General features: G+C 45.6%; 56 protein-coding genes, 3 pseudogenes and 2 CRISPR repeat arrays (1 of these 61 running past the window's edge). Of the genes and pseudogenes, 28 read left to right on the plus strand and 31 right to left on the minus strand.

Annotation, left to right across the window (positions count from 1 at the left end; genetic code table 11):
- Window positions 1-71: 71 nt before the first annotated feature.
- The 6 genes from AAC155_RS16800 (at window position 72) to AAC155_RS16825 (ending at window position 2,706) form a co-directional block, all read left to right on the plus strand.
- Complete coding sequence (locus AAC155_RS16800; protein ID WP_113043413.1) at window positions 72-287, plus strand: hypothetical protein; 216 nt, start codon at window positions 72-74, stop codon at window positions 285-287.
- Window positions 288-352: 65 nt separating this feature from the next.
- Window positions 353-904 (plus strand): phage N-6-adenine-methyltransferase, encoded by a 552-nt coding sequence (locus AAC155_RS16805; protein ID WP_113043414.1) that lies wholly within the window; start codon window positions 353-355, stop codon window positions 902-904.
- A complete protein-coding gene (locus AAC155_RS16810) occupies window positions 891-1,145 on the plus strand; it encodes a hypothetical protein (protein ID WP_113043415.1) in 255 nt (84 codons plus the stop codon). Before AAC155_RS16805 ends, AAC155_RS16810 begins: the two co-directional genes overlap by 14 nt.
- Before the next feature lie 68 nt (window positions 1,146-1,213).
- A complete protein-coding gene (locus AAC155_RS16815) occupies window positions 1,214-1,441 on the plus strand; it encodes a hypothetical protein (protein WP_113043416.1) in 228 nt (75 codons plus the stop codon).
- Between the two features lie 24 nt (window positions 1,442-1,465).
- A complete protein-coding gene (locus AAC155_RS16820; RefSeq protein ID WP_113043417.1) occupies window positions 1,466-1,690 on the plus strand; it encodes a DUF4224 domain-containing protein in 225 nt (74 codons plus the stop codon).
- Window positions 1,690-2,706: a tyrosine-type recombinase/integrase gene (locus AAC155_RS16825; RefSeq protein ID WP_113043418.1), complete on the plus strand. Its 1,017-nt coding sequence runs from the start codon at window positions 1,690-1,692 to the stop codon at window positions 2,704-2,706. The genes AAC155_RS16820 and AAC155_RS16825 overlap by 1 nt, the downstream gene beginning before the upstream one ends.
- A gap of 336 nt (window positions 2,707-3,042) precedes the next feature.
- On the opposite strand, the gene AAC155_RS16830 is transcribed toward AAC155_RS16825, so the two are convergent.
- From AAC155_RS16830 to AAC155_RS16840, 3 genes and pseudogenes are all read right to left on the minus strand, one after another.
- Window positions 3,043-3,669 (minus strand): tail fiber assembly protein, encoded by a 627-nt coding sequence (locus AAC155_RS16830; RefSeq protein WP_113043468.1) that lies wholly within the window; start codon window positions 3,667-3,669, stop codon window positions 3,043-3,045.
- Between the two features lie 230 nt (window positions 3,670-3,899).
- A pseudogene (locus AAC155_RS16835) lies at window positions 3,900-4,518 on the minus strand (tail fiber protein); the annotation flags it as partial.
- 565 nt (window positions 4,519-5,083) lie between these two features.
- Window positions 5,084-5,351: direct repeats of the CRISPR family, unit length 28 nt; unit sequence TTTCTAAGCTGCCTGTACGGCAGTGCAC.
- 98 nt (window positions 5,352-5,449) lie between these two features.
- Window positions 5,450-5,998: pseudogene (locus AAC155_RS16840) on the minus strand (tail fiber protein); the annotation flags it as partial.
- 583 nt (window positions 5,999-6,581) lie between these two features.
- Here AAC155_RS16840 and AAC155_RS16845 point away from each other — a divergent pair.
- Together AAC155_RS16845 and AAC155_RS16850 are read left to right on the plus strand one after the other, a co-directional pair.
- Window positions 6,582-7,283 (plus strand): XRE family transcriptional regulator, encoded by a 702-nt coding sequence (locus AAC155_RS16845; RefSeq protein WP_113043419.1) that lies wholly within the window; start codon window positions 6,582-6,584, stop codon window positions 7,281-7,283.
- A 9-nt stretch (window positions 7,284-7,292) separates the two neighbouring features.
- Complete coding sequence (locus AAC155_RS16850) at window positions 7,293-8,444, plus strand: type I restriction endonuclease (RefSeq protein WP_113043420.1); 1,152 nt, start codon at window positions 7,293-7,295, stop codon at window positions 8,442-8,444.
- Between the two features lie 139 nt (window positions 8,445-8,583).
- Here AAC155_RS16850 and AAC155_RS16855 read toward each other — a convergent pair whose 3' ends face one another.
- The 19 genes from AAC155_RS16855 to tssB form a co-directional block, all read right to left on the minus strand.
- On the minus strand, window positions 8,584-9,993 hold the full coding sequence (locus tag AAC155_RS16855; RefSeq protein ID WP_229015633.1) for a VasL domain-containing protein: 1,410 nt from the start codon (window positions 9,991-9,993) through the stop codon (window positions 8,584-8,586).
- A gap of 89 nt (window positions 9,994-10,082) precedes the next feature.
- Window positions 10,083-10,523, minus strand: coding sequence for a type VI secretion system baseplate subunit TssE (gene tssE / locus AAC155_RS16860; RefSeq protein ID WP_113043421.1), 441 nt, complete (start codon window positions 10,521-10,523; stop codon window positions 10,083-10,085).
- A gap of 4 nt (window positions 10,524-10,527) precedes the next feature.
- Complete coding sequence (gene tssJ / locus AAC155_RS16865; protein ID WP_113043422.1) at window positions 10,528-11,040, minus strand: type VI secretion system lipoprotein TssJ; 513 nt, start codon at window positions 11,038-11,040, stop codon at window positions 10,528-10,530.
- Entirely contained in the window at window positions 11,018-12,109 is a 1,092-nt protein-coding gene (gene tssG / locus AAC155_RS16870; protein WP_113043423.1) for a type VI secretion system baseplate subunit TssG, read from the minus strand. Before tssG ends, tssJ begins: the two co-directional genes overlap by 23 nt.
- On the minus strand, window positions 12,073-13,848 hold the full coding sequence (gene tssF, locus AAC155_RS16875; RefSeq protein ID WP_113043424.1) for a type VI secretion system baseplate subunit TssF: 1,776 nt from the start codon (window positions 13,846-13,848) through the stop codon (window positions 12,073-12,075). The genes tssG and tssF overlap by 37 nt, the downstream gene beginning before the upstream one ends.
- A 96-nt stretch (window positions 13,849-13,944) precedes the next feature.
- Complete coding sequence (gene tssA / locus AAC155_RS16880) at window positions 13,945-15,519, minus strand: type VI secretion system protein TssA (RefSeq protein WP_113043425.1); 1,575 nt, start codon at window positions 15,517-15,519, stop codon at window positions 13,945-13,947.
- A complete protein-coding gene (locus tag AAC155_RS16885; RefSeq protein ID WP_113043426.1) occupies window positions 15,504-18,890 on the minus strand; it encodes an ImcF-related family protein in 3,387 nt (1,128 codons plus the stop codon). The genes tssA and AAC155_RS16885 overlap by 16 nt, the downstream gene beginning before the upstream one ends.
- Complete coding sequence (locus AAC155_RS16890) at window positions 18,887-20,014, minus strand: hypothetical protein (RefSeq protein ID WP_113043427.1); 1,128 nt, start codon at window positions 20,012-20,014, stop codon at window positions 18,887-18,889. The genes AAC155_RS16885 and AAC155_RS16890 overlap by 4 nt, the downstream gene beginning before the upstream one ends.
- Window positions 20,011-20,283, minus strand: a complete 273-nt coding sequence (locus AAC155_RS16895) for a PAAR domain-containing protein (RefSeq protein WP_113043428.1) — start codon at window positions 20,281-20,283, stop codon at window positions 20,011-20,013. Before AAC155_RS16895 ends, AAC155_RS16890 begins: the two co-directional genes overlap by 4 nt.
- Before the next feature lie 494 nt (window positions 20,284-20,777).
- Complete coding sequence (locus tag AAC155_RS16900; RefSeq protein ID WP_113043430.1) at window positions 20,778-21,848, minus strand: T6SS immunity protein Tli4 family protein; 1,071 nt, start codon at window positions 21,846-21,848, stop codon at window positions 20,778-20,780.
- A 121-nt stretch (window positions 21,849-21,969) separates the two neighbouring features.
- Entirely contained in the window at window positions 21,970-23,058 is a 1,089-nt protein-coding gene (locus AAC155_RS16905; RefSeq protein ID WP_113043431.1) for a T6SS immunity protein Tli4 family protein, read from the minus strand.
- A complete protein-coding gene (locus AAC155_RS16910) occupies window positions 23,051-24,670 on the minus strand; it encodes an esterase/lipase family protein (RefSeq protein WP_113043432.1) in 1,620 nt (539 codons plus the stop codon). The genes AAC155_RS16905 and AAC155_RS16910 overlap by 8 nt, the downstream gene beginning before the upstream one ends.
- Window positions 24,671-24,672: 2 nt before the next feature.
- On the minus strand, window positions 24,673-27,201 hold the full coding sequence (locus AAC155_RS16915; RefSeq protein ID WP_113043433.1) for a type VI secretion system Vgr family protein: 2,529 nt from the start codon (window positions 27,199-27,201) through the stop codon (window positions 24,673-24,675).
- The gene (gene tssH / locus AAC155_RS16920; protein ID WP_113043470.1) at window positions 27,198-29,867 is read right to left on the minus strand and encodes a type VI secretion system ATPase TssH; all 2,670 of its coding nucleotides are present in this window, start codon (window positions 29,865-29,867) and stop codon (window positions 27,198-27,200) included. Before tssH ends, AAC155_RS16915 begins: the two co-directional genes overlap by 4 nt.
- Before the next feature lie 170 nt (window positions 29,868-30,037).
- Window positions 30,038-30,529 (minus strand): Hcp family type VI secretion system effector, encoded by a 492-nt coding sequence (locus AAC155_RS16925; protein WP_113043434.1) that lies wholly within the window; start codon window positions 30,527-30,529, stop codon window positions 30,038-30,040.
- Between the two features lie 4 nt (window positions 30,530-30,533).
- Window positions 30,534-31,889, minus strand: a complete 1,356-nt coding sequence (locus tag AAC155_RS16930) for an OmpA family protein (protein ID WP_240002849.1) — start codon at window positions 31,887-31,889, stop codon at window positions 30,534-30,536.
- Window positions 31,890-32,064: 175 nt separating this feature from the next.
- Window positions 32,065-32,760 carry a type VI secretion system baseplate subunit TssK gene (tssK, locus tag AAC155_RS16935; RefSeq protein ID WP_229015635.1) on the minus strand — a complete coding sequence of 232 codons (696 nt, stop codon included), beginning with the start codon at window positions 32,758-32,760 and terminating at the stop codon, window positions 32,065-32,067.
- 4 nt (window positions 32,761-32,764) lie between these two features.
- Window positions 32,765-34,294 carry a type VI secretion system contractile sheath large subunit gene (gene tssC / locus AAC155_RS16940; protein ID WP_113043436.1) on the minus strand — a complete coding sequence of 510 codons (1,530 nt, stop codon included), beginning with the start codon at window positions 34,292-34,294 and terminating at the stop codon, window positions 32,765-32,767.
- Between the two features lie 27 nt (window positions 34,295-34,321).
- On the minus strand, window positions 34,322-34,825 hold the full coding sequence (tssB, locus tag AAC155_RS16945) for a type VI secretion system contractile sheath small subunit (RefSeq protein ID WP_113043437.1): 504 nt from the start codon (window positions 34,823-34,825) through the stop codon (window positions 34,322-34,324).
- Window positions 34,826-34,866: 41 nt separating this feature from the next.
- Between tssB and AAC155_RS16950 the strand changes: the two genes are divergently transcribed.
- Window positions 34,867-35,019, plus strand: coding sequence for a hypothetical protein (locus AAC155_RS16950; RefSeq protein ID WP_158536587.1), 153 nt, complete (start codon window positions 34,867-34,869; stop codon window positions 35,017-35,019).
- A gap of 807 nt (window positions 35,020-35,826) precedes the next feature.
- A CRISPR array of direct repeats spans window positions 35,827-36,093; the repeat unit is 28 nt; unit sequence TTTCTAAGCTGCCTGTACGGCAGTGCAC.
- A 271-nt stretch (window positions 36,094-36,364) separates the two neighbouring features.
- Here the strand turns inward: AAC155_RS16950 and AAC155_RS16955 are convergent.
- Complete coding sequence (locus AAC155_RS16955) at window positions 36,365-37,282, minus strand: phage tail protein (RefSeq protein WP_113043438.1); 918 nt, start codon at window positions 37,280-37,282, stop codon at window positions 36,365-36,367.
- Between the two features lie 236 nt (window positions 37,283-37,518).
- Between AAC155_RS16955 and AAC155_RS16960 the strand changes: the two genes are divergently transcribed.
- The 8 genes from AAC155_RS16960 to AAC155_RS16995 all read left to right on the plus strand — a co-directional run bounded on the left by AAC155_RS16960 (window position 37,519) and on the right by AAC155_RS16995 (window position 42,373).
- Window positions 37,519-37,674: a hypothetical protein gene (locus AAC155_RS16960; protein WP_158536588.1), complete on the plus strand. Its 156-nt coding sequence runs from the start codon at window positions 37,519-37,521 to the stop codon at window positions 37,672-37,674.
- Between the two features lie 141 nt (window positions 37,675-37,815).
- Complete coding sequence (locus AAC155_RS16965) at window positions 37,816-38,295, plus strand: serine acetyltransferase (RefSeq protein ID WP_191214932.1); 480 nt, start codon at window positions 37,816-37,818, stop codon at window positions 38,293-38,295.
- Window positions 38,296-38,345: 50 nt separating this feature from the next.
- A complete protein-coding gene (locus tag AAC155_RS16970; protein WP_113043439.1) occupies window positions 38,346-38,528 on the plus strand; it encodes a DapH/DapD/GlmU-related protein in 183 nt (60 codons plus the stop codon).
- 43 nt (window positions 38,529-38,571) lie between these two features.
- Window positions 38,572-39,480 carry a lipopolysaccharide core biosynthesis protein RfaZ gene (locus tag AAC155_RS16975; RefSeq protein ID WP_113043440.1) on the plus strand — a complete coding sequence of 303 codons (909 nt, stop codon included), beginning with the start codon at window positions 38,572-38,574 and terminating at the stop codon, window positions 39,478-39,480.
- Between the two features lie 641 nt (window positions 39,481-40,121).
- Window positions 40,122-40,796 carry a helix-turn-helix transcriptional regulator gene (locus tag AAC155_RS16980; protein WP_113043441.1) on the plus strand — a complete coding sequence of 225 codons (675 nt, stop codon included), beginning with the start codon at window positions 40,122-40,124 and terminating at the stop codon, window positions 40,794-40,796.
- A 194-nt stretch (window positions 40,797-40,990) separates the two neighbouring features.
- A complete protein-coding gene (locus AAC155_RS16985; RefSeq protein WP_158536589.1) occupies window positions 40,991-41,191 on the plus strand; it encodes a hypothetical protein in 201 nt (66 codons plus the stop codon).
- Between the two features lie 308 nt (window positions 41,192-41,499).
- The gene (locus AAC155_RS16990) at window positions 41,500-41,646 is read left to right on the plus strand and encodes a hypothetical protein (protein ID WP_158536590.1); all 147 of its coding nucleotides are present in this window, start codon (window positions 41,500-41,502) and stop codon (window positions 41,644-41,646) included.
- A gap of 58 nt (window positions 41,647-41,704) precedes the next feature.
- Window positions 41,705-42,373, plus strand: a complete 669-nt coding sequence (locus AAC155_RS16995; protein ID WP_191214934.1) for a helix-turn-helix transcriptional regulator — start codon at window positions 41,705-41,707, stop codon at window positions 42,371-42,373.
- Between the two features lie 283 nt (window positions 42,374-42,656).
- On the opposite strand, the gene AAC155_RS24535 is transcribed toward AAC155_RS16995, so the two are convergent.
- The 4 genes and pseudogenes from AAC155_RS24535 to AAC155_RS17015 form a co-directional block, all read right to left on the minus strand.
- Complete coding sequence (locus tag AAC155_RS24535) at window positions 42,657-42,812, minus strand: DUF6392 family protein (protein WP_387491229.1); 156 nt, start codon at window positions 42,810-42,812, stop codon at window positions 42,657-42,659.
- A gap of 93 nt (window positions 42,813-42,905) precedes the next feature.
- On the minus strand, window positions 42,906-43,571 hold the full coding sequence (locus AAC155_RS17005) for an RES family NAD+ phosphorylase (RefSeq protein WP_113043443.1): 666 nt from the start codon (window positions 43,569-43,571) through the stop codon (window positions 42,906-42,908).
- Window positions 43,564-44,238: an antitoxin Xre/MbcA/ParS toxin-binding domain-containing protein gene (locus tag AAC155_RS17010; protein ID WP_113043444.1), complete on the minus strand. Its 675-nt coding sequence runs from the start codon at window positions 44,236-44,238 to the stop codon at window positions 43,564-43,566. Before AAC155_RS17010 ends, AAC155_RS17005 begins: the two co-directional genes overlap by 8 nt.
- A gap of 591 nt (window positions 44,239-44,829) precedes the next feature.
- Window positions 44,830-45,003: pseudogene (locus AAC155_RS17015) on the minus strand (S-type pyocin domain-containing protein); the annotation flags it as partial.
- Between the two features lie 845 nt (window positions 45,004-45,848).
- Here AAC155_RS17015 and AAC155_RS17020 point away from each other — a divergent pair.
- The 11 genes from AAC155_RS17020 to AAC155_RS17070 all read left to right on the plus strand — a co-directional run bounded on the left by AAC155_RS17020 (window position 45,849) and on the right by AAC155_RS17070 (window position 53,704).
- Window positions 45,849-46,541, plus strand: a complete 693-nt coding sequence (locus AAC155_RS17020; RefSeq protein WP_113043446.1) for a PAS domain-containing protein — start codon at window positions 45,849-45,851, stop codon at window positions 46,539-46,541.
- A 50-nt stretch (window positions 46,542-46,591) separates the two neighbouring features.
- Window positions 46,592-47,272 carry a helix-turn-helix transcriptional regulator gene (locus tag AAC155_RS17025; protein WP_113043447.1) on the plus strand — a complete coding sequence of 227 codons (681 nt, stop codon included), beginning with the start codon at window positions 46,592-46,594 and terminating at the stop codon, window positions 47,270-47,272.
- A gap of 29 nt (window positions 47,273-47,301) precedes the next feature.
- On the plus strand, window positions 47,302-47,448 hold the full coding sequence (locus tag AAC155_RS17030; RefSeq protein ID WP_390904663.1) for a hypothetical protein: 147 nt from the start codon (window positions 47,302-47,304) through the stop codon (window positions 47,446-47,448).
- Window positions 47,433-48,113: a helix-turn-helix transcriptional regulator gene (locus AAC155_RS17035; RefSeq protein WP_113043448.1), complete on the plus strand. Its 681-nt coding sequence runs from the start codon at window positions 47,433-47,435 to the stop codon at window positions 48,111-48,113. The genes AAC155_RS17030 and AAC155_RS17035 overlap by 16 nt, the downstream gene beginning before the upstream one ends.
- A gap of 30 nt (window positions 48,114-48,143) precedes the next feature.
- Window positions 48,144-48,824: a helix-turn-helix transcriptional regulator gene (locus tag AAC155_RS17040; RefSeq protein ID WP_113043449.1), complete on the plus strand. Its 681-nt coding sequence runs from the start codon at window positions 48,144-48,146 to the stop codon at window positions 48,822-48,824.
- A 286-nt stretch (window positions 48,825-49,110) separates the two neighbouring features.
- Window positions 49,111-49,791, plus strand: coding sequence for a helix-turn-helix transcriptional regulator (locus AAC155_RS17045; protein ID WP_113043450.1), 681 nt, complete (start codon window positions 49,111-49,113; stop codon window positions 49,789-49,791).
- Window positions 49,792-50,061: 270 nt separating this feature from the next.
- Window positions 50,062-50,742 carry a helix-turn-helix transcriptional regulator gene (locus AAC155_RS17050; protein WP_113043451.1) on the plus strand — a complete coding sequence of 227 codons (681 nt, stop codon included), beginning with the start codon at window positions 50,062-50,064 and terminating at the stop codon, window positions 50,740-50,742.
- A 29-nt stretch (window positions 50,743-50,771) separates the two neighbouring features.
- Complete coding sequence (locus AAC155_RS17055) at window positions 50,772-51,452, plus strand: helix-turn-helix transcriptional regulator (RefSeq protein ID WP_113043452.1); 681 nt, start codon at window positions 50,772-50,774, stop codon at window positions 51,450-51,452.
- A gap of 29 nt (window positions 51,453-51,481) precedes the next feature.
- Window positions 51,482-52,162: a helix-turn-helix transcriptional regulator gene (locus AAC155_RS17060; RefSeq protein ID WP_113043453.1), complete on the plus strand. Its 681-nt coding sequence runs from the start codon at window positions 51,482-51,484 to the stop codon at window positions 52,160-52,162.
- A gap of 27 nt (window positions 52,163-52,189) precedes the next feature.
- Window positions 52,190-52,861: a helix-turn-helix transcriptional regulator gene (locus tag AAC155_RS17065; protein WP_113043454.1), complete on the plus strand. Its 672-nt coding sequence runs from the start codon at window positions 52,190-52,192 to the stop codon at window positions 52,859-52,861.
- Window positions 52,862-53,008: 147 nt separating this feature from the next.
- Window positions 53,009-53,704, plus strand: coding sequence for a PAS domain-containing protein (locus AAC155_RS17070; protein WP_113043455.1), 696 nt, complete (start codon window positions 53,009-53,011; stop codon window positions 53,702-53,704).
- A 290-nt stretch (window positions 53,705-53,994) separates the two neighbouring features.
- Here the strand turns inward: AAC155_RS17070 and AAC155_RS17075 are convergent, their stop codons facing one another.
- The 4 genes in view from AAC155_RS17075 to AAC155_RS17090 are tightly spaced (at most 45 nt apart) and all read right to left on the minus strand, a layout consistent with a single transcriptional unit that may run on beyond the window.
- A complete protein-coding gene (locus tag AAC155_RS17075; protein WP_113043456.1) occupies window positions 53,995-55,131 on the minus strand; it encodes an aminotransferase class V-fold PLP-dependent enzyme in 1,137 nt (378 codons plus the stop codon).
- Window positions 55,132-55,176: 45 nt separating this feature from the next.
- Complete coding sequence (locus AAC155_RS17080) at window positions 55,177-56,532, minus strand: YhfT family protein (RefSeq protein ID WP_113043457.1); 1,356 nt, start codon at window positions 56,530-56,532, stop codon at window positions 55,177-55,179.
- The gene (locus AAC155_RS17085; protein WP_113043458.1) at window positions 56,522-56,902 is read right to left on the minus strand and encodes a DUF2620 domain-containing protein; all 381 of its coding nucleotides are present in this window, start codon (window positions 56,900-56,902) and stop codon (window positions 56,522-56,524) included. Before AAC155_RS17085 ends, AAC155_RS17080 begins: the two co-directional genes overlap by 11 nt.
- A gap of 11 nt (window positions 56,903-56,913) precedes the next feature.
- A protein-coding gene (locus tag AAC155_RS17090) for a phosphotriesterase-related protein (RefSeq protein WP_113043459.1) crosses the window boundary here: on the minus strand, window positions 56,914-57,671 show its 3' portion. 133 nt of this gene lie beyond the right edge of the window; only the last 758 of its 891 coding nucleotides appear in the window; its start codon lies off the right edge, out of view — the gene reads right to left on this strand; the stop codon is at window positions 56,914-56,916.

The raw sequence follows: 57,671 nt of genomic DNA on the forward strand, positions 1-57,671 counted from the left end.
TTTATTGGAAGAAAATGAAAAAATATTGGCTTGGGCTGAATTTATTAAGCCTGACGCGCCGGAGATAAATAATGAATGATTATCTCTGTCACTATTTCTATTTCATATGGAAACGAATGTTCAAGCGTTATGTTGTGAATATACTAGCGTCACGCGGCGCTAGTTTATCAGAAGCAAAAGAAGCGGCTGAGTGCGAAATCGAATCATATTCTAGAAAAGATGGAGACTGGAAATATATTCATCCGCACGATGCCGCTAAAGAATCATTATCATATTGGAGCAATTAGAATGAAAAATAAAGAAATATTAGAGCGATTCAAGAAATTTCATTGAAAATAAAGTAGGGTTAATCATGGCAGACTTCGGAGGTAGCAATACTACAAAAGAATTACGAGATAAGTGGCAAACCCCGATTGAGATATTTACAGCATTAGATTTAGAGTTTGGTTTTTATTTAGATGCTGCCGCTAATATTCAAAATACATTGTGTGCTAATTATCTCACGGAACGAGATAATGCACTTGAATGTAATTGGATAAGCTACGGGGCAATTTGGTGTAACCCGCCCTACTCTGATATTACGCCGTGGATATTAAAGGCAGCAGAACAATGCAGGAAGCAATTACAGACTGTTGTTATGTTAGTCCCAGCTGACACATCCGTCGGCTGGTTTAAATTGGCAATGGAAACAGTAGATGAAATTAGATTAATCACGGGCGGTCGCATTTCATTTATTAATGCTGGCAACGGAAAGCCAGTAAATGGAAATAATAAAGGTAGCTTGCTGTTAATTTGGCGACAGTTTATTAAATCACGTTGTATATTCACAACAATTGATAGAGATGAACTAATATCAACTGGTTCAAATATATTAAAGGAAATAAAATCACATGAAACTTATTAAATCACTACCGATAGAAACAAAGACCGTCGATTATTTCGGCATTCAATTAACAGTTCTGAGATTTATAAAGTATCTAGCCGCAGACAAAGACGGAATTATATATGCATATCTCAAAGAGCCGAGATCAAACGATGGATTATGGCTTGAATCTTCTAGCGCGACATTTGATTATTTTTCTATGCCAGTCGCGATTGTTGATTTAAAAGATATCGACTGGAAAGATACATTAGTTAAGGTGTGATATGGATAAATTACGTGCAGAGTTTGAACAATGGATGATAGATAAATATGGGAATAAAGTAGCTCAAAATGAGCCACGATAACTGGGCCCTTGAGAACGGACGCCGGGCAATAGCAAGGGAATGCTTACGTGAGCTAACTGCTCTTAACAAATACGACGATAAAACAGTCACAGCAATACTCGATAAATATACATCACGATTCAAATTAATTATGTCTGAGCATCAGAAGAAAAAAGCCAGTCCGAAAAACTGGCTTGCTCAGTATGTGAGAAATTTGCAAAAAGAACAAATATAAATCCATCAGATAATTGAGGTCAATATGGATGCGCAAACCTGCATTATTAGCGACACAGATATCGCAGAACTAACAGGATACAAAATCCCATCCAAACAATGCGAAGCATTAAAAGAGGCTGGAATATTTTTTGTAATCCGTCGAGATGGTAAACCCAGAACGACATGGGAGCATTTCAACAATCCGTTAACACAAAGAATTAGAAATATCCCATCTCCCCAAGAACCCAATTTCGGAGCTTTAGATTAATGGGAAGGAAACGTAAAAACTCAGCGGATAATTGGATGCCCCCACGAGTTCGCAGAGGGCGATCGGCTTATGAGTTCCTGACTCCAGATAGTCGAACTATCCGTTTATGTGGTTTTTCATCTACCCAAGCAGAAGTTTGGGTAGCATATGAAAAACTATTATCTGAGCAGAAAGAACAGGAAACACTTTCAGGGCTAGTGAAGGCCTTCTTCATTTCACCCGACTTTACAGATTTAAGCGCGGAGACTCAAAAAGATTACCATAAGTATTCAAACAAATTACTGCCTGTTTTTGGGAAGATGCTACCAGATAATATCAAGCCAGAGCATATCAGAAAATATATGGATAAGCGCGGGTTGAAGAGTAAAGTTCAGGCAAACAGGGAGAAGAGCTTTTTATCCAGTGTTTATAGATGGGCTTATGAGCGTGGGTTTGTTAAAGGAAACCCATGCAGGGGTGTGCGGCAATTTAAAGAAAAAGTGCGAGATCGGTATATTACCGATGATGAATACAATGCCCTCTATTCTGTTTCCCCTCCAGTCGTTAAAGTAGCAATGGAACTTGCTTATCTCTGCTGTGCCAGGCAGGCAGATGTTTTGGCTATGACATATGCACAAATAAGCGATGCAGGAATATTTATTAAGCAGGGGAAAACAGCCGTTGCACAAATTAAAGGGTGGACAGAGCGACTAAATAACGTTATTGAAATGAGTAAATCGTTACCGCTAGCGGACGGGATTAGTAGTATATATGTAGTTCACCAACGTAAAGGTTCCAGATATACCAGGGATGGATTTAATAGTAGATGGAGCAAAGCACATGAAGAAGCTGTCAAAAAATTTCCGGAATTAGATTTCAATTTTACATTTCATGATCTGAAAGCGAAGGGGATATCTGATTTGGATGGCCCGCTAACAGAAAAACAAAAAATTTCAGGGCATAAAAATATTACTCAAACTGCTAGATATGACAGAAAAGTGAAAATAGTTCCTGTTGTTGGTGGTCAAGAAAAATAGCTGTTATATGTGATAATTTAATGCCAAGGGACTTATAATCCTTTCTATTTCGAGCCCTTTTATCTTCACTATATTAATTATTTACGGTTTTTAATTAATTGATTTTGTTAATCGACAAAACTTCTTTTTATAGTGAAAATAGAAAGTAACTATCTGATAAATATCATTATAACACCTGATTTAAAATCCCTCGGCCTTAAGGCTGTGCGGGTTCAAGTCCCGCCCTGGGCACCATATAGAAACTTACTGTAAAACAGTGAGTTAGGAAAAAGAAAAGGCCACCGCAAGGTGGCTTTTTTTCGTGATGGAAATCACTATATCCTTTCATTATACTCTTTACCTCGGCTGTTCCGGCCATTCAATATCGGGAGACAGCGAAATATTTACTCTATTGAGCATTACCCTATATTTTTTCCATGTCAGTAAAGCGGATTTTTCTACTTCGGTAGCGATATCTAAATCAACAGCATCTTGCAGTAATGTAATGAATTCATTCGCGTGTCGCAACAGAATTACACGCTGCTGCTCCGCTTGTTCAATCTGATTTGCTTTTAGAGCTACATTATCAGTGACCCATTTTGTGCCATCCCATTTATCAAAATCAGTGGTCGGTTGCTTGAAGGTTAGAGTTTCAGGTAATTCACCCAGTTCAGTGATTTTCTGTTGAGTTCGTGTTAACGTGTCGTAAGCTATTTTCCCCCGATAATCAGGGACGATTTCCCAACACTTACCGTCTTCACTGCGACAAACAGCCACATCATCAGAATCGGGAAAGTCTGGTGCATCTAAATAAGAATTCGCTGACAAACTGACACCGAGCATGACATGTTCAATATCAGCGTGAGTAAATTCTCTTGTTATTTGATCCGTGTGATAAACTTTTATCCAGCCGGCTTGAATTGCTAATCCGTCTTCACCCAATACGGCGGTTTCATGTTCTAAAGCGTATTTTTGTTCTGTCATTATGCTGCATGCTGCTGCTCTCACTATGTAGTTAAATGCTATATTACGGGGCCTCGATACCCCTATAAATGCGGAATTCGCAATCCAGTCTGCCTGAGCTTTATAATATACAGCTTTTACCGAAGTATTTTTATTTTGGGGAATATCCCACTGCAATTTTGCAAACTCATTGCGTGAGAGGGTAATCATAAAATTATTAGCCCGATCAACATTCTGTAACAAATAAGCCCCTTCTTGCCATGACAATATTGAACGAGATGGGTCCACATTTCGACCACTGTCCCAGCCACGGATAAATTCTCCCCTTAGGTCGGGCAATCTGCCGTCAGGATAAGCTTCTGCTAACTTTGGGTACTGCAATTTATTGAAAAATGCACCGTTACAAACGAGATAGTTGATAGGTGGATAGGGTAACGGCCACGGAATGGGGGAACCCACAGGGATATTAATTTCTTCACGTAATGAATTTATTATTTCCTGAGCAAGTTTTTGTGTAACAGCCAATGTATTGCTATTGCCAACCACATTTGTAAGTTGAACAATACCTTTCTGTGTTAATGAAGCATCAGAAACTTTTGTTTTTTGTTCCAGTGCTCTATTTAATTGAGCGTTGAGTTTATCTATATTCCCATCATCCAGAACATCATTGCCAGATTGTGTGGCGATAAAATTAGCGACTACAGAGGATATCGTGGACGACTGACGTAATGCCTTATTTAGCATATCAGTGGTAATACCATCTTGTGGAAACCCAGTCTGCAAATTCTGATTTGCTTCATATCCTTCTTGGCTAATTACATTAGCATTATTACCAATAGAAAAAGCTTTAAAATCATTTTTTTGACTCATATCCTTACTCCTTAAGAAAAATAATATTTTTTATAATCAACATATTTAATTACTGTAAAAATAATCCGCCGGTAATTCATTAAAATCAAAGTCTAGTTCAGAAAGAAGAGTAATACAGCATTCCTATTTATTAGGAGATTGACTATTTTTATATAATTAGCGGCAATAAGTAATTAAATATTTTAGAATTGAAAACATGCCCAAACCATTTATATTTAACATCTGAAAACTATTCTCTCTATTCGTAGAACCGATGGAAAAGAAAATTTTATCTATCAATAAAAAAGGCCACGCAATGCGCAGCCTTTGAACGTGTGTAATAAGTTGTTAACTAATAGCGAGATTCAATCTTTTACCAAGAACATTTAACGCGCTTTCTACCGTGTCAATCTTCGTGTTGTGACGCAATGAGACTATACGTTGAACATCTTGCGGAAACGTTCCTATTTTTCTCGCTAGCTCTGCATTATTTGTTTTTGTTTGCAGCATTGTATTTAACAACAATACATTAACTGCAACACTTGCCGGAACATCAACAAAGGCTTCATCTCCATTAGACTTTCTATTTCTAAGCTGCCTGTACGGCAGTGCACCTCGATTTGGTTTGTCTTGGCGTTATGAACAATTTCTAAGCTGCCTGTACGGCAGTGCACAATTTCACCAACAATCATTGCATCAGGGTCTATTTCTAAGCTGCCTGTACGGCAGTGCACTCAAGCCAGATTGAGAAATACAACAACCTACTTTTCTAAGCTGCCTGTACGGCAGTGCACGTACCTGCTGCGTATCATCCCTGACTCTTTCATTTCTAAGCTGCCTGTACGGCAGTGCACTGTTACATATTAACTCCAACTCACTGACTATCAAAGAATATATTTATCAAAAGCAAAAAAACCCTTTTTTATGAGACAGGTTAAATTTCATTAAAAATCAATGAATTATAGTTGGTCGTTAAAAAAGGGTAAAAATTACAAGTGAAATAACCGAACGGTGGATGAGGTAACGGCCACGGAATAGGAGAACCAACAGGAATTTCATTGACTGTTTTAATCCGGTTATCTATCTCCTCGCAGGTATATTCACGTAATGAATTTATGACTTCCTGAACAAGCTTTTGTGTAACCGCCTATGTGTTGCTATCGCCAATCACATTTGTAAGCCGAACAACGCCCTTTTGTGTTAATGAAGCACTGGGAATGTCTGTTGTAATTTTTTGCTCTAGTGCTTTATTTAATTGAGTGGTGAGTTTGGCTATATTTCCATCATCCAGAACATCATTGCCAGATCGTGTCGCGATAAAATCAGCCACGATAGATGATATGGTTGATGCTTGACGTAATACCTTATTTAATAAGTGAGTAGGAACATTATCTGGTGTAAATCCAGTCTTCAAACTTTGGTTTTCTTCATATTTTTCTTGATTTACCACATGCGCATTATCACCAATAGAAAAAGCCTTAAAATCATTCTTATAACTCATGTACTTTCTCCTGAAATTAAATAATGTTATTTTATAATCAATATATTGAATTATTGTAAAAACAATCCCTCTTGCAATTCACGCCAATCACTGTTAATACAACACCTCAATTCTATAGCCCATTCCCTGATCATTGGCAGTTTTTAATAATATTTACAATTGCCTCTAATACATTATTACTCTTGCTAACTATTAGCACTGTTATTTTATTTTTCAGAAAGTCAAAGAAAGCCCTCTCGTTTATACCCTATGGATTTCAAGATGCATCGCGACGGCAAGGGAGTGAATCCCCGGGAGCATAGATAACGATGTGACCGGGGTGAGCGAGTGCAGCCAACAAAGAGGCAACTTGAAAGATGACGGGTATATACGCTTTTTTGTTCCACTGGCGAACCACCTGATCCCTAATACTTAGGCATTTTGGCTAACGCTGGTATACCGCCGGCTTTCTTTACTGCTATATCCAGTATGTTCATAAAGGTTTTCTTTTTTTACTAACAACAACAAACAAAATACAATAAATACTTTAAAAATAAAGTTTTGCTTGCTATAAAAATAAAAGCCTCGCTTGTATATTTAAGGCATGAAAACAATGCACGAAAGAATCAAGCAAGCTCGGCTTGCAAAAAAATTAACTCAAGCTGAACTAGCAGATATGCTTGGTGTTACTCCACAGTCTGTACAACAGTGGGAATCAAACACAGAACCAAGAAAATCAAGGCTAACAACATTAGCATTTATCCTTGACGCTGATGTGAACTGGCTTTTATTTGGCAAAACACTCAAAAAGGGTGAGGACCAAGTTCCACCTGATAGCAAGTGGACAACTATTGCGCAATGGGACAACAACATGCTACTAGATGGCGATGAGGTGAAGGTGCGGTTCTTAAAGGATATTGAATTCGCATGCAGCAATGGTGGATGTGTTGATGCGGATTATAACAGCTTTAAGTTAAGATTTTCCAAAGCAACATTAAGAAAAATTGGCGCACCAACTGACGGCTCTACAATTATTTGTTTTCCTGCTAAGGGCGACAGCATGGAGCCAGTTATCCCGGATGGAACAGCAATAGCAGTAGATATCTCTAATAAGAAAATTATTGATGGAAAAGTGTATGTGATTGAACAGGATGGATTAAAGCGTCTTAAATGTCTTTACAGACGCCCGAGAGGAAAATTACTTATCAGAAGTTATAACCGTGATGAATACGAAGATGAAGTTGCAGATAAAGATCAAGTGAACATCATCGGGAGAATGTTCTGGTATTCCGTTTTAGATTATTAAGGTTATGGAATGGACAATTTTAAGATAAAAATAAAACATCATGTTGACCACGTTAAGAGTGCGGGCCAACACTGCACCACCGAAGAAACAACTAAGCAAGCATTAATATTGCCTTTTTTAGATATTCTTGGGTTCAGTCCGTATGACCCTCAAAAAGTTAAAGCCGAGTACGGAGCGGATTTTCCCGGGTTAAAAGCAAATGAGCGTGTTGATTATGCCTTGTTTTGCCAAGGTGTCCCAGTTATGTTTATTGAGGCAAAGGGATACAGCGAAAAGCTAGATAACCACTGTCCTCAGTTATCCAGATACTTTAATTCTACTCCAGAAGTGACTATTTCAGCAATTACAAATGGATTAGAGTGGCGTTTCTTTACCGATTTAAAACAAAAAAACGTAATGGATCTTACCCCATTCTTACGCATTAAAATGGATGAAGTTAGCGATGCGGATGTAGGCCAGCTCTATCGATTTAGACACGATAAATTCAAACCGGAAGCACTAAGAACGCTTGCAGAGGAAAGTGTTTACTTATCCGCTTTTACTAAAACCATCAGCACTAGCTTAAGAGATGTTGATAGTGAATTTGTGAGATACGTTGCCAATAGATCTAATGTCGAACGCCAACTAAATCAGCGCTTTATTGAATCAATCACCCCATTGGTAAAACAAGCTGTTGAGAAATCTGTCAGCGCAATGGTGGTTTCCGGTCTTTCAAATAAACATGTTCCAATTGATGGAGTTCAAGACGAGATAGAACCTCAAGAGAGTCCGAAAGAACCAGATGAGATAGTAGATCTAGATAACCCTAATATTGTTACCACTAAAAACGAATTAACTCTATATGAAAAAGCAAAATCAATAGTCGGGGAATCTGTTGATTTGCAATACAAAGATACAGAGTCTTACTTTGGTATTCTTTATCAAGGAAAATCAAATAGATGGATAATAAGATACTTTGACAAGAAGAATAAACCTTACATCCAGATACCTATTGAGCTAACTGATATATTAGCCAACGAAGTTAATAGAGCTGGATTATCTGCTAATAACTCAAGAATATTTATAGAAGCTCCAGAAGATATATTGAGGATAACAGGTATTATCCTTGATGCTTTTGAGTTTGTTAAAAACGACGATAACTTTAGAAAGAAAGCACAATAATTATACCAGCCACCACTCGGTGGCTTTTCTGCCCCATATCCTTCACTATCATCTAAAAATGTCTAAGCAGTCACATTTCCAACAATCAATAAAAATAAACCCACCTTAAAAACAAGTATTACTTGTTTCAGTGAATTGATTAATGGATAGCAGACTGCATGAGCAGGGCATAACGATTGAGTAATTGATTAAAACGGGTGTCAATTTGCTGACACAGTGCCGGGGAGACCGGGCCGCTTTTTTGTTGTTCGGCCAGTTGGCGCAACAATTCTTCCAATGGCGGCGTGCTCGCCAACGGTTGCTGAATGCCAAATACTATCGATTTCAATTCAGACCCCGTGAGATAACGACCGCGTCTTTCATCCAGCTCATCAAGGCGGGCCGCTAATCGTTGCAGACGCGATTGAGCCAGGTGATAATTTTCCAGTTCAGAGACAGGTAACGCCGTGGCTTCACGTTGCTGTTGCCACTGTTTCTCCATCTCTTGCACCGTTTGGCTGGCCGGCCATAATGTTTGCAGCTGGTGTAATAGCTGCGTCCCATACGTTAATCGCCACAACACAGGCAAGGTCTCCAAACTTGCCAGTTGCGACCGGCTGGCCGCCAGCGTTTTCGCCTGCAACTGATTCAGCAGCACGGCGTTGTCCGGGTGGCGCAACTCAGCAAGTTGCGCCGGGAGCAAGGTCCGCGGCAAAGGCTGCGCGGTCACTTGCAATGCCTGCGCCAGCGGCGGCGCTTGGCGCATCCCTTTCACCCACCAAACACCGGCCGCTGCCAGCGCGCACAACGCGACACCCGCGACAAAACCGTGCCAGACTTTCCCGCGGGACACAGGTAAAGCCCCGACCCCATGGCCCTGAGGGGGGACGCCAGAGACCGTTTCATGCACAACATATATCAGTTGCGGCCGGGAGAGGGCTGTGGGCGTCAAAATAGCATTCCCTCCCGGTTGTACGGCGGAGACCGGGACAACCGGCATCATCCCCGTTTCCGGTTTCAGCCGCTCTAAACGTTGAGCGCTGTTGTGAAGCCACACGCGGAGGCTGTCGAGTTGACTCACATATTTCAGTTCCAGACGTTGAAGCACTTCACACAGATGTTCAAGCACCTTTTCCACCGGGTAAATCAGCGGCAGGTCAATATAGGAGAAAACCAAGGTACGTAACACCTGTTGTAACCGCGCGACCAGCCAGGCCAATATCTCAACCCGTACACGTGTAGATTGCGGCCAGCATTGCGACCATTGATGAGCCACTAACCCCTCAATCAGGGCCAACCCTTCATGCATACCCGCTAATCCGGCCCGTTGTGCCCGGGCCAATGTGTACCAGGCGGCACTTTGCAGTTCTACACCGTTAACCTGAAACAGTGTCAAACAAAGCTGTTCAACTTTAGCCCAGTCAATGTCGGGCCGGGCCGGATGGCTCAGTTTGCTCATTTCGTCTTTCAGTGCGCGGAATTCAGGCCGCGTCCGGGGATCATCCCCGGTATAGACACTATTTTCAGTCATCACTTTATTTTCACCCAGATTGGTTGCTGAAATCCGCATGATTAACGCCGCGGGACAACATCAACGCATTCAACCGTCCGGGCGTCACCCCGGCCCGTTCCGAGGCGGCAAGATAGCCCCACCGCAGATTAATCCATCCGCCCTTGTTGGCGCAGATGGCGAACCAACACTTTCCCTTCCGGGACAAATTCCGTGCTAAAACGCACCCGCCCCACCCCGTTCAGTTCGGCGTTGATGTCATAACGCAAATGCGCCGGTTCAATCTCCGGCAATAACGTCACACTGACCTGCTTCAAGCGGGGCTCATAAGTCAGCAGCGTGTGCTCAATCGTCGCGATCAGGCGTTGTGACGATTCAGGCAACCCTTGCAGGACCGTGCTGAGATCAGGCAGGCCATAATCCGGCAGATGGCTCAGCGAACCCGCCCGGCCATTGAGGATACACTGCATATTGTCCAGTACCGATAAAATCACCTGATTTTCCTCACTGATCTGATGCAAATCCAACCCGCCGCGAACGTTGCCGAACAGGCATTCATACAGGGAAGGCTTGTGGGTTTTCTTTTTCATCAACTTACTCCTTTTCAGGCAACAGAGTCAGGCCGCCGCCATTTAACTCAATGGTACGCGGCTTATCCGGTAACAGCGCCTGGCGCCTGATGATTAGGCGCCAGGTCGCCCCGGCTAAATCGGGATTTCTGAACAGACCCACCACCGCGACATATTTCGCCTGCGCCGCCATCGGCATATTGAGTGAAGCCTGACTACCCGGTTTGACCACCACCTCCCGGCTCGCCAGACAATCGGCCCCGAGTATACGGTCGCCGTTTTCCAGCGCCCGGTTATCCCGCAACTGATAAACCCGGACCAGCGCAGGGACGGACAGGGCAACACTTTCCCCGCTATCCGTGTTAACCGCGGCCCGGGGCGTAAAATCCAGCCGCGCGGTTTTCACTTGTCGATGAAAAAGGGACTGGGTGACGGAGACCGTGCCGTCGGCGACCGTCTGCGTCAGCCCGCAGCCGGTCAGCAGTAAGGTGATTGCCGCTATCATCGGCGCCGTTTTATAAAAAGCGGTAGTGAACATGGTGTCCTCCGGTGTTTTGATGGCTGTCCGGCGATATGCCCTGATAATCCCCCAGACTCACCGTTATCTTGTCCGGGATTGCCGCCTGATTTTTTTCAGCCTGCAACCCCAGCACCCCGGTCAGCCCCAGCTGAACAGGCTTATCGCCGCCCAGCACCGGCACCGGTAATATTCGGGTCTGAAGGGTCAATTGCAGCCGGGCCCGGTACCGCCAGCCCAGATAAACGCGCAGCAACGTCAACAAATCGGTGTGTAACTGCCCGCCCGGCAGCCAGCCCCGCGCTTCCTCCGGGCAATCCGTGTGCAACGCCAGCAATAACTGGCTGTTGATATCCGTGCCGGCCCTGCCCAGCACGGTACGTTGCGACAGGGAAATCGGCTGCGAGTCTGAAAAACCGGCCGGTTGCCGCAGAGGGATCTGCCGCGGGCAGGCGGGCGTCACCCCGACACGGGTCTGCGGCGCCAGCAACGTCACCAGCGCCGATACCCCTTCCGCCGTCCGGGTCGGCAGGCGCATCACACTGAGCAGCGCCAGAAAACGGGACGCCGGCGTGGCAATCTGCTGCTGACTGCCCGGAATGCCTAAGCCAATCAGTCCCAGTAAACACTGCGATGTTGGGTCACTTCCCCCAGCGGCAAACGTCGCCGGGTAGGAATATTTACGCCAGATACGGTAATACTGGGTCAGTATCCGGTGGTTAAACATATCCAGAAAGGCTTCCACCGCTTCATGCCCTTCCCGGTGTTGCGCGATATCGTTCAGGTAAGCGGTCGGCAACGGGGAATCCACGCCGTACAGCCCCATAAACGTGGTTCTGACTGTCGGGGGGCGATCCGGGTATTCGCCGTCAGTTTCCATCGCTTTCAGCGTACCGGTCGGGAACCCCATCCCCGGATGGGGCCGGAAACGTATCACATCATCGGCGGGATTATCCGTACTGCCCAGGGGGTGCCGATCCGGGGCCATGCGCTCAACGGCCTGACAGAACTGATAGAAATTGAGTGTCGAAATATCGTCCTTTAGTCCGGCCATTAACCGGGAATACACTGACTGTGCTTCTCTTGCCATGACAAGCGCTCTCCTGTGGGTTGTGAGACCAGCGTCAGCCGGTTGAACAGATGGATATCGGTGTACAAGGCAAAAAAGCGACTGAGCATCTCGCCGAACAGACAGATATCCCCGGTCCCGGTAAAGCCGTTGCTGTCCAGCGTGACTTCAATGTGCACCCCCCGTTGCAGACACCCCTGCTCAAACCGCTCGATAAGAGAATGCTTCACCGCCACAATGGCCGCCAGACGGCGATAGTTCATCTCGTCATCGGTCCAGTCATACAGGGCCAGCGTGCCGCGCAACACTTCCGGGTTATCCATCAAACTGAGGAAATTGGAGCCGAGATGACTGAGCACCCGCCAGTGAAAGCGATCCCGGTTTGGCGGATAACACGGCAATGTCGGTTCACGCAGATTACGCACGGTCAGTCCCGCCAACGGGGGAGACACCGCCGTATCCAGCAGCGTCTCCTGCAATGCCCTGCGGGGCAGTTGCCCATGCGTGCCGGTCAGGGTGAGTGACAGATTTTCTGCTTCACGCGATCCCTCATGATTATCAATCGCCTCCCCGCCCAGAATCAGCCAGGTGTCGTACAAACCCGACGGCCCCTGTTTTACCCGGGTATGGTAGTAACGCGCCGGCGCGTCATGGCGCAGCATACCGCCCTGGTGGCGAAAACTACTGAAGGGCACATACGACTGGTGATCACTACGCTTCGAGGACACTACCGCATCCACCGAATAAATCTCGGTATGCCCGTCCTGAAGGCGCATCGGGCGCAGCAAATACTCCGTTTTCAACGGTGACAGCGGCAACGGATCGGATTCCAGCGGGAACAGGTTAATCACCGGCACACAGTGCAAACGGATATGCGCCGCAGAAAACGGCCTCTCATGAGGCCAGCTTTCACCCAGCACCACATCCAGTTCAAACCACGGCGTCCTGTCGGGTATAGTCAGCTGTTCCAGCCCACACAACGCGACAAACATGAATTTCTCACGGAAGGTAAAATACTCCAGCAGCAGCTGATAACCACTGAACGCGCTGTCCCCTTTCGGCCACAGCCTTTCCTCATCGCCAAATCCCAACGGGGAGAATCCCCCGTCAAACGGCTGGCGGTCGGGCTGACCGGGCAGACGCAGATACAGCTGTTGCGTCTGAAGCGTCAATGCCCGATGTAACGCGCAGGCCAGCGGGCTGTCCGCGCTCAGGTACAGCGGCAACCGACTCAAATCAACCTGGCGCCAGTCCACCTGCGTGCCGCAATCAAAACGCAGGCGAATAACAGCCCGGCCATCCGGCTCAGATTTAAGCGAAGCGTCAGTCAGCGCCAGCGGCAGCAACTGAACCGCCTGCGTGGTGGTATAGCGGCACCGGGTCTGTTGCGGGCCGATCGGCTGCGAAAGCACCTCAAAGCCCTTGTTCACCTGCGCCGGATTTTTCAGCTGTTTCAACTGTGCCCAATCCGCGCCCAGTTCCACAATGGACAGGGAAGGGATGGTACGCAGGTAATGCGGCCACAGCAAACTGACCAGCCCTTCCGTCAACTCCGGCAAGTCATCATCCAGCTTCTCGCGCAGGCGGCCCATCAGAAAGGCAAAGCCTTCAAACAGACGCTCCACATAGGGGTCACGGGTACCGACGCTGTCCAGATTGAGCAGAGCCGCCCGGTCAGGATGGGCTTTGGCAAACTCGTTGCCCGCGTCACGCAGGTAGCGCATTTCTGCCTCGTAATAGCGCAGGATTAAATCATCCATCGAATTGTCCTCAAATAAACCATTCAGAATAAACACATTGGGGAGGGTAAAACGGGTCGAACCGGGATAAGAGTGTCATACCGTATTCCAGGGCCATCAGCCACACAACACCGCCGCCCTGACCGGATCAATCGCCACCAATCCGGCCAGCAATGTCTCCCTGCGTTGGGCCGTCAGCGCCTTATCCTGTTCACTGCGTTGGGCTTTCATCCGCAGCAACTTAAGTTGCCGGGCTTTCACCTCAAACATCAGCGCCGGTTCCCACTCACTCAGAGCCAACGGCTCGCCGGCGTCCAGCTCCGCAAGCAGATACAACGCCATCTCATTTTTGCCGTACTGCTCCGCCACCCGCGCCATCAACAAGCGCTGGAGCCAGCGGGGACGCCCCCCCACGATCCCCGGTAATTGCCCCAGCCAGCGCAACGCCGCCTCAATACCTTCACTGTCCGCCCGTTGTAACGCCTCCGCTTCCCGCGCCAGGAGGTCATGCTCACCCGGTGCCGGCGGGGCGTCCGGTAACCCGTGGTCCTGAGCCGCCATCACGTCCCGCGCTATCCACTGACCGGTCACCTCATCGGCAAACGGTGTCCCGTCGTTATAGGCCAAATTCTCCAGCCCCGGCAGACGATCAAGCAGGATGTTCAGATCCTGTTTCACAATATCCGCCCAACTTTCATCAGGATAGCCCAATTGGCTTAACGCCTGACAGAGATACCACTGTAAATCGAGCCAAAAGTGGTTAACCCCTGCCGCGAACATCCGGTCGGCCTGCGCCAACAACTCACGCCAACTTTGTTGCCGGTAGAGCCGTTTCAGCCGCGCCCGGTATTCCGTACGAGGCGGCGCCAAACGGGTCAGTCCGGCGGTATCCTGCGGCGGTAACTGATGAACGGTATCCCAGCGCAGACTTTTCATCAGGCGATGACTGGATAACCACCCTTGCGGTTGATCACGCAGATAACGCGCCAGTTCACGCGCCTGTTCCAGCAAATCACGCCCGGACTGCACGGGCCGTACGCCGGGTGACGGCCCGTCACCGTTCGCCGACGCAGTTTGTGCGATAGTTTGCGGCACCACGGCGTCAACCCCGCCCGATTGGGCCAGACGGGTTTCCAGGGGGCCCGCCAGCCCGGCGAGGGTGGGACGAGCCGCCGCGTCCCAGCCGGCAAACACGTGTTCCAGTAACGCCAGCGCGGCCAGCACGCGTTCAAAATCGGCGCGATTCACTTCCGGGTAGCGGGATAAACTGGCCTGAACTTTGCCCCCGGTCAGCCACACCAGCGCCGCCTGACGGCGGCCTGCCCGATGGGGTAGCAAGGTTTCGCCAAAACGGTCCGCCAGCGCGGCTAACAACGTCAACCCCTCAGCCAGGCCGTTTTCACCCTCCTGATGCAGACGCGCCCAGACGTAATAGGTCGCCACGCGAACATCTTTGCAGCAGGTCGTCAGCAGTTTTTCCGCCAATTGACAGATAAGGGCCGTATCAATGCCACTGAGTTTATTGACCTCCTCACGCATGCGCTGAAAATCATCGTGATGCGCCGGATCCTCCCCGGTCGGCGCCTCCGCGCTAATGGGCAACAACCACGTCGTCCACCGTTCGGTCTGCTCTCGGGCGAGGGCCAACACATCACGCTCACCCAGACAGGTTGTTATCAATCGTTGCAACATGAGTCCTCCGTCAGGTCATCGTCATCGACCGGTGAGATGACCGGGTTATCACCCGGTGTCGTGTCAAAAATCTCTTTCGGCAGGGTAAATCCCCGCAGTTTCAGCAACGCCAGCGGCCCGCTGCCCATTTCCGTGCGTAATATCCAGGTCACCGGTAAACCGTCCGGCATAGTGAAGGTCAGCCGGTAACGGCTTTCATCCCACTTTTCTGCTTTCGCCCGCGCCAGCCAGCGAATGAGCCCCCAGGTTCCCGGATAATCACCGAACAGCCGCGCCCCGGCATTGACACTGGTCCAGGTCAGCATCACCCCCGGTTTATACGTCTCTCCCGGCCAGCGAAAACGCTGCCAGCTTTCCATCTGGTTGAAGTAACGCAATTTCTGCCCGTCTATCGTCAGGTCGGTTTCCACCACATCCCGCGCCGCGCGCGCCCGCAGTTCAAACCGCAGTCCCTGACTGCCGTCCGCAAACAGCACATCCGATAACTGACTGAGCTGATTCACCGCTTGCAGGAAACGCGGGTTAACCTGCAACCCCTGACCGTTCACGTTATCCGGCACCCAACGGTTACCCGCTTTATGCAGCACCCCGCCTAACTGGCGCGTCAAAAACTGCTCAATGCGCCCGGTGTCCGGGCGGATAAACTGCCCCAGCATCGGCAATGAAATGTCACTCTGCCCACCGGCAAACGGGTAGCGACCGGCAAAGGCGGTATTCCAGTTAGCCACGATGGCTGTCTGCCACTGTTCATTTAAACTTGCCGCTGCCGGTTTCAGTATTCCCTGCCATGCCTGATTTAACGGCTGTACGAACATCGTCTGACCGAAACCGCGCCATTGGTCACCCAAACCGGCCGCCAGCAGATTGCCGTAACCCTGGGTCTCCGTCAGGTCGGTGCTTTTGCCCTGAAACACCGTCTGCGCCAGCCTCCCCGCCCTCTCTGAGGGGTCGTCACTGGTGTTTATCTGTTGCAGTTTCAGCCGCACCTGAGTAACCCGGGTCAGGAAGGTTTGCAGGTTGAGGTTGCTGTCCGCCGTTATGACATCCGATGCCTTATTTTTCCCCATCAGCGCCAGTAACGGACCGAAAGTGCTGTCCATCGGTCCGTTCACGTCGCCAGCCTGTTGGTTAATCACCGGCACCGCCGTTTTATTCAGCAACGTCTTCGCGGATTTCACCCATACCTCCGATAACGCCGGCCCCTGCCGGCCGGTCTGCCCCTGATACGCCACGGTGTTCATCAACGCTATCAGCGGGGACTGACGCCCGTCCGCCATCAGGGTTAACTGGTCTGTCACCCCGGCCAGATTACGCGCTTTGTTCCAGCGCAGGCTGTTGAGAAAATCCTGCCAGGCCCCGGCAAAATCGGTAAAGTAACGCGCGGTCAGGCGGGCTTTCAGCGCTGCCGGTGAGACGGCGGCCGGGACGGCCTGACGGTTATCACTCAATACCCAGTCAATCGCTTCCTTGCGTGAAGCCACCGCGTTATCAATCGCTTTCTGTATCTGCCCTTCCCACGCCTGACGGGTAAACATCCCCGGCACCACGCGCGAGGTGGTAAACAACCGTTCCGCCTCGGTGTCGCCGGTCATTTGCCTTAAGGTCAGGTCGGCATAATCCGGCGCCACCGAGCGCAGCATCTGCTGGTAGAGCGTGGCTTCCGCATTGTGCCGCCCCATCTGCTCCAGCAATATCCGGCGCGCCTGACTGACCAACGCCGTGTCCGGCTGAATCCGCCATTCCGGATGGGCGGGCAGATTCTCCGCATAAAAAGCCCACAAATCCGGGGCCGCGCTCAACCACACGCCGGGGGCAATACCGGCCCGGGCCGGCTCGTTTTCACGGAGGACGCGGGTTAAAAACGCGGCCTCCGCTCTCGGTGGGGAGGCCATCATCAGATAGGCTTTAAGCTGGTCGTGAGCAGATTTTGCCCGGCGGGCCCGCTGCGGGCTGCCCGGGGGCAGATTCACCAGCGCGCTCAGTTTTTGATGCAGTATCGCCGCCGCCTTATCCCGTATCAGCCGGTTATTCATCTGGGTGTAGTACGGCAACACCGCCGTCAAGAGCGGCTGATTTTGACTCAAACCGAAACGCTGATACCAGGGCGCCCCATGTTCGACCCGATACTGTAACCGGCCCAGTTCATTACGCAGCGCCTTAAACGCCATCAACTGGGCGTCGGACGCCTCAGGACGGGCTTGCAAATCGGTCACCGCCGCGTTGACCGCCGCTATCTGGTCGCGGTTGGTCAAAAAAGAAAGCACGCTGCCCGCGCCCCACAACAAGGCCAGGGCCATCAGGCCGTGATAAACGTTGCGCTTCTGGCGCCATCCGACCCGTCTGCCGTGCCGGTGCCGACTGTCAGCTAATACCCCCTGCCAGGCGGCATCGGGCAGCCAGCTTTGCGGTCCTGCGTCCGGGGTCGCCGCCAGCGGCAGACTGAACATCAGGCCGCGCAGCGACACGACCTGAGCGTATTCCGCCAGCCACGGCGTCAACACCTTGCGCCAGTGGGCAATGCCTGTTTTCTCCAGCGTGGAGGCCAGCCGATACAAAAAATCATGGGCATTCTCGGCCAGCACCTGTTGCATGCCCTGCTGGCGCATCGGGTCAATCAACTGGCGCAGCTGGGTCTCCACCATCTCGGGGGTACAGCGTTCAGGCAAAAAGCACCCCACCGCCTGAGTCACCCGTCCTGCCTGTGACCAGAGACTGTGACACACCTGCCACAAATAGACGGGCGCTTGCCAGTGCAACTGTTGAGCCTGTTTCTGCAACATCCGCAGGGCCTTATCCATCCAGACCGGCTGCGCGCTTTGTTGTTCAGTCAGCGCCCAGACGATACCGTTGAGCGGACGGAAACGGCGCAAGCGACGCAGGGCCGCCAGTTGCGCGGCATCGGGTTCAGTGTGTAAACTGCCGCCCCACAACAAGAGCGTGCGATGGCCCTCCAGCCAGTGTTGCGTGGTCAGCCCCGGCGCGATGGCTTCCACCTGTTCAGGTTCGCCCACCAACAACAAGATACGGACCTTATACCACCAGAACATCCCGTAACGACGGTGCAAGCGATCGCCTAAATCACTGAGTATTGGCGCAGACTGGCTGAGGCGAATTTCAGCTTGTGCAGCCTCTGGCCGTAATGGTTGTTGCGCTTTATTCTGCCGTATATACTCCCATGCCGTGCTCCCCAATAAGCCTATCAATATGGCTGGGAAAAGCGTGGCATAGGCATACCACGCAAGGTTTAGTAACCCGTTGTCCTCAAGCACTGCCTGATTTAAATAAATCAGCAGAAAAAATATTCCGGCAAGACTCAGCGTAATTACAATATATCCCCGAAGGCCATAGTGATGATGATGACTCGCATTCATGGATGTAACTCCTTCGTCATTAAATAAAGTACAGCGTTACCCTCGGGTAATTGATTGATAATGATATGATCGCTATTTGTCAGGCCAGTGGCCTCGGTCAGCATGGCTGAGGTCAGAAACACAGACAACGGCCCCGGTGGACCAAAAGTATGGTCGATTAAATGAACAGGATTTTCCGGGACAAAATGGAATGGACTATCACGGCCCTCCATCATCAGTTCAGTCAGCACGTTTTGAGAAATCCCCGTCACCCAGAGGTGCTGCATACTGCTTTTGGCAATGCGGTTATACTCAAATAACATTCTGAAATCTTTCTTTATTTCCCCGGGTAACGATGGCAGCGCCCTTCCCATACCCGCCAGAACGTTTAACTTTTTCTGGGCGGCAAATGCCGTTGAGGAAAGTAACTGAGCAGACAAAAATTCGCTGTATGCTTCTTTACCTCCTTTGGCAGGCCAGCACTGGCAGGCGATAACCATTGTCAACCCCTCAAAAGCCGCCTTATCGTACAATGACGTGATTACCTCCCTGCTCTCTATTTGAGTGGGAACCAAACCCCACTGTTGTTGCACACACTCTTGATGATGAGACAAATCCATTGAAGGGACGTCAGCAAGATAAATGGTGCTCAAAAGCGAGCGATATCCGGGACACTGTTGCTCAAACTTATCATCAACTTTCGCCAATAACTGCCGGATATCCGTTGATGGCACAGACAGCGCCCGTCCGGCATCGGGAAAAGCCGGAATATCTTTCGGTTTACCCAACAAGGGGGCTATGCCCTGCGGTTCTGGTGTCAGAATAAAGTTGCCGACCACCGCCAATTGCTTTCTGCTCCATTGCTGCCACTGGAAACGGGTTTCGGCACTGGCGGCTTCCCAGGCTTGCGCCGCAGTACAAAATCGCTCATAGCGGTTTAGTACCGCACCGAATAACAGCATCCAGCCGAAAAAGGCCGGTAAGCTGCCATACAGTACGACCTGCAATAAATCGGGGGGTTCTCTCAGCGCAAGTGCCATACCTGTTCCTACCGCCAGCATCAGCAATAAAATCATCCCCCACACCCCATAACGCACCGGCGCCACGACACGAAGCCGGGGGATCTCTGGAATAGGCCAACTCATGACGACGACTCAACCTGGTGATGAGGCATTGAACTCAATACTCGACATCCACACTGGCAGCGACAATAATGCACCACTACAGCGCGGCCATTTTCCTGAACGGTATTATCCCCCTCAATAATGGGATTAATACCGTGCCCGTCTAACGGACAATTAATGAGATCACCCACCAAAGCGGCCTGTTTACCGTCGAAATACATTGTTGAAGAAGCGGTAATCACTTTTCCACCTCGATCGGTGGCATCACCTAAACAAACAATACCAGACATTGTGATATCCTCTATTGATTATCGAAATAACCCTAAATAAACCATCAGATATCAGGAGATAATATTTCATCCCGATATATCTCATTATTGACTTTAATCTTAAGGGCCCCATACCTTTAAAAACTGAATTAAAAGATAAATAAGCGGCCCACTCAATAACACCACTACAGGGATTAAGAACAGTAGGACTTTGTATTTCTTTCGCTTAATGCATTGAATCGTCCGATAAATGACATAACCATCAATAATCATGATGACCGGCCAGGCATAATAGAAAACAAGAAAAACACAGACTAATACCACATCCCAAAAATCAAATTTAACCCACCATGAATGCATTATTAAAAAAACCGACCTCTCACAGAAAGAATACCCCCGTCGCCAATAAAATCGGCAAACTCTTTTTTATCCAATTTTCACCACCTGTGCTATTTGATAATCGCTCGCAGGATAAACCCGAAAGCAATGTTATTATTAGTCGAATCCGCCGAAAATTAAAAAGCATCCGGCCTGACTCTGAGGGTCTGGCTAATCGCATCCCAGAACGCCACTATTTCATTCTGGCTATAAGCTGTCGGAGTCTCTTCATCATTGACCACCGTCAAATCAAAGACCGGTGTTTTCTTTCCGCCGGTTTTCTCATTTGCCAGTAACGTAAACTGATAACGCGGATCATCACTATCCGGCTGTAATCCCACCGCCAATAATTCCTCGGTATCCAGCCCATTAATTTTTCGCGCACCTTTACGAAAAATATCACCCCGGTACAGAAATGCTTTAATTTGGCCGATACGCTCCAGCATACTGTCTTTTTCACGGATATAGTTATTCGTTTGTATTCTCACATTCAAATAATTATCCGGGCCAGTTTTATATAATGTGCCGATATCTTCTTTATCCCTTTGATTATCTGTAATAAACGCATTGGAAATACAGCTTCCCGAAGTAGTCGGAATTTCCGTCTCTTCACGCCCCCGTACACGGGATAATAAATCCCTCAGTTCAGCCAGTTTCTCAGGTACTGTATTGGTATAAACTCTAGGAGCAATTTGTCGATCCTTGTCATAGCGTGCAGCGGAGCCATTTTTCGCTTCCATTTCTACTTTAATCGCCACTCCATTGCTATATAGATGGGCTTCTAATACCCGGACGACATCCGGTACACTTTGATTCTCCATACGTTCAAAAATAATCCCTTTCATCCCTTCGGGGACAGAGTAAATATTTTTTAAATAGGGCATATCAACGGGATATGACGTCTTCATCTGCCGTAATGCTTCTTCCCGTAATTGAATACGCTGTTCAAAGGCAGGTAAATAGATCCGTTGAGTTTCTACCCAATAATCGTTCACCCGGGAAGCATTCACCGTATCATGATAGTTTTCCGGTAAATCAACTAAATATCGACCGATACAACGGGTTTGCATATTTGCTAACATTTCCGTTGTCACTTTCTTTTCCTTTTCAGTTAAAACAGGATGATAAGGATCAGGTAAATACCATCGCCATAAGGCATAAATAGCCACACCAGCCAACAAAATAAGTAAGATATTTCTTTTATTCAATTTTTACCGCCCAGATAATCTTGATGATTTAACCTAAAGTACGTATCGGTATTTTCTTATCCTTTCCCACCCTGATTTTTAACCTTTATATCCCTATAAAGGATTTAATTTAAAACACATATTATCGGAGATTGAAAGCGCCGGGTCTGACTCTGAGGGTCTGGCTAATCGCATCCCAGAACGCCACTATTTCATTCTGGCTATAGGCTGTCGGTGTCTCTTCATCATTGACTATCGCCAAATTAAATACCGGTGTCCTTCTGCCCCCAGTTTTTTCATTGACCCGTAATGTAAACAGATAACGAGGATTATCATTGTTCGGTTGACGGCCCGACAGTAATAGCTCTTCGGTATCCTGCCCATTTATTTTCCGTATCCCTTTGCGCAAAACCTTCCCACGGGACAGCATTGCTTCAATTACGCCAAGGCGTTCCAGCATACTGTCTTTTTCACGGATAAAATTATTAGTACTCATTCTAACATTCAGGTAATTATCCGGGTTCGCTTTATACAATAAGCCTATATCTTCTTTATCCTTTTTATTATCGGCAATAAATGCATGAGGAATACAGTTTCCGGCGGTAGTGGGTATTTCCGTCTCTTTACGTCCCTGTATCCGGGATAATAAGTCTTTCAACTCTGCCAGTTTCGTTGGCACAGTATTGGTATAAACAGTCGGTTCAGTCTGCCTATCCTTGTCATAACGTGCCGCTGAACCATCCTTTGCTTTCATTTCCACTTTTATTGCCACGCCATTGCTATACAAATGGGCTTCCAATACCCGAACTACATCCGGTACACTTTGGTCCTCCATACGCTCGAAAATAATCCCCTGCATCCCCTGAGGTAAGCGGTAAATATTCTTTAGATAGGGCATATCAACGGGATATGACGTCTTCATCTGCCGTAACGCGTCTTCCCGTAATTGAATACGCTGTTCAAAGGCAGGCGGATAGAGCAGACGGGTTTCTACCCGATTATCGTTCACCCTAGCCGCCTCCACGGTATTGTTGTAGTTGGCTGGCAAATCAACCAGATACCGACCAATACAACGGGTTTGTAAGTTTGCTAATAATTTATCCACAGCTAATTGTTCCTTCTGATTTAACACAGTATGTGGGGGATAGGGCTGCAACCAGTGCCACCCCCCGTAAAACACCAGCGCAAGCAGGCTGGCAATTGCAATAACCAGTACTTTTTTTCTATTCATCAGGATAGGCCAGAGATGTTTGTTTAACAGATTGCGCTATTTTGATAATCGCTCGCAGGGTAAACCAACGGGTATCTTTGGTGTTATCCGTTTTATAAGCGCCTTCATGATCAACTTCTACGCCCAGTAACGAACACAAGCCACTGGCGGCAAACTTACCGCTTTCAACCGGCACAGTGCCATCGCCGGGCTGTTGCGGGTCTGCAATAGCAAAAGCTTTTAGATGACTATGATCATTGGGTTTGTTTGGTTCAGTGGAATACCCCACCATACGCGTCCCTGCAAGATGATTATTATACGGGTCGTATACCGGGCTATTAAATGCCAGCCCGGGGTCATCTCCCCGGTTAACCTGAGTACGCACTACCCAACGCACTACGCCATAAGAGCGGTATTTCATACTGTTACCATAAAAAGCATAGGTATTGTTGTGGTAACGGCCATTTAACCCTTCGATAAAAGGCCGGACTTTTGTCGATAACGTATCATGATATTTATCCCAGTCTGCCTGCATTATCGCCGGGTTTTGTTTCTCATTAGTCGGGTTAATCAGACGCTCTTCGCATAACCCCCACCATTTATCACGCTGCAAATAGATTTCTTTATAAGGATCACGTTTCGGTAAGGTATAGAGTGTCCTACCATCTTTAATTTGCAACCATCCGGTGCCATATCTCAGACCGGGCAATAACTGGAGTGGTCCCGGTGATTGCGCCATCACTGGAGTGAGCTGGGCACCATCTTTACCAATCACCAGCCCAACAATGCCATTTTCACCTGCTTTCATCCGTTTATAAGCCATTGGCGAGCCATAGGTTGGCATTACTCCGTGGACAATACCCAGAATGTCGTTGCGTTTCCCCAGTACTTCTGAACAGTGACGAGCGACCAATCCCCCCATTGAATGGGTCACCAAAATCACTTTCTCACAGGGCTGACCACGCTGTTTATAATCTTTCACAATTTTACCAATATAGTCAGCCAGATTTTTTGCCGACTCTACATTAGACTGAAGCCAGTTATACCCCATCGCATGGACTGGAAACTGATATTGATAACTCAACTTAATCTCATTTAACGAGAGCTTTTCTTCCCCCATCTCAGCCTGTAGATCCATCAACTCCAGTTGCTGTCGCAGTGTCTGCTTCCCCGTCTTATTCAACCGGTTGTGCAATAACTCATCCTGATCATCCAACGCCGCCTGAAGCCAGGACAGAAATTCACCGTAACTCATATAAGCTACCTGCCCCCAGCCCCGCTCTTTCCGTGAGGGAAATTTAGGGCCCTCTTTATCGTTATCATCCACCCTTCCCCGTGAATCAACTTCTGTATTCTCTGGGTCAAGCAACTTTTTTCGCGTCTCTGCGCCGTGTATCATCCACTCCCACAGGCTTCCAAGGCCATCGACATTCCAGACTGAATCACCATTTTCTGCTTGTAAGTTACTCCCCATCACCCCGGGCAAAAAAATCACCGGAATAACCCGGTTTGGCACCTTATAACAAATCGCTGTCAGGTTCTTTTCACTGGGCGCATTAACTAACGGGTAATACAGACTGCCATGCTCGTCATAAACAGGCTGAACAACAATTTTTTCTGATGAATCGGACATCATTACTCCTTACCTTCTTTTAAATAGAACTTCATTGCTTCCACCCCTAATTGCTGCTGTTTGGTCACCTTACCATCCGAGTCGGTTGTCGAAGGTTGCTGACTATTGTCCTGATTGTGTAAAAGGCTGCTTTGATAGTTCACCGGTGAATCATCAAAAGGCCAGAGCACCTGCGGTGTTATAGAAAAATCCGTTGTCTCACGTTGGGAAGCCATCTGATTAAAACTCTGCCCACCAAATTTTTGCCACACCGCCGCCCGCTGGATAATGTTATTGGGTGCTCCACTTTCCACTTGCCCGTTGCTAATACGGATATATCCCCCGCCACAGGCCAGCAAAATCTCCTCTTTGGCACTGATGATCACTTTGCCTTCATGACTGCTCACCGTGATGTCTTTCAACGCCTCCAGTCCCATCGCATCACCCTGCGCCTGAATATCTATCCGCCCTCGGCGGGCAAACAGTTTGATCCCCAGCTTTTCGGCAAACAGGCTGATAATCCCACCGGCAGCCACCGTGAATTTTTTCAGCACACTGAAATCGGTATTTTTCCCACTGGTGGCGATAATATTTTCCCCTGCGGAAAGCTGGAGATTTTTCGCCGTCGTCTGAGCAATACCCTCGGGTGCGGAAAGTAACAGCGCTGATTTTCTCAGTTCCGTCAACGTGTCACTCAATAACGCCTTCTGTTGCTGCAAATCCGCTAATTCAGCTTTGGCGGTTTCTGCCGCACCCCGTAATGCTTCGGTTAACGCCTGCGCCTGTTGTAACTGACTGATTGCCGCCTGCATTGCCAACACCGGCCCCTGGGCTTTGGGTTGCCCGTCTGTACTGATAAACAACCCTTTCCCGGCCCGGATCGCGCCCCAGTCATCGGTACGCAGCTCAAAGCCCTCACCCCGTTTCTCCGGGTGCGGTTGCTGGCTGTCCACCAGATGCCCCAGGTTGAGCTGGCTCTTACCGCCGTATTCAGTACTCAGTTTGATGTGTTCCCGACCGCGCTCGTCGTCCATCCGTAATTTGTTATTCGACGGGGTACGCAGGACGTTGCGTTTGTAGTTGCCCAGGGTGACGTGATCGGGGTGTTTCGAGTCATGCAGCGCATGAGCGATATAGGGCCGATCCGGGTCGCCCCCTTCAAACGCGATCGCCACTTCGGTACCTGCCAGTAACGGCCAGTGAAAACCGTAGGTGTCACCCGCATAGGGGCGAGCCAGACGCACCCACAGGCTTTCTCCCCCCAGCGGCCAGTCTGCCCGGTCAAAGTCAAACGCCACCCGGTACAACCCGTCTTTATCAATATCCCCGTACGGATCGTTCACGACCGTGCTGCTCACCCGGGCCGGCAAGGTGCCCGCTATCCGGGGTTTCGGGATCAATTCAGGCCGGAAACAGATGTTTTCCGCGTAGGGGATCGCCGTGAACGCCATTTCAAAACTGCGATCCCGGCGCGCGCTGCTGCGAATAGCGGTGATCACCGCCCCTTGACGGAACGCTGCCGGGGCCTCCCCCCTGACTTTCAACTCCTGGCCCGGCAACAGCGTCGCGGAAGTGGTTAACCCCCGCAGTTGAGTCTGCCGATTCAGGTAGCGCTCATGGCGCAGCCGGGAGTAGAACACCCCGCTTTCCACTTCCGGATCCAGCTCGTAACGGTTGCCCAGCACCCGGTAGTTATCCCGATAATGGTACGCTTCGCCGTACAGGGTCTCATCGCCCCGCGTCACATCCACCTCGGTATCCATACCGTACTGCGGCAGCGCGTCACGGTAATTATAATCGCGGGTCACCACTTTCCCTTCCACCACCTGATGCGCGGTTTCCATCCCCCACACCGCGTCCACCTCCCCGCCGTGCATCCCTGACGGAGGGCGGGCCGGCATACAGACATTCAACTGGTAGTAACGCTGATCGTCGTAAAACTCCACCACCTCAATTTTCAGCCGGTCGTCCGCGGTCAGTTTGTACCAGATCCCCACTTCCGCCAGCAGACGTTGCACAAAACGCAAGTCATCTTCGTCGTATTGCATCACCTGCTCCCGCTTCGGGTAGGTGTACGCCAGGGTGAATAAGAAATCCTGGCCGCGAAAACCGTGACGTTCACGCAGGATTTTTTCCACGATTTCCGGCACCGACATCTGCTGATAAATCGCGGTCTGGTGGCTTCTCGACAACAGGGCCAACCGCGGCTCCAGGGTCACGGCGTAATGGCTTTCATCCCGCGAGGTGGACAGCAGCTTAAATTCGCTGATCACGCCGTATAGCGTACGCAAGGGCGCCGGGGGCACGATTGGCATGCCCCGCCTCCCCGGATTAATCGCGGGCGACGTCAGGGTAAACGCGGCGTCCCGCATCAGCATCTGTGCCGGCTCGATATCCTTCACCGGGCTGGTGAATTCAATGGCGTAACGAAAAGGCCGGCTTAAGGCTTCCTGCCCGCTAAAGGCCACCACATCCAGCGGCGCGGTATTTTTCCACACGTTCAGTACGTAGCGGCTGTGATCAAAGATGATCGCCGGGGTAGCGTTGTTCATGACGCGCGCTCCGTTGGCTCTGTTTCAGTGAATGTCAGGGTGATCTCGCCGGTTTCATCGGCGCCCAATATCACCCCGCCCGGTTTATCGTGATGGGCCAGACGTTCCAGCAGCGCCTGCGATAACCCCGGCAAAATTTGTTGGTTGAGCAGGCTGTCGATATTACGGGCGCCGCTGTCCGGCAGCAGGCAGGCGCTGACCAGCGTGTCACGGAGGGCGCTTTCCACCTGACAGCTCAGGCCATAATGGGTATGGAGTCGCCGGGTCACCTGCCCCAGTTTGACGTCCACAATACGCCTGAGGGCCTCAGCCGGTAACGGGCGGTAAATCACCGTTTGAAAGCGGGCCAGCAGGGCAGGCTGGAAGTGATCCCGCAGCACAGGATACAACCGCTCATGCAGCGCGGCATTCGGGGCGTCAGGTTGTTGCGCCAGTAGCGCCATCAAGTGATCACTGCCCAGATTCGACGTCATCAATATCACGGTCTGACGAAAGTCGATCTCGCGCCCTTCGCCATCACGCATAAAACCGCGATCAAATACCTGATAGAACAAATTCAGCACGTCGCGATGGGCTTTTTCCACTTCATCCAACAGCACCACGCTGTAAGGACGTTGACGGACCGCTTCTGTCAGTATCCCGCCCTGACCGTATCCGACATAACCCGGCGGAGCCCCTTTCAACTGGGAAACCGTATGCGGCTCCTGATATTCCGACAGGTTGAGGGTGATCAGTGAACGTTCCCCGCCAAACAGGCTATCCGCCAAGGCCCGCGCGGTTTCAGTTTTCCCTACCCCACTTGGCCCAACCAACAAGAAAACCCCCAGTGGACCGTGTTCCGGCGTCAGACCGGTTTTGGCCGCCCGTAAACGTTGGGCAATGTCCCACAGCGCCGTCTCCTGACCGATCACCCGCTCGCCCACATGCTGTTCCAAATGCAGCAGGCCGGTTTGCTCGTCTTTCAATACGCTGCTTAACGGGATGCCCGTCCAGTCGGCAATCACTGTTGCCACGGTACGCGCATCCACATCCGGCGATAGCAAGGGCTGCCCCTGTTGCAGGGTTGCCAGTCGCTGTTGTAACGCGGCCAGTTCATCCTGCCGGCGGCTGTCCTGTCGGATCGCCAGTAACTGTTGCGTGAGCTGTTTTTCCTGTTGATACTGTTCATTCCGCTGTTGCTGTTGCCGACCCAGTTCATTGCGCAGCACAGCAATCTGCGCCAGACGGTCAGCGTGATGAGCCTGCCCCAACGTCATATCTTCCCGTATCGCCTGTTGCTCCATCTCAAGCGCGGTCAATTGGGTCTGGAGTTGCGTCAACGCCGCCGGTACGGTGTCCAAACTCATCCGCGCCCGCGCGCCGGCGGTATCGAGCAGATCCACCGCTTTATCCGGGAGCTGACGCCCAGCCAGGTAACGACGGGAGAGTGTCACCGCCGCCTGTACCGCACTATCAAGAATATGGACACCGTGGTGGCGGGCATAACGCGCTTTCAGCCCGCGCAACATCAGGCAAGCGGTTTCATCATCCGGCTCGTCAACGTTAATCCGCTGGAAACGGCGCTCCAGCGCCGCATCCTGTTCAAAATAGCGTTTGTACTCCGACCAGGTGGTCGCCGCGATAGTCCGCAATTCCCCCCGCGCCAACGCGGGTTTCAGTAAGTTAGCGGCGTCTGCGCCGCCCGCCTGATTACCGGCACCAATCAAGGTGTGGGCTTCATCAATAAACAGTAAGATGGGGGTGGACGATTGCCGGACAGCTTCAATCACGTTTTTCAGCCGTTGCTCAAATTCGCCTTTCACCCCGGCGCCCGCCTGCAACAGGCCCAGATCCAGCGCCCGGATACTGACCGTTTTCAAGCTAGCCGGGACATCGCCTTCGGCAATCCGCAGCGCCAGTCCTTCCACCAACGCGGTTTTCCCCACGCCCGGCTCACCCACCAGGATCGGGTTGTTTTTACGCCGGCGCGATAAGATGTCGATCATCTGGCGAATGTCATTATCACGGCCAAAGACCGGATCAATGCCGCCTTCAGCGGCGCGGGCGGTGATATCCAGCGTGAATTTATCCAATACGCTTTGCAAAGCCGGGGATAACACGTGAGGATTGGGCATGGGGTTATCTGCGGCGGTCTCCGCCAGGTCAACAGCCGATCCTGCCTCAGTCAAACGCGTCGTGACCTGCTTCTCCGGGCACTCGTCTGAGTGGCGATCCAACAGCGGGCGCAGACGTTGCAGTTGCGTCACGCTCAAGCTCAGTAACGGCCAGGCATCATGCGCATGCAACCAGTCCGGCTGACCGCGCAATGCCTGCAAAAGATGCGCCGAGCGAATAAATTCATTGCCCGCGTCCTGAGAAGCCACTTCCCAGGCGACCTGTAATAAATGCCACAGACGGTCTGACAACCGTGGGCGTTGATGATTGATGTTGTATGGCAGGCGATCCAGCGCAGCCAGGAGTGTCTGCCACAACGTATTCATATCCCACTGATAATGCCGGGCAATGACGGTAATATCGCCTTCCCCCATTTCAAGCAGCTTGAGCAACCAGTGTTCTACGGTAATTTCACTTTGTGCCCGTGTCCGGCAAAGTACAGCCGCTGCATCCAGCGCCTGTACGCAATAGGGATTTAACCGGCGAAGTAAAATGGCTGACGGATTTTCCATGACAGTTTTCTCCATCCTGTTCCTCTGTTGCTTCGGGTACGCTACCGCCCATAGCCGTATACCGAGGCCCATAAGGTCATGATGCTTCATGATTTCAGGTGTTTTTGTCCCAGGCGGGGCCAACGGCCCCACCCGCCTATCAATGATAAAAAATAAAAAAACAGCGGACGTTACGCCGTCGAACGTTCACTCCAGGAATCGGAGTGAATGACGTTGCCGTCTTTGTAAGTCCAGGTGATTTTTTCGTAGCGGAACTCAACGCGTTCCAGATGGTTGTGCTTCTCTTTGGCCGGATCTTTGATGTCATGCATCAGCGGCGCCACTTTCACCACCTTCACGTTATCCAGTTTGGTGTTGAAATATTCTTTCTCCTGACCGGCATCATCAATTTTGTACCACTTGATTTCCGCCGATTTCAGGGTCTGACCGCTGGTGACCGCCTTATACAGATACGGGGTCGAGGCATCGACCTCTTTGGTGAACACCAGCGGCGCGTGCACGCGGGTCCCGGTCAGCTTGCCGGTATTGTTGTCGGTCGGGATATACACATCATGTTCCAACGCCACAATTTCAATACTGCCTTCCCGGTCCTGAACATCCACCGACCCTTTGATGTCGGCACCGCCGTCATCTTTCAGCCACAAATAAGCGGGGATCGCCATAAGTTTACTCCTGTTGTTGTCTCAATGAGGTCGCCGGTATCGGCGACGTTGTTGCTGAAACGCCCGGCACCGTTTGCGGTCGCGGACAGGCGACCGCGTTCGGTATCAGACGGATTTCAACTCTGCGATTAGCGGCACGCCCTGCCGCGGTGGTATTCGTCGCGATCGGTCGCGTCGCCCCGTCGCCGTGTACGGCGAAGCAGGCAGGCGACAGCTCGCCGGTCTGTAACAGCCAGTCACGGACGGCTTCGGCCCGCGCCAGTGACAGGGCCTGGTTTTTCGCGGCATTACCGGTCGCATCGGTATGGCCGGTGATTAAAATCATCCGGCCCGGTTTAGCGCGGAGAGCGATCAACGCATTGATTAATCCCGGGGCCGAGCCGGGTTTCAGTGTCGCCCGTCCCACATCAAACAGGGCCGGGCTATTCAGGCTGATCGTCTGCGGTAACGCGGTCGTCACCGGTTTTTTTGCCTGATGTTCAGGGGAGTAACCGGCTATCGCCGCCTGTAACGGCAGACGTAATCGCGCCCCCTGATACAGCCCCAGTCCCAGATGCCACGGCACCCCGTGACGGTAATACTCTTCAAGACGACCGGCATCGGCCCGCAATACCGCCATCGCCTGCGCTTTGCCGCGCGCATCCGTCATGGCGACAGCCTGATAGTGCTGCCAGTCATCGTCCACCTGACGCAACCCTTGCCGGTTATGCCAGGCCGAGCAGCCCAGCGCGGTCATCCCCGCCAGCATAAACAGCCCCAATGCCCCCCTCAGCGCCCGCGGCCCGACGGTCTGCCATGATCTCACGGGGAACAGCGGCCATACCGGGTCCGGGAAGGGCAATACCGGCATCCCGGTCTCCGGTGAGCTGACCGGGTCACCGGCGTTGTTGAGCGCCGTTTTGGCTTGCAACCACTGTTGCCAGAGATGACCGGGTAACCGCTGCGGTAATGCCGGGACAAAGGTCAGCGCCATCGCCTGAGGCGGACACGGCGGCAGGCCGTCTTCGGGGGCCAGGCAAGCGGGTAATACGCACGCCCGCATCCAGTCAGCCCAGCCGGTCAGCTCAACCCCACACTGAAAACGGGCGCTCTGTTCCGCCACGCTGCCCTCGCCCAGCCAATCCGCCAGCGGCTGGCCTGAGACGCCCTTGCGCCAGACCGTGACGGTGTTCTGACCGGCCTGCCACGCAAACCACGGGGGATCAGGACGCTGGGACTCCCCGGCTAAGTAACCGGTCAGCACTAGCGGTAACGGGATACCCTGGCGACGACGCGCCTGAGAAAGCTGCCAGCGCAGTTCCCGCACCCACCCCGCCAGGGCCGTCTCATCCCGGTACTGTTGCGGGTTGATAACGGCCATCACGCTCAACTGGCCGCCCCAGGCGGGCCGGGCAGCCAGCAGGCTTGCCACCCCATCGGACAACGCGGTCCCTGACGGTAAACATAGCCAGTAGCCCTGCGGCGTCTGACGCCCCCGTTCATCACCAAACAGGCTGTCCTGGACGTGACCGCAAACCAGCACCACCGGGCGACGATCACCGTCCGGCGGCAGCCCTGCCGACAGGCAGTCGAGCTGTTCCCGTCGCCGGGATCGCCCGGTATAAAACAGTCCGACCGGCGTGAAGAGCAGGATAATAGCGCCCCCCACCCATCGGCCCGCCGGCGATAAGGGGAGCCAGACCAGACAGAGCGTTTCCCCGGGCGTCACGCGCCAGACGGGCAACGGGACAGGTGAGATACGGGCCGTTTTCCATCCCGTCAAAACGCAGCGACACGGCATAACGGGCCACCGCCATCGATTCCCGGCGGTCGCTGAACTCATCCTGTACCGGCACCCACGCCTGCCGGTAACGCGCCGGACGGTCCGCCTGTTCATCGGGTTTCAGGCAATTACCGCCATGGGCATACAAATGCGGCAAGGCCAGCAAGACGGTGACCTGTTGCGTCTCTGCCGGCAGCGCCGTCGCCAGTTCCAGCACCGGCGGCAGATCATCTGCCCGATCGGTGTCAATCAGCGATCCGTCAGCAAAGCGCACGCACAGGTGATCGGCTTTCAACTGCCCCAGCGCCAGGGTGTCTTTATCAAACACCGCGGTCAGCACTCCCCAGGGATGTCTCAGCCCCAGACGGGCAACACATTCATGGGTATACGCCTCCCAGCGGGCCTGTTGCTGAAACTGTTGGGGCGACAAGCAGGCGCCCGTCACCCAGAGCGGACGATCAATTTTCATGTGGCTACCCCTTGGCTTTCGGCATCTGAGCAACCAGCGACAGATTGACGTCCAGTCCTTCCACCTGAAAATGGGGCACCGCGTACAACCGGACCCGGAAGAAACCGGGGTTGTCGTCAATATCTTCAACCGTGACACGCGCTTCGCGCAACGGGTAAGAAGCCTGCACATCATCAGCAGGATCGGTCATTTCGGTCACCAGGGTGTTGATCCAGTTGTTCAACTCAATTTCGAGCAGACGCCGGTCCTTGGTGGTGCCGATGTTCTCCCGCTGGATGAGCTTCAGATAGTGGGCAATGCGCGACAGCAGAAAGATATAGGGCAGACGCGCATTGATCCGGCTGTTGGCCGTGGCGGCATGCGTGTCGTACAACGCCGGTTTTTGCGCGGAGTTGGCCGAAAAGAAACAGGCATAGTCGCGGTTTTTGTAGTACGAGAGCGGCATAAACCCCAGATTGGCAAATTCAAACTCGCGGGTTTCCGGGATCATCACTTCTGACGGAATTTTAACCTGATTACCGGTCCCCAGATCGTAGAGATGGATCGGTAAATCGGTGACGGCGCCCCCCGCCTTCGGCCCGCGTATCTGCACGCACCAGCCATTGCTGACAAAGCTCCTGACCAGGTTGGCGGCAAACGCGAACGCCGCGCTGGTCCACAAATATTTATGGTGATCCGGCCCGGCGACCGCTTCGACATAGTTAAACGTGCGGACCGGCACCGTATCCGGGCCGTAGGGCAGACGCCCCAACACCCGCGGCATCGTCAGGCCGATATAGCGGGCATCGTCACTGTCGCGGAACGCCTGCCACTTAATGTATTCAGCGCGGTCGAAGTAGCTGCCGAGGTCTTTAATCGCCGCCACGTCTTCCATGGTTTTTTTACCAAAAAAAGCCGGTCCGACCGCGCCGATGAAAGGCATATGCGCCGCGGCCGATACGCTGGCGATATTGCGTAATAAGGCAATATCCTGCGGGCCGGCATCAAATTCGTAATCGGCAATCACCGCGCCGACAGGTTCGCCGCCCGGCGCGTCGTATTCCTGAAGGTAAGTGTGGTGATAGAAACCACTTTGGATAATTTCCGGCGCGTCATCAAAATCCTGCCGTAAATCTTCCCTGGACACATCCAGGACTTCGATTCTGACGTTTTGACGAAAATCCGTCCGGTCAACCAAAAATTTCAGGCCGCGCCAGGCCGATTCGATGCGCTGGAATTCGGGATGATGCATCACCTCATCCAACTGACGGCTGATTTGGCTGTCCAGCTCACCGATATGGTGGTCCAGCAAGGTTTTGTCCAGCCGCTCGACTTTTTGCGCTGACGCGTTCAGCAGATTGAGAAAAACCCGGACGGCGGCGGTCACCCGCTCATCCGCCGTGACATCCGCCAGCGCGTCACTATGTTGAAAAAATTCAATGTCGCTCAGCTGCTCGACCGGCTGTAAGTGGATTTTTTCAAACAATGACTGATAAACACTGCCTTCAGCGCAGGGTGTGGTGGCCGCCGCCGCGGCCTGTTCTTGTCCCGTCATTCATTTCTCCTGACTAAAATACCGTTATCATCCGATAGTTTTTGGCGCTAATGCCGCCAGTTCAGTACGCAGTTCATCACTGAGGGCCGCGTCTTTGAGAATGCGCTCAAATTCACGGCGAAACGTGCTGTTGTCCAATAAATTGGATTTCAAATCGCGCAGTAAATTACGCATCGAAAGCAGCGCCCGCAGTGGGGGAATTTGGCGGGCCACGTGCTCAGGATCGAAATCCTTTATTTGCCGGAAAGTGAGGGCGATATTTTCTTCGTCGCCATTTTCAGTCAGGGTATTTTTCACCGTCAGATTAACGGCGGGGCTGAATTCCGCCATCACGCTGTCAAAATTGTTTTTATTAATAGACACTTTTTCTCTTTCCGAGAGCGGACGCTGTTCCCGCCCATGACTGTAATCGCCCATCACCAATAATTTCAGCGGCAACTCCACTTTTTTTTGCGCGCCGCCGGTATGCAAATCCAATTTAATATTTACCCGCGCTTTGGGGATTTCATTTTGAAAACTCTGGGCCATCATCGGCTCCTCAGTAATAAAAAAGAACGCCGGGCATGAGGGGCATGCCCGATAAATTTCAGGAACGAAAAACGGATTCAGCTATTTCAGAGCAGGCAGTTAACCGGACAGTAAATAAGAGAAAACCGACAAGATCCGCCGCAATAAATAAAGCCATTTATCGGGTAGATCATTTCCTAACCAAGGCGATTCTCTAAACAGTGTTATCTAAAATCAAGACATTTTTTATCCTATCGCACTTTTTGCACAAGATAAATCGGTCATAAAAACCTTTCTAAAACCTAAAAAGAAGACAATATATAAACCTAACCTAAACGACATGACATTTTCTTGCAAAAAAGATGGCGTTTATTTTCATAAAATGATAGCGACTTATCTGTTTTGTTATCATTAGGGGTATTCAGCACACTATAGAACGGTGATATTTTTTAAATTTAGACTATTTTTCAATTCATTAAATAATAAATAAACCGTGCTTGATTGGACGGGTGAAAAAGAGAATGGTTATCAGTCAGATTATGCGAATGAGAATAAATTTAATTAAGTGGCGTCATATTGATGATATTATGAAATAACTCGCTTATTCATTATAGCTTTTATAGGATAATGCGGCTGGAAATGAGGAAGTCCTATTCTATGCGATAGTCCGGGATATTTTTTTGGACTATTTTTAATGGCATGAAAGTTATTGAAGGGGGTGTTCCTGAAATAGGGAGCCGAAGTCCGGGGAAAATGCAATGATTGATGATGGATACGATGATTTATTTTCGGGTATTCCGTCTTCACATTCATGTCCCGGAGACGCGGGGCCATTTAAGTCAACGACAGGTGTTATAAAACACCGCTGAATGCCGATAATCAAAATGACTTATGTCCGCGTAGTCGCTGCGTGTTTACTTGATGCTCTCTGTATAGCTTCAGATAAAGACCTTTGTTCATGAAATGAGGGGGGATGACCTTCCCAAATGCGGGTCGTCCACTCCCGCCTGGCACCACTATCTTCATTTCTAAGCTGCCTGTACGGCAGTGCACATTCAAGCAGTGGTTTATATGCAAGTTATCCATTTCTAAGCTGCCTGTACGGCAGTGCACATTGCTTCTGCATTGTTTCGTTGTAATGAGCATTTCTAAGCTGCCTGTACGGCAGTGCACGTTTGTGATCGCTCTCTTACTTAGCCGCAATTTTCTAAGCTGCCTGTACGGCAGTGCACATGTAAAAACACGGGAGTGACTGGCGATCAGGTTTCTAAGCTGCCTGTACGGCAGTGCACTGTTACATATTAACTCCAACTCACTGACTATCAAAGAATATATTTATCAAAAGCAAAAAAAACCTTTTTTATGAGACAGGTTAAATTTCATTAAAAATCAATGAATTATAGTTGGTCGTTAAAAAAGGGTAAAATTTAGGTCCGGGGAAATATCATTTTTTCAGTTACATTTTACCCTTTACAGCCAACATGCTTGTCCATCAACAAGCAAAATTCCCATATCCTAGAGTACTTCTATATTCTGGCTATCAAGCGTATTTTTGTTCAGCCATTACGCCGCTCTCACTATGTAATTAAATGCTACGTTGCGGGGGCGGTTCTCCGAAGCGACAGGAACAACCCTTGACGTATCGAACCCAAAACCGTATGCAGTGTATACAGTATCCGGGGTAAAATGACCTACCGATTTGGGATTACCATCTGTAGCCACGCCAAAAGTTGCACTAGCATAACAAGCCCCTTTTGTTGCCAGATGGTAACCATTTGTTATCGCACCGGGAAATGAGCCTTCAATATTTCTGATGGCATCCCCCTGATGAGTTAAAACTCCACGGCCACTATCAATACCTCTACCATCATCCCATCCGCGGATAAATTCGCCTCTTAAATCAGGCAATCTGCCGTCAGGATAAGCTTCCGCCAACTTCGGATACTGCAATCTATTAAATGCTGAACCATTACAAGTGAAATAACCGAATGGTGGATGAGGTAACGGCCACGGAATAGGAGAACCAACCGGAATTTCATTGGCTGTTTTAATCCGGTTATCTATCTCCTCGCGGGTATATTCACGTAATGAATTTATGACTTCCTGAACAAGCTTTTGTGTAACCGCCAATGTGTTGCTATCGCCAATCACATTTGTAAGCTGAACAACGCCCTTTTGTGTTAATGAAGCACTGGGAATGTCTGTTGTAATTTTTTGCTCTAGCGCTTTATTTAATTGAGTGGTGAGTTTGGCTATGTTTCCATCATCCAGAACATCATTGCCAGATCGTGTCGCGATAAAATCAGCCACGACAGATGATATGGTTGATGCTTGACGTAATACCTTATTTAACAAGTGAGTGGGAACATTATCTGGTGTAAATCCAGTCTTCAAACTTTGGTTTTCTTCATATTTTTCTTGATTTACCACATTCGCATTATCACCAATAGAAAAAGCCTTAAAATCATTCTTATAACTCATGTACTTTCTCCTGAAATTAAATAATGTTATTTTATAATCAATATATTGAATTATTGTAAAAACAATCCCTCTTGCAATTCACGCCAATCAAGTCTAGTTCAGAAAAAGAATAATGTAGTGTTCTTATTACTTATAAGGTTAATTATTTTTATATCATTTCTAGCAATAAATAGTTCAACATTAGAAACCACATCCATAAATTTATCTATTAATCAGAGTTGGCAACAATTGAAATTGTGTCTGTGTTTACTGGATTTACGTCATTTGCACTTGACGGTGGCTTTTTCTTGGGATTCACCTGTATTTCGTCAACAAAATTTCACATAGCTAGGTTTGCCAAATTGATCTATACCCTATGGATTTCAAGATGGATCGCGACGGCAAGGGAGTGAATCCCCGGGAGCATAGATAACTATGTGACTGGGGTGAGCGAGTGCAGCCAACAAAGAGGCAACTTGAAAGATAACGGGTATATTTGGCTAAATTCAACATTTTTAATATAATCCATGTCTGAAAAACGATACGGCTAGTCAGTGCAAGGTATTGATAAAAAAATGAACAAGGTGTTATCACATAAAAAAGAGCTAAGCCATTTAAAAGCATGTTTACTCAGCGAAGTTATCTGTTCGCGGACATCGTTTTCTTGGTTCAAAACAATCCATCGAGCCCTTAAATGCCCAGACCGCAGGTTCTATTTCTGGTGGAGAATTGCTAATTATTTATACAGGACAAATAAAGCCAAGAAAATCTCAATTCGTATCAATAGAAATTTAAGAAATAAATATGGATGCGATTTAGGATTAGGCTCCTATATAGGAAAAAATTTACGTATATCTCATTATGTTGGCATTGTTATTTCCCGCACTTGCATTATTGGTGATAATTTTCATATTTTACAAAATACAACCATTGGCGTTCTTAATGAAGATATTCAAGGGAAAATAAGTATATACCCTATGGATTTCAAGTTGCATCGCGACGGCAAGGGAACGAATCCCCGGGAACATAGATAACTATGTGACCGGGGTGAGTGAGTGCAGCCAACAAAGAGGCAGCTTGAAAGATGACGGGTATAGGTGATAATGTAAAAATAGGTGCAAGCTCTTGTATTATAAGTGATAATATAACAATTGGAGATAATGTATACATAGGCGCAATGTCATTTGTTAATAAAGATATCCCCGCTAATTGTATTGCGTATACACCTAAATCTCAAAATGAAATAAAGATAAAAAGTAAAAAATAATTAATTGAATATTCCAGTTTAAAATGAAAAATAGGACCACAATATGTTTTTTAAATATAAATATCTTTTAAAACTAGGTATGCTCTGTAAGCAGAATATAACAAAATCAATATACAGAAATGTATCCAGTAAAAAAATGAAGCACAATATGAACTTTTGGCCTCACATAAAGATCTCAAGAAACATTAATGGCAAAATCGACTCTGTTTCATTCAATAATAAAAATATAAACATCAATGAATTCCCCAAAAAATCAGAAAAACCCTTAATCATTATTGCATCTGGACCTTCGGTATCTACCATCAAAACAGATTTTTTTGATGATACCAAATTTGATATTATGGGTGTTAACGGTTCATATGAATTATCACCAGAAGTGAAATTCAAATACCATGTTATAATTGACCGAACATTCATTCTAAATAGGAAGAATATCGTTTTAAATATATTAAAAAACGATGAATTGATACTCTTCACAACAATGGATTGCCTCAACGATATCTTAATTCATTACGGTTATCTTGAATTAACATGTAAAGTCATTATTATTGAGAATATTGATCAACCAGTTTATCAAGAGGAAAAAGAACTTTTTGAAATAAAGAGTGATGAAATAATAATACAGAATGATGTAGCATTCTCATTAAACTTAAATCTCGGATTCTACAACGGAACAACAGTTGCCTATTCCGCTTTGCAAATAGCATTGTTTTTGGGCTATAAAAAAATATATTTCGCCGGTCTAGACATGAACAATTTTTCAAAACCAAGGTTTTATGAAACCCAAAATGACCAGCTAGATACCAAATTAAATAATAACTTACATGATTTCATCATTCCTTGTTTCAACCTGGCTCATGAAATAGCAATAAAAAAAGGAGTTAAAATTTATAATCTATCGAAAAATAGCGCTATAAATTCATTCGAAAAATTAGATTATAGGGAAATTTAAGTCATTAGATTTCTTATAAATACCAAGGCGCAACGAGATAATTAATAAATTTTTCATATTTTTAGATTGATTTATTTTTTATCTCGGAAATTTTCACCATCATAACTTCACAAAAAATTAAAATGATCACAGATAAATTTCATTTGGTCTTATTTTAATTAAGGGATTATTATTAATTCCAGAAATGTTAAAGCTATTTTTCGACACAATATTCCGAGACTATACCCGTCATCAATAATTACCATCGAAAAGACCAGCTATCATTGAACATTCATACCCCTTATTAAATGATTTTACTGTAAAATAATATTTATAAATATATTTGTGTTTATTTAAAGTTTCTTTATTAAATAATAAAGAATTTAATTAATAGGTATTTTCCCTTGAAAAATAAATTGTTGTTCTATGCTATAGAATCAAGTCATGTTAAGTAGAACTATTACTTAAATCATTTAGATGATGTCTTAAGTAATCACCAAGGATTTACTATGCAAAATATAAAAAGTAAGATAAAACATACTTTGAAACGATGCCGAGTCACTTTGCTAGAAACTCACTGATTTGGAGACCACTACAAGAAAAATAACTACCCTCTTTTACACCCTATAAATATTGATCACTTAGTATAATAGGACTTAATCATGAAAAAAATTAATGGAACATATATTTCATCACAAATAATAAACACGATGGAAGCAAGTAATGAACCGTGGGGAATCAAAGATAAAAATTCACGATTTATTTATGCTAACCTGGCCCTAAGATCTATTCAAAACATTCCAACATCATTTGATTATGAAGGACTTTTTGATGACGAACTTCCCTGGAGCGGGGCGGAGTTTGCGAAAGAATTTATTGATCATGATAAAATTGTCATGACAAAAGGGAAAAGAATCTGTTCACTTGAAACATATACATATGGAAAAGAAAAAATCTTATCGTCTTACTTCCAAGAAAAATTACCACTATATAACGATGCAAAGGAGTGTATAGGCATATTTTTTCATGGATGGAAAGCCAAAGATTTTTCATTAATTAACTTACATCAATATTATAACGAGCTGCCCACCTCTATTATATTTCACCCACCAACAGATTCTTTTACCCAACGTGAGTGGGATATTATTTTTTTCTTTTTACAAAAATACACCAGGAAACAGATTGGAAGAGTATTAAATATTTCTTACCGTACAGTTGAATCCCATATGACCAATATATATCACAAGATAGGTGTTGACTCCAACCAACAACTGGAAGAATATTGTCTCATCAACAATTTTAAACGCTATGTACCGGAAAAATTTTTACTCTCTTAATAATTTTATTTACTATTTTTAGAGCCTATCTCAATAAGCGTAATTGTTGCAGGCAGTTTGAACACGGACAGCGCGGAAAAACCGGAGCGTACACGTAGTACGTGAGGATTTTGAGCACTGCCTAGGTTCAAAATGGCAAATAAAATAGCCCTATTGAGATAGGCAGTTAGTCATAAAAAGCATGATTATACCCTATGGATTTCAAAATACATCGGGTATATACCCTATGGATTTCAAGATGCATCGCGACGGCAAGGGAGCGAATCCCCGGGAGCATAGATAACTATGAGACCGGGGTGAGTGAGCGCAGCCAACAAAGAGGCAACTTGAAAGATGACGGGTATAAACAAATAAATCATTTAAATAATAACCTAAATAATAAAATGTCATATTAACTATAAATTACAACAAAATAATACCATTATTGAACTAATTTACCTGTGTAAAAAATAATAATTCCCAGGAAAAATGATTAGTTATCAAAAATCCCCCGCCCTATTCTCTACCAATATCACAATTTTCCTAAGAATTACGATATTAAAATATTTTTAACTGGTAAATTACCTTCATCTATTGTAGAAAACACCGTTAATTATAGTAAGAAAATTTACCCAAAATTAAATCTATAATGTCATATACCCTATGGATTTCAAGATGCATCGCGACGGCAAAGGAGTGAATCCCCGGGAGCATAGCAAACTATGTGACCGGGGTGAGCGAGTGCAGCCAACAAAGAGGCAACTTGAAAGATGACGGGTATATACAACTAAACGATTATCGTAATAAAAATAACCATAATAATTATTTTATGAAAAAGTCTGTTATTGCTGGTAATAAAGTATTAAACTGACAATATGATTCAAACATATCACGACTTAAACCCAAAATGGGTAAAAAGGAATTATAATATGAGTAATCACATAACTATATCATCTCAAGTTATTAATACACTGGCAGCAAGCAACGAGCCTTGGGGAATTAAAGATAAAAACTCATGCTTTATTTACGGTAATTTAGCATTAAAATCTCTTCAGAACTTTTCAAATTCATTTGAATTTGAAGGGGTCTATGAAAATGAGCTTCCTTGGGATAGTGCTAAATTTGCGGAACAATTTATTAATCATGACAAAAAGGTAATAGAAAAACAGCAGAGAATATGCTCAATAGAAACCCATATATTTGGCAGAGAGAAAATCCTATCGTCTTATTTTTTCGAAAAATCACCTTTTTACCATCAAGATGGAGATTGCATCGGAGTCATATATCATGGTTGGAAAGCGCAAAACCATTCATTATCCTATTTACATCAATACCACAACACACTTCCCGCCTCAATTATGCTACAACCACCAACTGATCTTTTTACTCAACGTGAATGGGATGTCATTTTCCTCTTTTTACAGAAAAATACCAGAAAGCAGATTGGACGGATACTGAATCTAGCCTATCGCACTATTGAATATTATATGACTCGGATATACCGTAAGATAGGAATTAATTCCAGCCAACAACTGGAAGAATATTGTCGAGCCAATAATTTCAATCACTATATACCGGAAAAGTTTTTATTATCTTAGATTACGTATTTATTCCCAGTTTTTACATGCTGTTCTTATTCATTATTAATGGAGAAAATAACCCGCCCTGTTGGAATATTTTATTTAAAAATATTATAGTTATATTCAATAATTTTTAAAAATTATATATGAACCCATCAGGGCCTAATAAAGACACGCTCTAATAGATCATAATCAACTTGCATACTAATCGGCATATGAAAACCTAAACAAGTATATATACCCTATGGATTTCAAGATGGATCGCGACGGCAAGGGAGTGAATCCCCGGGAGCATAGGTAACTATGTGACCGGGGTGAGCGAGTGCAGCCAACAAAGAGGCAACTTGAAAGATGACGGGTATAGTTCTGTCCAACCAATATCTTTCTTTAATCTTTTCCTCGGAGGAAGTGATTTTTCAGGTTTGCCAAACTGTTTATGAATCCATTCCCGGGACATTAGCGATCAGGATCATGCTCAGCCGTGTCACTACCGTCATAGAGGATGGAGCTCACCTACAATTCAGGCTTTTAATGACAAATATGCCGTAGATCATACCATATCTTTAGGTACCAAAACCAACTCCATTTCATCTGCAAGCTCTTTAAGTTTTTCGTTAACCTCTTTAGAAGTAGCGGCTGGTTCAGATTCAAGAGACACATACAAATCTTTTTCTTCCACCCGATCTCCAAAAATTATTATTGCTTTACCACCGTGCTGCTTAGAGGGCCATCGAATTGCTTGAGCATCAGGATTGTCATGATAAATTTTTGCTGCCCAGAGCTGAGTAATATGATAATCCGATGCTCCTGATTCTACTAGTTGGCCTTGAATAATCCCCCATTTCTTCAGTATTCGTGGGTTGATATCCACATACTTGATATCTTTTTGTGGAGTAATTTGGCTATACGCTAAATCATCTAGTTTACCCAGATCAACAGGTATACCGGCGCAGTTTAGTGGAATATCGTGTAAAATCGTCTCCATAATAGCGACTCCTACGTTTTCACCGCCATAGAGTGTTGGAACAGAGATTCCATTATTTTTGAACGGGCTAAAACGGGCATTGCCAACACCAGGATTAAATTCAGCTCCTTTAAACTTGGCTTTATGAATACGTTTAATAGGCGTACCCGCTTTCCACTTTTGGATTTTGGCTGCTGTATTCTCTGGAGGAAATGGTATATCTTCTTGAAATTCTTTTTTATCATCAGCCATGACGCGGCCCTTCAGCTTCTTCTTTGGCTGCCATATAAACATTATCAGGTTGAGTTAATAAAAGGTCCTTTGGTTTTTTATTACCAAGCCAGCTATTTGGTGTGCCGAACCAGATAGCTATTGACCAAGGAGTTTTTTTGTCCCCAAACAGCGCAATAGTTTTCTTTATCACTGGTAACGGTTGGCCGCCTTCGTCTAGAGCATACAACGGGAAGAGGTCTTTGCCATTAATTGGCAATGCGAATATTTTTTTCGACTTTTTCCAACGATTTGCCGCAGCGCTGGAATTCACTGATTTAGATCCGGCTAATTTGCTGAGTTCACTTGCAGTCAGCCACTCTGAATCAGTAATGATCTGATTTTTTAATTTTTCAAGGCGTGCTTCATTACGGGAAGCAAATCCAATTTTTGAAGATGGTTCAGTCGTAACAGACCGATTTTTGTTCTTATTAAATGTAGTGACAGCGGTTATCGCACTAGCTATTGCCAACTTAATATCATGATAATCAATTGCTCTTGGCAACTTTACTACCACATACTGATCTGCCTCATCAGCAGGAATTTCAGACAAACTGATATGTTTTACAATATCCTTGTCATTTGATAACTCAATTGAAAGAAAGTCAAAGCTAACATTCTCCGATTTAGGTTGCGATTTAGTAATCATGCTGCCTCCATATTGTATCTGCTTGAGTTCGTATTTTGCGTATTTTGCGTATTTTCGTTATATGGATGATATGGCGTATTTGTAAAAAGTGCAAGAATTGATACACTGTAACCGACCGTCTTCTTTATCCTGCTTAAGCTCAGATTGCTCTTTCTCTTTATGGCTTTTATGGAAGACAACCCAATTCCCTTCCTTTTTACCCACCTTTTCAAACCATAGAATTTGCTCCGTTAAAAGAACGGTAACAAACAGCCATAGAAACAAATCAACACTATATGTTAGTTTCCAGCCATTCCTTCCGGCCAGACAGCAAAGAGAAATGGTCAAAAGCGGTAACCAACAAGCAATTACTGTCTAATAGGGGGAGTTATGCCATGACAACGGTATACCTATTTTGATAGAACTGCTTACGTACTTGATGAATAAGGAATAGGCATGAAGAGTTATCCATACGTATTTTGGTTTCTCGTTATCACTACTGATCTGTACAGCAATCTCTCTGTATCAACGAAGAGACTGATCATCGTTGATACAGAGTTCGGATAGGAATTCTCCACTGGTTCGTAGTATCGGGTAAGTGACGAAATTTTCAGACAAAAATAATCCCATTAATCCGACTGTCAACGGATTCGGTGCCGCCAGCCAGCGCCCGACACTGGTAACGCCACCACCAATGTAACGCATCACCAATGCTTCACCGTCCGCTACCACACCGCGAGCGGTGGCGGTGGCTTCGGCCTTATCTTTGCTACCGCTAAACCACCGACAATGATGTAAGTGCCGGGATGCTTACCACAGGTAACCTTATCCCCTTCGCGAGCAGTCGCTCACCCATTTTTTGCCTCCGGCGTTACCTCGTCGGCACTGTCAAAGCAGAAAATCATTGATACAAACTGGGGAATATGGGGTAAGAACGTGATTGTCACAAACATCTAAGTGGAACTTGAAATGCAACTTTATATCTCGGACTATACCATTTTAAGTAAGTTTTTTATTTAATTATTCTTCGATAATTTAATTTTATAGAATTTCCCTAACCTTAATTTTATTTAAGAATAGCCATTGTCCGCAGTAGGCAAATTCAAACTCGGTTTTTAGATTGAAAACTCTATTTAGTTGATTATTCTGACAATTCCAAAATATGGTTTATCTAATTACAATGTTCTAGATACACCGTTTAAAAAGCATTCTTTAATTGATCGAATATTATTCCGATTAAATGCCATTTTTTCGCCATTATTCCGCTCCCAAAATAACACCTTCTTTTTCATTCTATTACCTATCATCGTTATAACAACCGCTCCCTCACGCTTTGGTTAATGACAGAAAATTTTTGATCTACGTCACTTAATTACTCATGATTTAAAAAGCTTATTCATTAATTTTGCTGTTTAGTAAGTAAACTAAAATGTTTTTATACAAAATAGTATTTTTAGTTATATTCGTTAATGTTAAAAGTATCATCATATAACAATAAAAGACTTAATTAATAAATATATGTATTTTGACGAGCAAGTTATTATATTCTATTATATTACCAAGGCATTTTGAGTATAATTAGTTAACAAACATGTCAGATAACAACTGAAATAATCGTTCAGGAGTCACCAATGCAACATATAAAAAACAGACCTAATAATATCACCCCACAATTAATTCATATGTGGGAAAACAGTGATGAACCTTGGGGAGCCAAAGATCTCCAATCAAGATTTATTTACGCCAATTCCGCTTTTTATCAACTGCATAATTTGCCTGAAGATTTCGATATTACCGGGCTTACATCAGGTGAATTACCCTCACCTATTGCAGAATATGAAAAAGAATTCCACCGTCAGGATCAAAAAGTTCTTCAAACTATGCAACGCGTTAGTTCACTAGAAACGCATCCATTTGAAGAACATAAGATTAAGCAAATCTATCTTTGTAATAAATACCCACTTTGTGACGAAAATGGCAATTGTATTGGGCTCACTTTTCATATGTGCAAAACCCAAAACTTTTCTACTGCTTACTATTATGATAAAACCCCTCCCGCAACGTTGGAATTTATCGCCCCTAATGACAAATTGACACAAACTGAATGGGAAGTTCTCTTTCTAACTCTGCGCTCATTAGATGAAGAGAAAATCGGTGAAGAGTTAATGATAAGTGCCGAAGATGTGGTTAATCATATTCAGTCAATTTACCAAAAATTCAATTTATCATTACACGAAGAATTGAAAGATTTCTGCAAAGAAAATAAACTTGATGTTTATATTCCCGCAAGATTTGTCACTATCGGTAGTATGGAATTAAATTGATTATAAAATTAAAAATCTAATTTTAAGGCTAGGAAAACAGGATTGATAGTATGGACAATAAACTAATTATTTCATCTCAAGTTATTAATACATTGACGCAAAGTAATGACCCGTGGGGAATAAAGGATAAAAACTCATGCTTTATTTATGGTAATTTGGCATTAAAATCCCTTAAAAATTTTTCAAGTTCATTTGAATTTGAAGGGCTTTATGAGCATGAATTACCTTGGGATGGGGCCGAATTTGCCAAAGAATACATCACTCATGATCAAAAGGTGATGGAAAAAGAAGAAAGAGTATGTTTGCTTTTAACACATACTTTTGGAAAAGAACAGATTCTTTCGTCTTATTTTTTTGAAAAATACCCTCTTTATCATGAAGACGGAAGCTGTATGGGAACGATATATCATGGTTGGCAAGCCCAAGATTTCTCATTCACCCGGCTATTTCATGGAAAATTGCCAGCCAATATTATGTTCCAACCACCGACCGATCTCTTTACTCAACGGGAATGGGATGTTATTTTTCTAATGTTACACAAATATACTAGTAAGCAAATCGGTAGAATGTTAAATATTTCCTACCGTACGGTTGAAACCCATATCTCACGCATCTATAAACGAATTGGTCTTCATTCTAGTCGTCAATTAGAAGAATATTGTCGCACCAATGATTATGATCTCTATGTACCAGAAAGGTTTGTGCATCCAGAAAGCAGAATGTTTCCTTAATCTTTAGATTAAAAGGAGATTTTACTGATATGAAGAAGAACTATGCACTATCACCTCAGATTATTAATACAATGGAGATGAACAATGAGCCGTGGGGAATAAAGGATAGTTCTTCAAACTTTATTTACAGCAATGCAGCTAAAGAAAAAGGAGTAATAACATGGACAATAAACTAATTATTTCATCTCAAGTTATTAATACATTAAAACAAAGTAATGACCCGTGGGGAATAAAGGATAAAAACTCATGCTTTATCTATGGCAATTTGGCATTAAAATCTCTTAAGAATTTTTCAAGTTCATTTGAATTTGAAGGACTTTATGAGCATGAGTTACCTTGGGATGGGGCCGAATTTGCCAAAGAATACATCGCTCATGATCAAAAGGTGATGGAAAAAGAAGAAAGAGTATGTTTGTTTTTAACACATACTTTTGGAAAAGAACAAATTCTTTCATCTTATTTTTTTGAAAAATACCCTCTTTACCATGAAGACGGAAGTTGTATGGGAACGATATATCATGGTTGGCAAGCTCAGGATTTCTCATTCACCCGGCTATTTCGTGGAAAATTGCCAGCCAATATTATGTTCCAGCCACCGACCGATCGCTTTACTCAACGAGAATGGGATGTTATTTTCCTGATGTTACAAAAATATACCAATAAGCAAATCGGTATAATGTTAAATATTTCCTACCGTACAGTTGAAAACCATATCTCACGCATATGTAAACGAATTGGTCTTCATTCCAGTCGGCAATTGGAAGAATATTGTCGCACCAATGATTATGATCTCTATGTGCCAAAAAGATTTGTGCAATCTGGAAGCAGAATGCTCCCTTAACCCTTAAATTAAAAAGGAGTTTTTACTGATATGAAAAAGAACTATGCACTATCACCTCAGATTATTAATACAATGGAGCAAAGTAATGCCCCCTGGGCAATAAAGGATAAAAACTCATGCCACATTTATGTCAATCAAGCATGTAAAAGCCTTCTCAATATTTCATGTTCTTTTGACTTTGAAGGACTTTATGATGATGAATTACCCTGGGATGGGGCCGAATTTGCCAAAGAATACATGGTTCATGATCAAAAGGTGATGGAAAAAGAAGAAAAAGTATGTTTGCTTGTAACACATAATTTTGGAAAAGAACAAATTCTGTCATCCTATTTTTTTGAAAAACATCCTCTTTATCATGAAGACAGAAGTTGTATAGGAACAATATATCATGGTTGGCAAGTTCAGGATTTCTCATTCACCCGGCTATTTCATGGAAAATTGCCAGCCAATATTATGTTCCAGCCACCGACTGATCTCTTTACCCAACGGGAATGGGATGTTATTTTCCTGATGTTACACAAATATACCAGTAAGCAAATCGGTACAATGTTAAATATTTCCTATCGTACGGTTGAAAACCATATCTCACGCATCTATAAACGAATTGGTCTTCATTCTAGCCGTCAATTAGAAGAATATTGTCGTACCAATGATTATGATCTCTATGTACCAGAAAGGTTTGTGCGCCCAGAAAGCAGAATGTTTCCTTAATCCTTAGATTAAAAGGAGTTATCACTAGTATGAAGAAGAACTATGCAATATCACCTCAGATTATTAGTACAATGGAGATGAACAATGAGCCGTTGGGAATAACGAATAGTTCTTCAAACTTTATCTACAGCAATGCAGCTAAAAAAAATTTATTCATAATTTTAAACAATTATTTGATTATGAAGGGTTTTATGATCTTACATTACCCTAGGGTTTGGGTAGTCGTGAGTTAAATTGATGATAAGATTAAAAATCTAATTTTAAGGCTAAAAAGAGGAATGATAACATGGAAAATGAATTAATTATTTCATCTCAAGTTATTAACACCATGCAGCAAAGTAATGAACCTTGGGCAATCAAAGACAAAAACTCATGTTGGATTTTTGGTAATTTGGCATTCAGACAAATCCAAAATCTCCCAGATTTATTTGATTATGAAGGGAAAAATGATAGTGAACTCCCCTGGAACGGGGCTGAATTTGCAAAAGAATTCGTTATTCACGATAAAAATGTTATGAAACAAGAGAAAAGAATATGTTCACTTGAAACACATACATATGGGAAAGACAAATTTCTATCATCTTATTTTTCGGAAAAATATCCAATATATAATGATGAAAACGAATGTATCGGTCTCTTTCTCCATGCATGGAAAGCCCAGGATTTCTCATTCACTCGGTTATTTCGTGGAAAACTTCCAGCCTCTATATTATTTCAACCACCGACCGATCTTTTTACTCAACGGGAATGGGATGTTATTTTCCTGATGTTACACAAATATACCAATAAGCAAATCGGTATAATGTTAAATATTTCCTACCGTACGGTTGAAAACCATATCTCACGCATATGTAAACGAATTGGTCTTCATTCCAGTCGTCAATTGGAAGAGTATTGTCGCACCAATGATTATGATCTCTATGTGCCAGAAAGTTTTGTGCATCCAGAAAGCAGAATGTTTCCTTAATCCTTAGATTAAAAAGGAGTTGTTACTAATATGAAGAAGAACTATGCACTATCACCTCAGATTATTAATACAATGGAGATGAACAATGAGCCGTGGGAAATAACAGATAGTTCTTCAAACTTTATCTACAGCAATGCAGATAAAAAAAATTTATTCATAATTTTAAACAATTATTTGATTATAAACTATCCTAGGGTTTGAGGTAGTCGTGAGTTAAATAGATTATAAGATCAAATATCTAATTTTAAGGCTAGAAAGAGGAATGATAACATGGAAAATGAATTAATTATTTCGCCTCAAGTTATTAATACTATGCAACAAAGTAATGAACCTTGGGCAATCAAAGACAAAAACTCATGCTGGATTTTTTGTAATTCGGCACTTAGACAAATGCAAAATATCCCGGATTTATTTGATTATGAAGGGAAATATGATAGTGAACTCCCCTGGAACGGGGCTGAATTTGCAAAAGAATTCGTTATTCACGATAAAAGTGTTATGAAACAAGAGAAAAGAATATGTTCACTTGAAACACATACATATGGAAAAGATAAATTTCTATCATCTTATTTTTCGGAAAAATATCCAATCTATAATGATGAAAACGAATGTATCGGTCTCTTTATCCATGGATGGAAAGCCCAAGATTTCTCACTTACTCGACTATTTTATGGAAAACTTCCTGCCTCTATATTATTTCAACCACCGACTGATCTCTTTACTCAACGGGAATGGGATATTATTTTCCTCCTATTACACAAATATACCAGCAAGCAAATCGGTAGAATGTTAAATATTTCCTATCGTACGGTTGAAACCCATATATCACGCATATATAAACGAATTGGTCTTCATTCTAGTCGTCAATTAGAAGATTATTGTCGCACCAATGATTATGATCTCTATGTACCAGAAAGGTTTGTGCATCCAGAAAGCAAAATGTTTCCTTAACCATTAGATTAAAAGGAGTTCTCACTAATATGAATAAGAACTATGTCATCTCCCCTCAGATTATTAATACAATGGCGCAGAGTAATGAACCCTGGGGAATAAAAGATAAAAACTCATGCTTTATTTATGTCAATCAGGCATGTAAACATGTTCAAAATATTTCAAGCTCTTTTGACTATGAGGGGCTTTATGATTATGACCTTCCCTGGGATGGAGCCGAATTTGCTGAAGAATACATGACTCACGATAGAATGGTGATGGAAATAGAAGAAAGGATGCGTTCACTTATAACACATGTACATGGAAAAGAACAAATTCTTTCATCTTATTTTTTTGAAAAACATCCTCTTTATCATGAAGACGGAAGCTGTATAGGAACAATATATCATGGTTGGCAAGCTCAGGATTTTTCATTCACCCGATTATTTCGTGGAAAATTGCCCGCCAATATTATGTTCCAGCCACCGACTGATCGCTTTACTCAACGGGAATGGGATGTTATTTTTCTGATATTACACAAATATACCAATAAGCAAATCGGTATAATGTTAAATATTTCCTACCGTACGGTTGAAAACCATATCTCACGCATATGTAAACGAATTGGTCTTCATTCTAGCCGTCAATTGGAAGAATATTGTCGCACCAATGATTATGATCTCTATGTACCAGAAAGGTTTGTACACCCAGAAAGCAGAATGTTTCCTTAACCATTAGATTAAAAGGAGTTCTCACTAATATGAAGAAGAACTATGTCATCTCCCCTCAGATTATTAATACAATGGAGCAGAGTAATGAGCCATGGGGAATAAAGGATGAAAACACACGCTATATTTATGTCAATCAAGCATGTAAACGTCTTCAAAATATTTCAAGCTCTTTTGACTATGAAGGACTTTATGAACATGAATTGCCCTGGGATGGTGCCGAATTTGCTAAAGAATACATGGCCCATGACAGAAAAGTGGTAGAACAGGAAAAAAGAATATGTTCACTTGAGACACATATACATGGAAAAGAGCAAATTCTGTCATCCTACTTTTTTGCAAAATATCCTCTTTACCATGAAGACGGAAGCTGTATAGGCGTGATATATCATGGTTGGCAAGCACAAGATTTCTCATTCATTCGACTATTTCATGGAAAACTGCCGGCATCTATTATGTTCCAGCCACCAACCGATCTCTTTACTCTACGGGAATGGGATGTTATTTTCCTGATGTTACACAAGTATACCAGCAAGCGAATTGGTAGAATGTTAAATATTTCTTATCGTACGGTTGAATCTCATATCTCACGAATATATGGAAGAATTGGGGTTCATTCTAGTCGTCAATTGGAAGAATATTGTCGCACCAATGATTATGATCTCTATATGCCAAAAAAATTTATCCATCCCAAAAACAGAGTTTTTCTTTAACCTTTAGAATACAGGAGTTTTGCCAATATGAAAAATAACTATAAAATATCACCTCAAGTTATTAATACAATGGAAATAAGTAATGAACCGTGGGGAATAAAGGATAGTTCTTCAAACTTTATTTACGGTAATTCAGCCACAAAGAGGTTTATTCATAATTTTAAAGAGTCATTTGATTATGAAGGGCTTTATGATCATGAACTGCCCTGGGATGGTGCTGAATTCGCCAAGGAGTTTATTCTCCACGATAAAAATGTCATGGTTAAAGGCGAAAGAGTCTGTTCACTTGAAACCCATGTTTTTGGACAAGAGCAAACTTTGTCATCCTATTTTTGTGAAAAGTTGCCTCTTTATCATGACAATGGTAATTGTATGGGAATTATGTACCATATGTGGAAGGCTAAAAAGTATTCATTAACCTACCTACATCAATATTATGATAAATTACCGTCATCCATGCTACTCCAACCCCCTTCCGATCTTTTTACTCATCGGGAGTGGGATATTATCTTTCTCTTCTTACAGAAACAGCCCAAAAAACAGATTGGGAAAATATTGAATATCGCCTATCATGAGGTCGAAGAACATATGTCAAGGATATATCGTAAAATCGGGATTCACTCCAGTCAACAGTTGGAAGAGTATTGTCGAGCCAATAATTTTGATCACTATATCCCAGAAAGGTTTTTATTGTCTTAAATTACGTATTATTTCCCAGTCCCTACATACTACCTTTGTTAGTTATTTATTGATAAAATAGACGACCCTATGGAAATATGCTTTGCTTTCAATGATATATTTACATTCAATAATTCTAAAAAGCAATAATTATCTTAAAGGATATTTATGAATAAATCAGGATTTAAAGAAGTCCCTTTTATTACTCGTCAATTAACACATATATGGGACAGAAGCCCCGATCCTTGGTTTGTAAAAGATAAGGAATCTCGCTTTATTTATGCAAATACCAAGTTTATTAAAATCATTAAGTTACCTGAAAACTTTAATATCATAGGGTATAGCGTTGACGAATTACCAATACCTGTTAATGGTTTTGCCCATCACTTTAAAGAACATGATCGCAGGGTCTTAGAATGTATGCAGAAAGTATGCTCTGTCGGCACTTATCCTCAAGGTAATGGTCGGCCGCCTAAATCCTATTTTTGCGAAAAATATCCATTGATGAGTGAGGATAATCACTGTATTGGCATTATTTCTCACGCCAGAGAATTAGAGCACTTTACGGTTTATCATTATATTAAAGAGCATATACCAACCTCAGCCAGCCTCAGACCACCTAATGATTTGTTAAATGAGAAAGAGTGGATGGTTATTTTTCTATTTTGCTGCGGTATGAATAATAATGAAACATCCATTGAAATGAATGTTTCATGCCATTCGGTGGAAAAACATTTTGAAAGTATTTACGAAAAACTATCCGTCAGCTCATTGACTGAGTTACGATTACTTTGCAAAGAAAAGGGGTATGATCTCTATGTTCCACCAAGGTATTTTCTATCAATAGGTCATTTTATATTATAAATAATCGATTTTACTGTTAATTATTAATAATTCTATTGATCATTCAGGTAATAATAAGGGATACAATTAATGGCATCGCCGATCTTTACATTAATTCAGGATTTATAAGCCTTGAGCCTTGATATCGATTTCCCCATCTTTTCCTTTAAAGAGGGTACTCTCGCCGACACAAGGCGGGAGGGGAGTTTCGACGGGACGTTAGTCCCGTATAGTGTTTCACAACTTCGAGCATCGTCACACGCGCCGGCAAAATGAAAACGAGACCCAAGAACGGGCTTGTTGTCTGCCTCTCATACTGATGGAAAGCGGTATATCGGGAGTGGTTGAAGGTGTAGCAAGGAAGCGGCCTGTGCACAGCTTTGACTCAGGAGCCTTATCACTGTCTCCGCACCACTTCGATTAGGATTTATCCTTATCATCCGTCTCTCTAACGCGGGATCAGATTGACGGAATGTACCAGATAACCGGTAAAACAGTGGCGGAATGTCAAACTTTGATTCAGCGCCCACCGGATATGGCAGTGCACCAAGCTTATGAGCAACATGAAGTACCTGTTCGGCAATCTCATCATAAAACTCCACCAGCAATACTTTCGATTGTGCATTGGCGATAAACGCCTGTTTCACCTGCGGTATGATTCCCTGATTAAGCCGGACCACTAATGTTTCACTCACCTGAGCCTGCACAGCATGCATCACCGGAGCAAATACTAATCCACGCAATACTTCCAATGCCTGAAATCCCTGTACTTGACTGCCACCGGAATACATACTACGCCGGATGCGCTCTATTGCCGCTTGTTGACCTACCACAACACCGATACCTTGCGGGCCAAACAGTTTAAAGCTGGAGAAGGCCGATAACACAGCCCCCCATTCACAACCGATTCGTTCCACTTTCATGGCAGCATAATTATCGTCAACCAGAACCGGTAGTGATGCAGCATTCAATAGTGATATAACTTCTGCCAGCTCATAAGCATCATCAATTTTCTGCCGTGTGTGTTGTACTAACCCCGCCACCGGTGCATGTTGCAAAATCGCAGCCTGTATTTGTTCGGATTGATTGAAATCGGCCCGCACCAGATGTAAGCCCATCTGCTCGGCAATAATCGCCGTCGAGGGATATAACGGCGCATCATGAATCAGCAGGCTATTACCCGCATTAAGTAATGCCGACAACCCACAACGTATTGCCCCAGTTCCCGCCCCTTGTACTAACACAGCAGCCTCAGCAGAAAAGAAATCGGCAATGACCTGTTCAACGCGTTGCGTTATCTGTGGCCGGTTCAATCCCGGCACCAGCCCTAAATCTCCTGTGGTGAGAAAATCCGCACCTGGAAAATAGCGGCAGATAATATCAACTAAACGAAACTGCTTGTGCTGCGCCTGCTCCATACTCAGACTAGGTAATGGATATGTGTTCAATATCGGCTCTCCCGTGCTTCCCCTCTATTTTTATCATCACAAAAATTAGCTGATGCCCAACAGATAGATGACGTTAGCTAGCACACCAACCACAATCGTTGCAATCGGCCCAATCGCCATTTCAACCAAAGGACGTTTAGCCGTACGGTTGAGTAGATAAATACCCGCCACCACCATAAATCCCATGCCCGGCAGAATGGCGTTGGCAGCCATCATTCCCCCCACCAATAAGGCAACTTCTAACATGCGGGTAATAACAGTACGAATATGCTCACCACAAGCTTTGACTCCGGGATATTTATCCAACCAGATAGCAATTCTCGCCAGCAGTTTGATTTCTATAAACATAATCAAACTACCGGCAATGAAGGCAATCCACAGATTATTCGTGACTAACCCAGCGACAAACACGAACTTCATGCCGACCGGGCTATAAACCCCTGTCGCAATGGCTGTCATACCGACTAACGGCACAAAGCTGATCGCTCTGGCAAGCGCCACCAACATGGCGTTAGCCCCTTCCCCCTGCGCCATCAGTTGCAGTGATACCGGACCTTCCGCCAGCAGGCTGAGTGACATCGAAGCCGCTACCGCAGTCAAACCCCCACTTAATACCAGCAACCAGATGTTATTTTGAATGCGCTGTATCCGCGTGGAGAATAGTCCAACCAACGTCTCATTCGCACCTTTAGCCGGAGCAGATCCCTCGCCGGCTTTGGGAGCACGCTGTTTCATAGCAAAGTAGAACATCACAATCATTGAGATCAGCAGGGCTATCCCGTTAGGATCCAATTGCACCGGTTTGCTCAGAGCCCCACCAAAACTCAATGATCCTACCGCTTTCGTCGCGATATACCCCACCAATGTCGCAATCAGTACCCATATTCCTTTGCCATATCCGTATTGATAGGCCACAACAATCGCAGGAAACAGGGCAAAGCAGGCTACGATAGGATCGCCAACTTTACTCAGGTTACCCATGAAATTAACCGGCAAATGGGCAAAGATATCGACAACAGATCGTAAACCGGTCATCAAGGCAACGGCATATAGTGCTCCCAAGACAGCGGCAAGTATGAAACCTTTTTTACTGTTTGCACACCAAGTACCAATAACATCGGTTCCCAATAATAAGCTATGCACCAGAATAATCGGGGCGGTCAGCGAGAACGGAATACCAAAGCCGATAACCAACCCAAAACTTAGGGCAAAACTGGTGGCAGCCAGGGTTTTACGATTCATACGCCCTTCCAGATGCTCCGGCATTAAAGGACGTAGCCCATCATGAAATACTGCAATACCACGGTTAGCCATCATGGCAGATATCCCACCAATCACCGCCAACAAACCCGCTTTAAACGGATCAATTTCCATTAAGCGAGTGAAAAATTCATATTCCATTTTCCTGTCCCCATGAAGAAAGAATAGCCTTGATAACCACCGGAATAACCGCGTCTATATCCTGACCAGTAAAACCAAATGCCGTTTTCCCGGCGTTAACATGGGCAATAATTTCTTCATCAGGCAGGATCTTCCCTGGCATACTGATGGTGGCGCATTTGTCAATACCAACAATCGCAATTGCCATTGCCAAAGCGCCTCCACCGGTATTACAGGCTCCCAAATAGTAATCCGCATCACCACTCTTAAGCGCCATAGCGGCATCTATGTCGCCCATCACGGTAATGGATAAGGTTTTATCCCCGGCCAGACGGCGTAAAGTTTCAGCAATTTTTTCTTTCTCAATTTGTCCTCCAATAACAAATCTCATATGTTTTTCCTTTATTTGAAAAATAGCATTGGGTTATTACGTAACATCAAATCAATATCAGTTTGCGTTAATCCAGCCCGGTTTAGCATCGGCACAAAGGTGGTGATTAAATAAGCAAACCCATTGCCACCATTGGCTTTTAAGTGAGAACGACGGGTAATATCCATCGATAACATGACGCGGTTAAGCAAGCCACTTCGGGCCAGGGTCTGTAACATAGCGATCCGCTTTTCATCCGGGTAGTAATCGTTTTTTCCAATCGTGTCGAACTGGATGTAGGCCCCCTGTTCAATGATGCGCAAGATGTTGTCCAGATTATCTTTAAGATCACAGTGACCAATCACTACGCGTTCAGCATCTACACCGTGCTTTTTCAGTAATGCCAGTTGCTCAAGACCCATTGTGCTTAATGTCGTATGGGTCGAAACAGGACGCCCGGTCTCCAAATGGGCTATCGCCGCAGCATAAAATACTTTCTCTTCATCAGGCGTAATTACCCCCTTGCTGGAACCAATTTCCCCAATGACTCCGGCTTTCAGCGTCGTACCGTCGATACCCTGTTCAATCTCAGCGATCATTTCATCCGCCAATTGTCGAGCTGTGGTATGTGCTACATGTTCAGGAAAAAAGGCAGATTGGTAATAGCCAGTTGAAACTATTACATTAATGCCGGAGTCCCGCATCAGATCCAGCATAAACTGTGGGTTACGTCCCATGTAACGATTGGTCATCTCCACAATATTGTGTACACCCAGGCTGACCAGTGTTT

It is taken from the genome of Photorhabdus sp. HUG-39 (genome assembly GCF_963878365.1).
Taxonomy (GTDB): domain Bacteria; phylum Pseudomonadota; class Gammaproteobacteria; order Enterobacterales; family Enterobacteriaceae; genus Photorhabdus; species Photorhabdus kayaii.

Bases quoted from the DNA above. Each gene is read 5' to 3' on its own strand.
- AAC155_RS16850 (WP_113043420.1), top strand. From the start codon at position 7,293: ATGGACAATTTTAAGATAAAAATAAAACATCATGTTGACCACGTTAAG.
- AAC155_RS16910 (WP_113043432.1), bottom strand. From the start codon at position 24,670: ATGTCCGATTCATCAGAAAAAATTGTTGTTCAGCCTGTTTATGACGAG.
- AAC155_RS16950 (WP_158536587.1), top strand. From the start codon at position 34,867: ATGCCCGATAAATTTCAGGAACGAAAAACGGATTCAGCTATTTCAGAG.
- AAC155_RS16820 (WP_113043417.1), top strand. From the start codon at position 1,466: ATGGATGCGCAAACCTGCATTATTAGCGACACAGATATCGCAGAACTA.
- AAC155_RS16895 (WP_113043428.1), bottom strand. From the start codon at position 20,283: ATGTCTGGTATTGTTTGTTTAGGTGATGCCACCGATCGAGGTGGAAAA.
- AAC155_RS17055 (WP_113043452.1), top strand. From the start codon at position 50,772: ATGAATAAGAACTATGTCATCTCCCCTCAGATTATTAATACAATGGCG.
- AAC155_RS16885 (WP_113043426.1), bottom strand. From the start codon at position 18,890: ATGAATGCGAGTCATCATCATCACTATGGCCTTCGGGGATATATTGTA.
- tssE (WP_113043421.1), bottom strand. From the start codon at position 10,523: ATGAAAAAGAAAACCCACAAGCCTTCCCTGTATGAATGCCTGTTCGGC.
- AAC155_RS17040 (WP_113043449.1), top strand. From the start codon at position 48,144: ATGAAAAAGAACTATGCACTATCACCTCAGATTATTAATACAATGGAG.
- AAC155_RS17025 (WP_113043447.1), top strand. From the start codon at position 46,592: ATGGACAATAAACTAATTATTTCATCTCAAGTTATTAATACATTGACG.
- AAC155_RS17065 (WP_113043454.1), top strand. From the start codon at position 52,190: ATGAAAAATAACTATAAAATATCACCTCAAGTTATTAATACAATGGAA.
- tssK (WP_229015635.1), bottom strand. From the start codon at position 32,760: ATGAAAATTGATCGTCCGCTCTGGGTGACGGGCGCCTGCTTGTCGCCC.
- AAC155_RS16955 (WP_113043438.1), bottom strand. From the start codon at position 37,282: ATGAGTTATAAGAATGATTTTAAGGCTTTTTCTATTGGTGATAATGCG.
- AAC155_RS16985 (WP_158536589.1), top strand. From the start codon at position 40,991: ATGGATTTCAAAATACATCGGGTATATACCCTATGGATTTCAAGATGC.
- tssC (WP_113043436.1), bottom strand. From the start codon at position 34,294: ATGACGGGACAAGAACAGGCCGCGGCGGCGGCCACCACACCCTGCGCT.
- AAC155_RS16980 (WP_113043441.1), top strand. From the start codon at position 40,122: ATGAAAAAAATTAATGGAACATATATTTCATCACAAATAATAAACACG.
- AAC155_RS16830 (WP_113043468.1), bottom strand. From the start codon at position 3,669: ATGACAGAACAAAAATACGCTTTAGAACATGAAACCGCCGTATTGGGT.
- AAC155_RS16915 (WP_113043433.1), bottom strand. From the start codon at position 27,201: ATGAACAACGCTACCCCGGCGATCATCTTTGATCACAGCCGCTACGTA.
- AAC155_RS16810 (WP_113043415.1), top strand. From the start codon at position 891: ATGAAACTTATTAAATCACTACCGATAGAAACAAAGACCGTCGATTAT.
- tssF (WP_113043424.1), bottom strand. From the start codon at position 13,848: ATGGATGATTTAATCCTGCGCTATTACGAGGCAGAAATGCGCTACCTG.
- AAC155_RS16890 (WP_113043427.1), bottom strand. From the start codon at position 20,014: ATGAGTTGGCCTATTCCAGAGATCCCCCGGCTTCGTGTCGTGGCGCCG.
- AAC155_RS16855 (WP_229015633.1), bottom strand. From the start codon at position 9,993: ATGCGGATTTCAGCAACCAATCTGGGTGAAAATAAAGTGATGACTGAA.
- AAC155_RS16815 (WP_113043416.1), top strand. From the start codon at position 1,214: ATGAGCCACGATAACTGGGCCCTTGAGAACGGACGCCGGGCAATAGCA.
- AAC155_RS16930 (WP_240002849.1), bottom strand. From the start codon at position 31,889: ATGGCCGTTATCAACCCGCAACAGTACCGGGATGAGACGGCCCTGGCG.
- AAC155_RS16905 (WP_113043431.1), bottom strand. From the start codon at position 23,058: ATGAATAGAAAAAAAGTACTGGTTATTGCAATTGCCAGCCTGCTTGCG.
- AAC155_RS16970 (WP_113043439.1), top strand. From the start codon at position 38,346: ATGACGGGTATAGGTGATAATGTAAAAATAGGTGCAAGCTCTTGTATT.
- tssA (WP_113043425.1), bottom strand. From the start codon at position 15,519: ATGTTGCAACGATTGATAACAACCTGTCTGGGTGAGCGTGATGTGTTG.
- AAC155_RS17030 (WP_390904663.1), top strand. From the start codon at position 47,302: ATGAAGAAGAACTATGCACTATCACCTCAGATTATTAATACAATGGAG.
- tssG (WP_113043423.1), bottom strand. From the start codon at position 12,109: ATGGCAAGAGAAGCACAGTCAGTGTATTCCCGGTTAATGGCCGGACTA.
- AAC155_RS17035 (WP_113043448.1), top strand. From the start codon at position 47,433: ATGGACAATAAACTAATTATTTCATCTCAAGTTATTAATACATTAAAA.
- tssB (WP_113043437.1), bottom strand. From the start codon at position 34,825: ATGATGGCCCAGAGTTTTCAAAATGAAATCCCCAAAGCGCGGGTAAAT.
- AAC155_RS16975 (WP_113043440.1), top strand. From the start codon at position 38,572: ATGTTTTTTAAATATAAATATCTTTTAAAACTAGGTATGCTCTGTAAG.
- AAC155_RS17005 (WP_113043443.1), bottom strand. From the start codon at position 43,571: ATGGCTGATGATAAAAAAGAATTTCAAGAAGATATACCATTTCCTCCA.
- AAC155_RS16825 (WP_113043418.1), top strand. From the start codon at position 1,690: ATGGGAAGGAAACGTAAAAACTCAGCGGATAATTGGATGCCCCCACGA.
- tssJ (WP_113043422.1), bottom strand. From the start codon at position 11,040: ATGTTCACTACCGCTTTTTATAAAACGGCGCCGATGATAGCGGCAATC.
- AAC155_RS16800 (WP_113043413.1), top strand. From the start codon at position 72: ATGAATGATTATCTCTGTCACTATTTCTATTTCATATGGAAACGAATG.
- AAC155_RS17045 (WP_113043450.1), top strand. From the start codon at position 49,111: ATGGAAAATGAATTAATTATTTCATCTCAAGTTATTAACACCATGCAG.
- AAC155_RS17050 (WP_113043451.1), top strand. From the start codon at position 50,062: ATGGAAAATGAATTAATTATTTCGCCTCAAGTTATTAATACTATGCAA.
- tssH (WP_113043470.1), bottom strand. From the start codon at position 29,867: ATGGAAAATCCGTCAGCCATTTTACTTCGCCGGTTAAATCCCTATTGC.
- AAC155_RS16845 (WP_113043419.1), top strand. From the start codon at position 6,582: ATGAAAACAATGCACGAAAGAATCAAGCAAGCTCGGCTTGCAAAAAAA.
- AAC155_RS17060 (WP_113043453.1), top strand. From the start codon at position 51,482: ATGAAGAAGAACTATGTCATCTCCCCTCAGATTATTAATACAATGGAG.
- AAC155_RS16925 (WP_113043434.1), bottom strand. From the start codon at position 30,529: ATGGCGATCCCCGCTTATTTGTGGCTGAAAGATGACGGCGGTGCCGAC.
- AAC155_RS17080 (WP_113043457.1), bottom strand. From the start codon at position 56,532: ATGGAATATGAATTTTTCACTCGCTTAATGGAAATTGATCCGTTTAAA.
- AAC155_RS17085 (WP_113043458.1), bottom strand. From the start codon at position 56,902: ATGAGATTTGTTATTGGAGGACAAATTGAGAAAGAAAAAATTGCTGAA.
- AAC155_RS24535 (WP_387491229.1), bottom strand. From the start codon at position 42,812: ATGTCCCGGGAATGGATTCATAAACAGTTTGGCAAACCTGAAAAATCA.
- AAC155_RS16995 (WP_191214934.1), top strand. From the start codon at position 41,705: ATGAGTAATCACATAACTATATCATCTCAAGTTATTAATACACTGGCA.
- AAC155_RS16805 (WP_113043414.1), top strand. From the start codon at position 353: ATGGCAGACTTCGGAGGTAGCAATACTACAAAAGAATTACGAGATAAG.
- AAC155_RS17010 (WP_113043444.1), bottom strand. From the start codon at position 44,238: ATGATTACTAAATCGCAACCTAAATCGGAGAATGTTAGCTTTGACTTT.
- AAC155_RS17020 (WP_113043446.1), top strand. From the start codon at position 45,849: ATGCAACATATAAAAAACAGACCTAATAATATCACCCCACAATTAATT.
- AAC155_RS17070 (WP_113043455.1), top strand. From the start codon at position 53,009: ATGAATAAATCAGGATTTAAAGAAGTCCCTTTTATTACTCGTCAATTA.